We start from the raw sequence: 57,671 nt of genomic DNA, 5'->3' as shown, positions 1-57,671 counted from the left end.
GTTGGTGTGGATATCAACGCACGTGCGGTAGAAACCATTAATCGTGGCGAAATTCATATTGTGGAGCCCGATCTTGACCGCGTGGTGAAAGAGGCGGTTGATGGCGGCTTCCTGCGCGCCAGCACGACGCCAGTGGAAGCGGATGCCTACCTGATTGCCGTTCCAACGCCCTTTAAAGGCGACCACGAGCCCGATATGGTCTACGTCGAGGCGGCGGCAAAATCTATTGCCCCCGTGCTGAAGAAAGGGGCGCTGGTAATTCTGGAGTCGACTTCTCCCGTCGGCGCTACCGAGCAGATGGCGCAGTGGCTGGCCGATGCGCGTCCTGATTTACGTTTCCCGCAGCAGGCCGGTGAGCAGGCGGATATCAACATCGCCTACTGCCCGGAGCGCGTGCTGCCGGGGCAGGTAATGGTCGAACTGATTAAAAACGACCGGGTGATAGGCGGCATGACGCCGGTCTGTTCTGAACGCGCCAGCGCGCTGTACAAGATTTTCCTGGAAGGCGAATGCGTGGTAACCAACTCCCGCACCGCCGAGATGTGCAAGCTGACGGAAAACAGCTTCCGTGACGTTAACATCGCCTTCGCAAACGAACTGTCGCTGATCTGTGCCGATCAGGGGATTAACGTCTGGGAGTTAATCCGCCTGGCGAATCGCCATCCGCGCGTCAACATTCTCCAGCCTGGCCCAGGGGTGGGCGGTCACTGTATCGCCGTCGATCCGTGGTTTATCGTGGCGCAGAACCCGGCGCAGGCGCGCCTGATTCGCACCGCGCGTGAAGTGAACGATAGCAAACCTCACTGGGTACTGAATCAGGTTAAAGCGACGGTAGCGGATTGTCTGGCAGAGAGCGGCAAGCGCGCCAGCGAGCTGAAAATTGCCTGCTTTGGTCTGGCATTTAAACCCAATATTGACGATCTGCGCGAAAGCCCGGCGATGGAAATTGCTGAGATGATTGCCGAATGGCATAAGGGCGAAACGCTGGTGGTCGAGCCAAATATTCATGAACTGCCGGCAAAACTGGCGGGGCACTGCAAGCTGACGACGCTCAATGACGCGCTGGCGACGGCGGACGTGCTGGTGCTGCTGGTGGACCATAAAGAGTTTAAAGCGACGTCCGGTGATGCAGTGCGTCAGCAGTATGTGGTTGATACGAAAGGCGTCTGGCGTTGAGTGCACTCCACGGCGTGCTGGAATCCCTTGAGTGGGAAAGCGCATTTTTTGCCCGCCCCTCGGCGATAGTCCGCTGGCGCGAGAATGCGCCCGCCCTGCAGGAAGTGGACTTCAGCGCCTGGCAGCGCGTGCAGGCTAAGATCCCGGCGGACCGTGCCGACCTGCTTGACGCGCTCCAGCAACACGGTTTTCAGCTGGTTGAAGGCGAGGTAGACCTTTCCATCACCCTCACCCGGCACGATACGTCCGGCGCGGAAATTGCAACGGAACAGGACATTCCTGTGCTGCGCCAGATGGCGGCCCGGGCGTTTGCGCAAAGCCGCTTTCGCACGCCCTGGTATGCGCCTGACGATAGCGGACGTTTCTATGCCCAGTGGGTAGAGAATGCGGTCAAAGGTACCTTTGACCACGTCTGCCTGATTTTCCGTGCAGCGAACGGCCAGATCCAGGGATTTGTCTCGCTGCGCAAGCTTAACGAGCGCGAGGCGCGTATTGGCTTATTAGCCGGGCGCGGCATGGGGGAGAAACTCATGCAGGCGGCGCTGCACTGGTCGCAGCTGCAGCAGGTTGAGACGCTGCGGGTGGCGACCCAGGTGGGCAACACCGCCGCGCTTAAACGTTATATTGCGAGTGGTGCCAACATCGACGCCACCGCCTACTGGTTATACAGGTGACAAGATGATTCCATTTAACGCACCACCCGTCGTGGGAACCGAGCTCGACTATATGCAGTCTGCCATGGGCAGCGGCAAACTCTGCGGTGACGGCGGTTTTACCCGTCGCTGTCAGCAGTGGATGGAGCAGCGTTTTCGCAGTGCTAAAGTGCTGCTGACCCCGTCCTGCACGGCATCGCTGGAAATGGCGGCCCTGCTGCTGGATATCCAGCCCGGTGATGAAGTGATCATGCCGAGCTATACCTTCGTATCTACCGCGAATGCATTTGTCCTGCGCGGAGCGAAAATCGTCTTTGTGGATATCCGCCCGGACACCATGAACATTGATGAGACGCTGATTGAAGCGGCGATCACCGACAAAACGCGTGCGATTGTGCCGGTTCACTACGCGGGCGTGGCCTGTGAAATGGACACCATCATGGCAATCGCCAAAAAGCACAACCTGTTTGTGGTAGAAGATGCCGCGCAGGGCGTGATGTCCACCTACAAGGGGCGCGCGCTGGGCACTATCGGCCACATCGGCTGCTTCAGCTTCCACGAAACGAAAAACTATACGGCGGGTGGCGAAGGCGGTGCGACGTTGATTAACGATCGTGCCCTGGTTGAGCGTGCGGAAGTGATCCGTGAAAAAGGCACCAACCGCAGCCAATTCTTCCGCGGTCAGGTTGATAAGTACACCTGGCGCGATATCGGCTCAAGCTATCTGATGGCCGACCTGCAGGCAGCGTATCTGTGGGCACAGCTGGAAGCGGCAGAGCGAATTAATCTCCAGCGCCTGTCCCTGTGGCAAACCTATTACGATGCGCTTGAGCCGCTGGCAAAAGCCGGACGCATTGAGCTGCCAACCATTCCGGCCGATTGCGTCCACAACGCCCACATGTTTTACATCAAGCTGCGCGATAACGACGATCGCAGTCAGCTCATCGCCTGGCTGAAAGAGGCCGAAATTATGGCGGTCTTCCACTATATTCCGCTGCACTCCAGCCCAGCGGGCGAAGCGTTTGGAATGTTCGCAGGTGAAGACCGTTACACCACGAAAGAAAGTGAGCGTTTGCTTCGCCTGCCACTGTTCTTCAACCTCGTGCCAGTTAACCAGCGTACGGTGATCAATACCCTTCTGAGCTATTTCGGCTGATATGTCTCTGGCAAAAGCATCGGTGTGGACCGCCGCGTCCACGCTTGTAAAAATTGGTGCCGGACTGCTGGTCGTCAAGCTGCTGGCCGTCTCATTCGGCCCCTCAGGCGTCGGGCTGGCGGGCAACTTCCGCCAGCTTGTTACCGTCCTTGGGGTGCTGGCCGGTGCCGGGATCTTCAACGGCGTGACCAAATACGTTGCTCAGTATCATGATGATGCGGCCCAGCTTCGCAGGGTAGTGGGCACCGCGTCGGCAATGGTCACGGGCTTTTCGACCCTGCTGGCGATTGTGTTTCTGCTGGCCGCGGCACCCATTAGCCAGGGATTGTTCGGGCACCCCCATTATCAGGGACTGGTGCGTCTGGTCGCGCTGGTCCAGATGGGCATTGCCTGGGCTAACCTGCTGCTGGCGCTGATGAAAGGTTTTCGCGATGCTGCCGGGAACGCGCTTGCGCTCATCCTGGGTAGCGTCATCGGCGTGATTGCCTATTATTTCTGCTACCGCCTGGGCGGCTATGAAGGCGCACTGCTTGGGCTGGCGCTGGTTCCGGCACTGGTTGTTGTGCCTGCGGCGTTCATGCTGATGCGCCAGGGCGTTATCCCTCTGAGCTACCTGAAACCGCAATGGGACAAGGTGCTTGCCAGCCAGCTGGGTAAGTTTACCCTGATGGCGCTCATTACTTCCGTCACGCTGCCAGTGGCTTACGTGATGATGCGAAACCTGCTGGCGGCGCATTACAGCTGGGATGAGGTAGGGATCTGGCAGGGCGTAAGCAGTATTTCCGATGCTTACCTCCAGTTTATAACGGCTTCCTTTAGCGTTTATTTGCTGCCAACCTTATCGCGTCTGACGTCCAGGCAGGATATTACCCGCGAAATTTTCCGCTCCCTGCGTTTTGTATTACCCGCAGTGGCGGCGGCCAGTTTGACCGTCTGGTTATTGCGTGATGTCGCCATCTGGCTGCTGTTCTCGGCGAAGTTTACCGCCATGCGCGATCTTTTTGCCTGGCAACTGGTGGGTGATGTGCTGAAAGTGGGGGCTTACGTTTTCGGCTATCTGGTGATTGCGAAAGCCTCGCTGCGGCTGTATATCCTCGCGGAGGTTAGCCAGTTTGCATTGCTGACAGCATTTTCGCACTGGCTGATACCCGCGCACGGTGCGCTGGGGGCGGCTCAGGCCTACATGGCAACCTATATCGTTTATTTCGCTGCCTGCTGCGGCGTATTTTTATTGTGGCGTAAACGCGCATGACTGCACTGATTCACATCCTGGGATCGGATATCCCACACCATAACCAGACCGTTTTGCGGTTCTTCAACGACGAGCTGGCATCGGGCAATCCTGATGCGCGCGAGTTTATGGTTGCAGGTCAGGATAATGGCCTGAGCGCGGCGTTTCCGGCGCTGACAATCACCTTCTGGCCGGATAAAGCTACCCTGGCGAAGGCGGTTATTGCCAAAGCCAAAGCGGATCGTGAGCAACGTTTCTTTTTCCACGGGCAGTTCAATACCGGCCTGTGGCTGGCTCTGCTCAGCGGGGGAATTAAACCCTCCCAGTGCAGCTGGCATATCTGGGGAGCCGATCTCTACGAAGTCTCGCGCGGCTGGAAATTCCGTCTTTTCTATCCGCTGCGTCGCATGGCGCAGGGAAGGGTGGGCCGCGTTTTTGCCACCCGTGGCGATCTGAATTATTTTGCGAAGCAGCACCCTAACGTGCGCGGTGAGCTACTCTATTTCCCAACCCGTATGGATCCGGCGCTGAACACCATGGCGAATGACGCGGTTCGCGAAGGCAAGCTGACGGTGCTGGTGGGGAATTCCGGCGACCGCAGTAACGAACATGTCGCCGCGCTCCGGGCGGTACACCAGCAGTTTGGCGACACGGTGAACGTGGTGGTGCCGATGGGTTATCCGGCCAACAACGACGCCTACATTGATGAGGTTCGCCAGCAGGGGCTTGCGTTATTCAGCGAAGAAAATCTGCACATTCTCAGCGAAAAGCTGGAGTTTGATGACTATCTTGCGCTGCTGCGAAAATGCGATCTGGGCTATTTCATCTTTGCTCGCCAGCAGGGGATTGGTACGCTGTGCCTGCTCATTCAGGCGGGTGTACCGTGCGTGCTTAATCGTGAAAACCCGTTCTGGCAGGACATGGCCGAGCAGCATATTCCGGTGTTGTTCACCTCAGACGCGCTGAATGTTGAAGTGGTACGTGAAGCACAACGCCAGCTCACGCTGGTGGATAAAAATAGCATCGACTTTTTCAGCCCGAATTACCTCACGCCGTGGCACCGCGCGCTGCGTATCGCTTCAGGAGACAACGCATGAGTCAGTTGCAGTTTAGCGGCTTACTGGTTGTCTGGCTTCTGAGCACGCTATTTATCGCCACGCTCACCTGGTTTGAGTTCCGCCGGGTGCGCTTCAACTTTAACGTGTTCTTCTCGTTGCTGTTTCTGCTGACCTTCTTTTTCGGCTTCCCGCTGACCAGCATTCTGGTCTTCCGTTTTGACGTGAGCGTCGCGCCGCCGGAAATTCTTCTCCAGGCCCTGCTGGCGGCGACCTGCTTCTATGGTGTTTACTACGTCACCTATAAAACGCGTCTGCGACCAGCGCAGGCCGCTGCCCCGCGTCGGGCGCTCTTTACCATGAACCGGGTGGAGACCCATCTGACGTGGGTGATGCTCATGACCATCGCCCTGGTTAGCGTCGGCATCTTCTTCATGCATAACGGCTTCCTGCTGTTTAAGCTCCACTCCTACAGCCAGATTTTTTCGGCTGAAGTCTCAGGCGTGGCGCTTAAGCGATTCTTCTATTTCTTCATCCCGGCGATGCTGGTGATCTTCTTCCTTCGCCAGGACAGCAAGGCATGGCTGTTCTTCCTGGTCAGTACGGTTGCGTTCGGTATCCTGACCTACATGATCGTGGGCGGTACGCGTGCCAACATTATCATCGCTTTCGCTATCTTCCTGTTCATCGGCATCATCCGCGGCTGGATCTCGCTGTGGATGCTGGTTGCGGCAGGGGTATTTGGCATTGTGGGGATGTTCTGGCTGGCGCTGAAGCGCTACGGGATGAACGTGGCGGGCGACGAGGCGTTTTACACGTTCCTCTACCTGACGCGCGACACCTTCTCGCCGTGGGAAAACCTGGCATTGTTGCTGCAAAACTACGACAAGATTGATTTCCAGGGGCTGGCGCCGATTGTGCGCGATTTCTACGTCTTTATCCCGAGCTGGCTCTGGCCGGACCGCCCTGGCGTAGTACTCAATACCGCGAACTATTTTACCTGGGAAGTGCTGAACAACCATTCGGGCCTGGCGATCTCGCCAACCTTGATTGGTTCCCTGGTGGTGATGGGGGGAGGCTGGTTTATCCTGCCGGGCGCGTTTGTCGTAGGGTTGATTATTAAGTGGTTTGACTGGCTTTACGTGCGTGGTAACGAAGAGACCAACCGCTATAAAGCGGCCATTTTGCACAGTTTCTGCTTTGGTGCCATTTTCAATATGATCGTTCTGGCGCGCGAGGGGCTGGACTCGTTCGTTTCGCGCGTGGTGTTCTTCATGGTCGTTTTTGGCATCTGCCTGTTACTGGCCAAACTGTTGTACTGGCTGTTCGACAGCGCAGGGCTTGTGCACAAGCGCGAGCCACAGGGCAGCACAACGCTGTCGCAAGTCTGAGTAGGGAAAGTAATGACTGATAAAACTTCTGCACCGCGCTATGCGCTTCGTGGTTTGCAGCTGATTGGCTGGCGCGACATGCAGCACGCGCTGGATTTTCTGTTCGCCGACGGGCAGATGAAATCCGGTACGCTGGTCGCTATCAATGCGGAAAAGATGCTGGCGGTGGAAGATAACGCCGAAGTCAAAAGCCTGATAGAAGCAGCTGAATTTAAATACGCGGACGGTATCAGCGTGGTCCGCTCTATCCGTAAAAAATATCCTGACGCTAATGTATCTCGCGTGGCGGGTGCCGATCTCTGGGAGCAGCTTATGGCCCGCGCTGGTGCGGAGGGCACGCCGGTGTTCCTGATTGGCGGTAAGCCTGAGGTGCTGGCCGAGACTGAAGAGAAACTGCGTCGTCAATGGAATGTTAATATTGTTGGTAGCCAAAATGGTTACTTCAAGCCTGAAGACCAGCAGGCTTTGTTTGCCCGCGTGCGCGACAGCGGGGCAAAAATCGTCACCGTGGCGATGGGGTCCCCGCGCCAGGAGATCCTGATGCGCGACTGCCGTCTGGTCTGCCCGGATGCGCTTTATATGGGCGTCGGCGGCACCTACGATGTCTTTACCGGCCACGTGAAGCGCGCGCCGAAGATTTGGCAAAATATGGGGCTGGAGTGGCTCTACCGCCTGCTCTCCCAACCCACCCGCATTAAACGACAGATTCGACTGCTTCGCTACCTCACCTGGCACTATACCGGTAAAATGTAATCAAAATGTAGCGCGATATGCTGTTCGCGCTGCAACTCACCTGCAAAACTGCTGATAATTTGTGCAATGCATTCATTTTTTTAATGCATCGTTTGCCATTTGGCCGATTTTAAGAAACCATTCGCACCGTATTTTAGTACCCCTAAAAAACAATAACCGGTATTAAGCCGGGAAACAGCAAACACAATCGAGGATCTATGGCAGAGAAACAACCGGAGCTACAGCGTGGGCTGGAAGCTCGTCATATCGAACTGATAGCGCTGGGCGGCACTATCGGCGTTGGCCTGTTTATGGGCTCCGCAAGCACCCTCAAATGGGCAGGCCCTTCCGTATTACTGGCGTATATCATCGCCGGGCTGTTTGTTTTCTTCATCATGCGCTCAATGGGCGAAATGCTCTTTCTGGAGCCGGTGACCGGTTCCTTCGCCGTTTACGCACACCGTTATATGAGCCCGTTCTTCGGCTACCTGACGGCCTGGTCATACTGGTTTATGTGGATGGCGGTGGGCATCTCTGAAATCACCGCCATAGGGGTTTACGTCCAGTTCTGGTTCCCGGACATGGTCCAGTGGATACCGGCACTCATTGCCGTGGGGCTGGTGGCGCTGGCAAACCTGGCCGCCGTGCGCCTTTACGGTGAAATCGAGTTCTGGTTTGCGATGATCAAAGTAACCACCATCATCGTGATGATTGTTATTGGCCTGGGCGTGATTTTCTATGGTTTTGGCAACGGCGGACACGCCATCGGCTTTGGCAACCTGACTGAACACGGCGGCTTCTTCGCCGGCGGCTGGAAGGGCTTCCTGACGGCGCTGTGTATTGTTGTGGCCTCGTATCAGGGCGTGGAGCTGATCGGGATTACCGCCGGGGAAGCGAAAAACCCGCAGGTTACGCTGCGTAGCGCGGTGGGCAAAGTGCTGTGGCGCATCCTGATTTTCTACGTGGGCGCAATCTTCGTTATTGTGACCATCTTCCCGTGGAACGAAATCGGCACGACGGGGAGCCCGTTCGTATTAACCTTTGCGAAGATTGGGATTACAGCAGCAGCGGGTATCATCAACTTTGTGGTCCTGACGGCAGCGCTTTCAGGCTGTAACAGCGGGATGTACAGCTGTGGCCGTATGCTCTACGCGCTCTCGAAAAATAACCAGCTGCCTGCGGCAATGAGTAAAGTCTCACGTGCTGGCGTGCCGGTAGCGGGCGTCGCGGTCTCCATTGTCATCCTGCTGATTGGCTCCTGCCTGAATTACATCATCCCTAATCCGCAGCGCGTGTTTGTTTACGTCTACAGCGCCAGCGTGCTGCCGGGCATGGTGCCGTGGTTTGTTATCCTCATCAGCCAGCTGCGTTTCCGCCATGCGCATAAAAAAGCGATCGCCAGCCATCCGTTCCGCTCGATCCTTTTCCCGTATGCGAACTATTTGACGATGGCGTTCCTGATTTGCGTATTAATTGGAATGTACTTTAATGAAGATACCCGCATGTCGCTGTTTGTCGGGCTGATCTTCCTGGCGGCAGTGACGGCCGCGTATAAGCTTTTTGGCCTGGGTCGCCGTGCCACCACGCAGAAAGTGGAGGAATAAGCGGCAAAATGTGCAAACCATAACCAAACGCGCATTTTTTTCAAAAAAGCACTAGACAGCGGGGACGGAGGTACGTAATATCCAGCCCCGCAACGGCGCTAAGCGCCCGTAGCTCAGCTGGATAGAGCGCTGCCCTCCGGAGGCAGAGGTCTCAGGTTCGAATCCTGTCGGGCGCGCCATTTTAGTTCCCGGCGCTAGAGCTGCGGTGGTCTGAGAAGTAGTCAGTACCGCGTGAAAGAATACAGTGGTGGCTATAGCTCAGTTGGTAGAGCCCTGGATTGTGATTCCAGTTGTCGTGGGTTCGAATCCCATTAGCCACCCCATTATTGAAAGAGTTGTGAATTGCGAAGGTGGCGGAATTGGTAGACGCGCTAGCTTCAGGTGTTAGTGTCCTTACGGATGTGGGGGTTCGAGTCCCCCCCCTCGCACCACGACTTTTTAAATGAATTGAACTAAAAATTCAAAAAAGCAGTACATCGGCGAGTAGCGCAGCTTGGTAGCGCAACTGGTTTGGGACCAGTGGGTCGGAGGTTCGAATCCTCTCTCGCCGACCAATTTTGAACCCCGCTTCGGCGGGGTTTTTTGTTTTCTGTAAGTTTTCTCCCCTGTCGTTATCTCCAGAAAGTACCCTGTATCATTGTCGCGATTCAGTGACATGCAAGCCGTTGAAAATAAGATAAATAATTATTTATGGGATTTACTGTCTCTTCCTGGCGACATATTTCTGCTTTTGCCGATACGCTATGAAGCTTCAGAGGCTACTTAACAGCATAATTTCCTTTTATCTTAAAATGTTGCGCCATGTAAAAGTTCTGCGTGTAAATCTGGCACGTAACGTGCAATAATATACGCGTAGATGCTCATTCCATCTCTTATGTTCGCCTTAGTGCCTCATAAACTCAGGAATGACGCAGAGCCATTTACGGTGCTTATCGTCCACTGACAGATGTCGCTTCGGCCTCATCAGACACCATGGACATAACGTTGAGTGAAGCACCAAATATGTTGTCTTACAGACCTGTTTTAACGCCTGCTTTTATAGCAGGCGTTTTTTTTATGTCTTATTCCCGATACCCACGCATGATCAGGGCGACCAACAGCAGGGCGGCTGACGAGACCGTATAGAGCGCCAGCACTGAGCCAAGCCCAACAGCCACCATCGCTGTAATGCCGGTGAAAAGCGAGGCGCTGAGCGTTTGCCAGCGCCAGGCTTTACCGCTGGCTGACGCGGTTTGCGTGATATGAAAACTGCTGAGTACGCCAAACGTGCCGGCTGCGAAGAGAACGTTTGAGGCCAGATGCGCGATAAAGATCATCCCCAGCGCACATGCCATCCACCCGGACAACAACGGCAGCATTCCATAAGCGGCAAGAAAAATACCGAGACAAACGATGATTCGCGGCGTGTGGACGGCAAAGCGCGTCAGGCTCTCTTTTTTTAGCAGCATGGGGCCGCAAAGTTGTCCCATGCTCCTTGCGAAAAGCAGAGGCAGAGCAAGGCCCGCCGCATCCTGAGGATGGAGCTGCTGCGCCAGGGCCGGAAGTAGCGCCATAGCCGGTGAGCCGACGGCCGCCAGCGCCGGCAAAATGAGCAGGCTGCGCTTTTGCCGAACGGTCAACGTCCGCCAGCGCAGTGGCGCGGGGGCTGCCTCTTCACCGGGGAGAGGTAGCAATGGCGCAGAAAACCGCCGCCCAGCCAGCCACAGCAGCAGCAGCGACCCGAGAAAACTGGCGGCATCAATAGCCAGCAAGGTAAACACGGAGGTCTGCTTGAATAGCACCACGCCGAGTCCAGTACCTAATAACACCTGAGAAGCAAAAATCACATTTTCCAGACAGGTCGCAGCAGGCAGCTCTGTTTCGCTAAGTCCGCGTTTAAAGAGCAATGTCAGCGCGGGCCAGCTCATCCCGCTGAGCAGCGCTTCGGTGGATTGCACGGCGAGTAGCGAGGCAATACTGTGATAACCCGCACCGAGCAGGGGGAAGAGCAGGGCGAGCAATCCCAGCCCCTCGGTCAGTAGCAGCAGGAATACTGGAGAATAGCGCGAGCACAGCTTTTCGCCGATCGCGCTGCCGATAAATCCCGGAACCGTTGCGAAAAGAAAAGCGAGGGTGAGCAGGGCGGGCGGGGCCGACCACGCTAACAGTAAACCAAAGACCACGACCTGAGTTAAACCATTTCCCAGCGAAGAAAAGATAAAAGCACAGGCAAGCAGGCGCAGCCAGCGGTGGCAGCGCAGCGCTTCAATAAGCGCATACAAAAGCGAGTTCATGAAGATTTCCTTTCAAAAACGATTTAATCCACGCTGCAGAAAGTGCGCGTGTGTGAAAAAAGGTTAATGAAAAGACATCGTTACATTGGCGGGTTCGTTTGCAGATGTGGGTGTAAAGAATGTAGCAGGAGAAAGGCGATAAAAAAAGGAGGCCGTCTGGCCTCCTTTTTTATTTATTGCGGGTTACCGTTATTTTGCAGCGTCAGCAATAGCCCATCGCGCCGCATGGCGGCCGCCTCTTCTGGCTTATGCTGTTTGTCCAGCGTATCGGCAAGCCACGCGTAGTCAAACGCGTCCGGACGCTGTTTCAGTGCCGCACGGAAGGCCAGGCTCGCCTCTTGCCATTCGCCGTGCTTCATCAGCGACTGGCCCAGGGTACTCCACAGCAGCGGACGGTCACCGACGGTTTTGATCTGCTGGCGCAGCACTTTTTCGACCTGCTCAGGGTTATTGGTTTTCAGGCGCGGGATCACCATGACCAGGCGATCGTCGTACTGGCGCTTCAGGCCGTCGAGAAGGATCTCCTGGGCGGTGTCATGATCGTCACATTCAATAAGATGTTCCGCCATGGCCACCTGCAGGGGGACCTGCTGGCGCGTTTTCCGGCTCTGATTCTTCCACCAGGTTTTCAGGCCTTCGCTGCCCAGGTCGGCGCGCGCTTGATCCATCAGGCCAATCCATGCCAGACGCTGAAGTTCATCACGATGTTCATCATCACCCACCTCGGCCTTCGCCATCGACGGAATGATGTCCAGCAACGAACCCCACGCTCCGGTACGAATATAGGCCTGCTCCGCAAGGCGCAGGACTTCCGGATGACGCGGTGCGATTTCCAGCAGACGGTCAATGCCGTGGCGCGCCGCGTGGTTCTCATTGCGCGCGAGCTGCAGGCGGACGCGGGTAATTTCCACTGGGATCGGGTCGCCAGACGCCAGCTCTGACGCGCGTTCCAGATGCTGGTTAGCGCGGGCTTCATCACCGCGCTGCTGCGCCGCTTCGGCGGCCAGAAGATAGTTCACCACCGGCTGTTCCGCGTGATCGGCGTTTTTCGACATCAGCTTTTCAACCTGCTGGTAATCGCCTTCGGCCAGCTTTAGCAGCGCCTGTTCCGTTTGCTTACGGGCGCGGCGGCGCTTACGGCCAACGAACCAGCCGCGGGTATGGGCACCGGTGCGGAAAATACGGCGCAGGATCCATTCAACGGCAAGCAGGACCACGACGCCGAGGATCAGAACGATCGCCAGACCCGTTACGCTGGTTTCAATATTGTAGTTATCGGTCTGGATCAGGACGTATCCCTGATGACCCGCAAGCATCGGGCCCAGGACGATCCCGGCGATCAGCAGGATGAAGAGTAAAAGGACTTTTAGCATCATTACTCTCCCTGTGGCGCGCTTTCAGGCGCTGGTGCCGCCGCTGTGCCGGTCTGCCCGGCCGGAACGCCCGGCTGCGCCAGCAGGTTACGCACGCGCGTCTGCATCAGCTTCTCCAGAATCGGCTGGCTGGCCAGTTTATCCGGCACGTTCATGGTGATGTTCTGCTGGCTCAGCTTGTCGATATCTTCGAGGAAGGCGGTGGTCGTTGCATCATCGGTGTTGTAGTAGGCGCGTACCCACGTCGAGACGTTATCCAGCGCCTGTTTGTACGTTTCTTCCTGATGGCGCGGTACGGCCTGCGCCGCGACCAGCAGGCGGGAACGGATGTTTTCGCGCAGATAGATATCCTGATTCGGCGCTAACAGCGGTACGGCGGTTTCATCGCGACGGCGGATGGTGATGAAGCTGTCCATAAAGTTCTGCCAGCTTTTCTGCAGGTTTATGCGCCATTCGCTCAGGGAGCTGGACAGCTCGGTACCGTCAGAGTCCATCGGGGAGTCGTCGTCATTGTTATCCGCCAGCTGCAGGTTATCTATTTGATTCGAAAGCTGGTTCACCTTGAGGATAATGCCGTCGTAATCTACCTGTGAAACGGCGGAGAGGCTGGCGATATCTTCGGTAATCGCACGGCGCGCGGTAATGAGGCTCGGATCGTTCATGTCGGCCAGGCTCGCATCGGCGCTTTTCAGCAGCGCGGCGGCGGTGGTCACGTCCTGATCGCTCCACAGCTTACGCCCGGCGAGTTTGACGAGGAAATCGGCCTGCGAGAGCAGCCAGGTTTTGGCATCGGTGCCGGAGATCGTGGCGACTTTCTGCTGTACTTCGCCCAGCTGTTTGGTCAGCTCTTCCTGTTTGCTGTTCGCCTCGGCAAGCGCGGCGGCCTGCTGCTTAATCACCGCTTCCAGCTCGGTTTTCTGCGTTTCCTGCGCTTTTTGCAGGGAGGTAAGCTGATTGACCAGCGTATCGCTGGTGGCCGTCTGGTTAGCACTCTGTTGCTTTACCAGACCATACAGGCCGACGCCTGCTGCCAGCGCAATGGCGATGGCAATCGCGCTCAGCGCGAGGCTGGTTTTATTGCTGCCGTTTTTCTTCTCAGCGGTTTTCTCAGTCGTCTCTGGCTGTGGCGTTGTCTCCACAGTCTCCCTGGTCTCTTCAACCACGGCGGAGGATTTTTCGTGTTCCGTCATTATGGCTTCCCATTTGAGAGTTATTGTAATGCGCGCAGCAGCGCATCGTTGTCGGCGTTATCAGCGATCCGAATATCCTGCCAGCCCAGTTCCCGGGCGAGGTTCGCCAGACGCTCACTGACGACCAGAAGCCGACAGCGGAGTAACCAGTTTTCGCGATACCAACGCGGTATTAGCGACCAAAGCTGTTGTAACATTTCACCGCTGGTGACCACCAGCGTATTAATACCGCGCGCGTGCCAGCGCATCGCCTCTTCAGCACCGTCGTAGTGTTTCGCACAGCGCTGGTAGCACTCAACAAACGTGACGTCAGCCCCGCGTTCCCGCAGCGTTTCACCCAGCAGTTCGCGGCCACCGTTGCCGCGCAAAATGAGCGCGCGCTTTCCGGCAATAGTTTGTAATTCAGGTAATTGTAGCAAGACTTCGCTGATTTCCCGATCCAACGGGTAGCGAACGTCTGTTCCACTCACGGTATGTAAGGCCAGCGCGGTGGTTCTGCCGATAGCAAAAAAGCGCGGAGCGGTCGGCCAGCGTGTCCCCGCCTGTTGCAGCTGCGCATGGGCAAATTCCACGGCATGCTGCGATAGCGCAAACAGCAGGTCGCCTTCCTGCAGGGTATTCATCTGGTCGGCGAGCGCAGAGAGCTCCCGACCGGGGGAGAATTCAATTAGCGGAAAACTCCAGGCCACCTGCCCCAGTGCGCGCAGACGGCTCACTAACTGCTCTCCTGCGGGAGAAGGGCGGGTGACAAGAATACTCATGCAGGGGGTTCTCCGTTATAGACCTCGGCCAGAATTTCACGTGCGCCGTTATTCAGCAGCTCTTCCGCCAGCGACACGCCAAGCGCTTCGGCATCCTGCGGCTTGCCGCGACGTTCGCCGCGCACCATCTGTGAACCGTCCGGCGCGCCCACCAGCGCGCGCAGCCACAGTTCACCGTCTGTTAATTCAGCATAGCTGCCAATCGGCACCTGACATCCGCCTTCGAGGCGAGTATTCATCGCCCGCTCGGCTTTTACGCGGGTTGCGGTCTCGTCATGGTTCAGCGGAGCGAGCAGCTCGCGGGTGCGCGCATCGTCCAGACGGCACTCAATGCCGACGGCGCCCTGTCCGACGGCCGGCAGCGACAGCTCTGGTGGCAACGCCACGCGAATGCGTTCCTCCAGCCCCAGGCGCTTCAGGCCTGCAACCGCAAGAATAATGGCATCGTAATCGCCGTTATCCAGCTTGCCCAGACGCGTGCCAACGTTACCGCGCAGCGAGCGGATGATAAGGTCAGGACGACGCTCCGCCAGCTGACACTGACGGCGTAAACTGGACGTGCCAACCACGCTACCCGCCGGCAGCGCGTCGAGCGAGTCATAGTGGTTCGAGACAAACGCGTCACGCGGATCTTCGCGCTCGCAGATGGTCACCAGCCCCAGCCCTTCCGGGAACTCGACGGGCACGTCTTTCATCGAATGTACGGCGATATCGGCGCGGTTCTCAAGCAATGCCAGTTCCAGCTCTTTGACAAACAGGCCCTTGCCGCCCACTTTCGCCAGCGGCGTATCCAGAATCACGTCACCGCGCGTGACCATCGGCACCAGCTCGACGCGCAATCCACTGTGGCAGGCTTCAAGGCGCTGCTTAACATAATGTGCCTGCCAGAGCGCGAGAGGGCTTTGGCGTGTGGCAATTCTCAAAACATTGTCTAACATGCTTGTTACCGTCATTATCAATCGCTAACCATCCTAACATTGTTGACTCTGGGATGGCAGTTTTACGGTTGATGAAGCGTGAGAGGGACAAGGCGGCGTATTCGTCAGCCATAGCCGTATTCAGGAATTTACACGTACAGAACGGTGCTACACTTGTATGTAGCGCATCTTTCTTTACGGTCAACCGGCAAGGTGTTAAATTGATCACGTTTTAGACCATTTTTTCGTCGGTACCACCATAATGACAAGGGCGAAAAAAGGGTAACGGTTATCTTTTTGAAATACTGCGGGCTCGCTGTTATTCGTATTTTGAATAGCTTACGACACCCGGAAACATCAGGCGATACGTCTTGTACCTCTATATTGAGACTCTGAAACAGAGACTGGATGCCATAAATCAACTGCGTGTGGATCGCGCGCTTGCTGCCATGGGCCCTGCTTTCCAGCAGGTATACAGTCTGCTGCCGACATTATTGCACTATCACCACCCGCTGATGCCTGGCTACCTTGATGGTAACGTTCCCCAGGGCATTTGCCTCTTCACGCCTGATGAAACCCAACAGCATTATTTGAACGAGCTGGAACTCTACCGCGGCATGCCGCCTCAGGTTTCTCCGAAAGGTGAACTGCCGATTACCGGCGTTTACTCGATGGGGAGCACCTCATCGGTAGGGCAGAGCTGTTCTTCGGACCTGGATATCTGGGTCTGCCATCAATCCTGGCTCGACAATGAAGAGCGCCAGCTGCTGCAGCGTAAATGCAGCCTGCTGGAAAGCTGGGCGGCCTCGCTTGGCGTGGAAGTGAGCTTCTTCCTGATTGATGAAAACCGTTTCCGCCATAATGAAAGCGGCAGTCTGGGTGGTGAGGACTGCGGCTCGACTCAGCACATCCTGTTGCTGGATGAATTTTACCGTACTGCCGTTCGTCTGGCCGGGAAGCGTATTCTGTGGAATATGGTCCCGTGCGAAGAAGAAGAGCATTACGACGACTACGTCATGTCGCTTTACGCGCAGGGCGTACTGACGCCAAACGAATGGCTGGACCTGGGCGGCCTCAGCTCCCTGTCCGCCGAAGAGTACTTTGGCGCAAGCCTCTGGCAGCTCTACAAGAGCATTGATTCACCGTACAAAGCGGTGCTGAAAACCCTGCTGCTTGAAGCCTACTCGTGGGAATACCCTACGCCGCGCCTGCTGGCGAAAGATATCAAGCAGCGCCTGCACGATGGCGAAATTGTCTCCTACGGGCTCGACGCCTACTGCATGATGCTGGAGCGCGTTACCGAATACCTGAAAGCCATTGATGACACCACGCGTCTTGACCTGGTGCGTCGATGTTTCTATCTCAAGGTCTGTGAAAAGCTGAGCCGTGAGCGCGCCTGCGTGGGCTGGCGTCGTGAAGTGGTCAGTCAGCTTGTGAAAGAGTGGGGATGGGACGAAGCGCGTCTGTCCATGCTTGATAACCGCGCCAACTGGAAGATCGATCAGGTGCGTGAAGCGCACAACGAACTGCTCGACGCGATGATGCAAAGCTACCGTAACCTGATCCGCTTTGCGCGCCGTAATAACCTTAGCGTCTCCGCCAGCCCGCAGGATATCGGGGTGTTAACCCGTAAGCTGTACGCCGCGTTTGAAGCGCTGCCGGGCAAAGTGACCCTGGTTAACCCGCAGATTTCGCCTGACCTGTCTGAACCAAACCTGACCTTTATCTATGTGCCGCCGGGCCGCGCAAACCGCACCGGGTGGTATCTGTACAACCGTGCGCCAAGCATGGATTCGATTATCAGCCATCAGCCGCTGGAATATAACCGCTATCTGAACAAGCTGGTGGCGTGGGCCTGGTTTAACGGCCTGCTGACCTCGCGCACGCGCCTGTTTATCAAAGGCAACGAGGTGGTCGATCTCGCTAAGCTGCAGGAGATGGTGGCGGATGTCTCGCACCACTTCCCGCTGCGTCTGCCTGCGCCGACGCCAAAAGCGCTCTACAGCCCGTGCGAGATCCGTCACCTGGCAATCATCGTTAACCTGGAATACGACCCGACGGCGGCCTTCCGCAATCAGGTGGTCCATTTTGACTTCCGCAAGCTGGACGTCTTCAGCTTTGGCGAGCAGCAAAACTGCCTGGTGGGCAGCGTAGACCTGCTGTACCGCAACTCGTGGAACGAAGTGCGTACCCTGCACTTCAACGGCGAGCAGGCGATGATTGAAGCGCTGAAAACCATTCTCGGCAAGATGCACCAGGACGCCGCGCCGCCGGACAGCGTTGAAGTGTTCTGCTACAGCCAGCACCTTCGCGGTTTAATTCGTACCCGCGTGCAGCAGCTGGTGTCTGAATGCATCGAACTGCGCCTCTCCAGCACCCGCCAGGAAACCGGGCGATTTAAAGCGCTGCGCGTCTCCGGGCAGACGTGGGGCCTGTTCTTCGAGCGTCTGAACGTGTCGGTGCAGAAGCTGGAAAACGCTATCGAGTTCTACGGCGCGATTTCACACAACAAGCTGCACGGCCTGTCGGTTCAAGTGGAAACCAACCACGTCAAGCTGCCGCAGGTGGTGGATGGCTTTGCCAGTGAAGGGATTATTCAGTTCTTCTTTGAAGAGTCGGGCGACGATGCCGGGTTCAACATCTACATTCTGGATGAGACCAACCGTGCCGAGGTGTATCACCACTGTGAAGGCAGCAAAGAGGAGCTGGTGCGCGACGTCAGCCGCTTCTACTCTTCCTCGCATGACCGTTTCACCTACGGTTCCAGCTTTATCAACTTCAACCTGCCGCAGTTCTACCAGATTGTGAACGTGGATGGGCGAGCGCAGGTGATCCCGTTCCGTACGCAGGCGATTACCCCTGCGGCGCCTGCGAATCAGGATACTGCACCGCTGTTGCAGCAGTATTTTTCCTGAGGCTTTTCGCCCGGTAAGGCGTAGCCGCCACCGGGCAACAAAACTACCTGAAACTCACGTTCTCGCCCGCCTGCGCGGTCGCCGCCTGTTCCAGCAGATCCCAGAACGTTTCGCCGCTGCGATCGCAAACCCACTCGTCACCCTTCAAATCAAAGTGATAGCCGCCCTGTTTGGCCGCCAGCCACACCTGGTGAAGCGGCTCCTGACGGTTAATAATAATTTTGCTGCCGTTTTCGAAGCTCAGGGTCAGAATGCCGCCGTTGATTTCACAATCGATATCGCTGTCGCCGTCCCAGTCGTCGATACGTTCTTCGATGGTCATCCACAGGGTGTCGGCAAGGCGATGGAATTCACTGTCGTTCATGGTTTTGTTCCTGTTTTTCGTGATGGCGGCAGTATAACGCTAAATAATTCCCGTTGCAGGAAAGCGGCAAACTCTTGCTTTTGTGTCTTCTCCTGCGATGATAGAAACAGATTTGAACTTACGGGCAACTTTATAATGAAAAACGCTTTCCGAACGCTTGCCGTTCTCATCACGCTGTTTAGCCTGACCGGCTGCGGACTGAAGGGACCACTCTACTTCCCGCCTGCGGATAAAACCGCGCCGCCGCCGACAAAACCGGTTAACAGCGGCATCGAGTCTTCCACGCCAAAGACTAACGATCGTGGCGATAACGGCGGTCCGACTCAGGTTAACCTCTGACGACAACGTTCTGTCCCCGCGCAATGGAGCAAATGATGCAGTTCTCTAAAATGCATGGCCTTGGCAACGATTTTATGGTCGTCGACGCGGTAACGCAGAATGTGTTTTTCTCCCCGGAACTGATCCGCCGCCTGGCGGATCGGCACGTGGGCGTGGGGTTCGATCAGCTGCTGGTGGTTGAGCCGCCCTACGATCCTGACCTCGATTTCCACTACCGTATTTTCAACGCTGACGGCAGTGAGGTTAACCAGTGCGGCAATGGCGCGCGCTGTTTCGCCCGCTTTGTCCGCCTGAAAGGGCTCACCAATAAGCGCGATATCCGCGTCAGTACCGCCAACGGTCGTATGGTGCTCAGCGTTACCGACGATGAACTGGTGCGCGTCAATATGGGCGAGCCTAACTTCGAGCCTTCCGCCGTGCCGTTTCGCGCAAACAAAGCGGAAAAGACCTATATTATGCGGGCGGCCGAGCAGACAGTATTGTGCGGCGTTGTCTCGATGGGTAACCCGCACTGCGTGATTCAGGTGGATGACGTGGAAACCGCGGCGGTCGAAACGCTCGGTCCGGTGCTGGAGAGCCACGAGCGGTTCCCGGAGCGGGCGAACATCGGCTTTATGCAGGTGATGAAGCGTGAACACATCCGTCTGCGGGTTTACGAGCGCGGCGCGGGCGAAACCCAGGCCTGCGGAAGCGGCGCCTGTGCGGCGGTGGCCGTCGGTATCACCCAGGGGTTACTGGCAGAAGAGGTTCGCGTGGAATTACCGGGCGGTCGTCTTGATATCGCCTGGAAAGGAGCGGGTCATCCACTGTACATGACTGGCCCGGCGACACATGTTTATGACGGGTTTATCCATCTATGAAACAACCAGGGGAAGAACTGCAGGAAACAGTGACGGAACTGGACGACAGCGCTGTTGTTGATTATCTGCTGAACAATCCTGAGTTTTTTATTCGCAATGCACGCGTCGTCGAACGAATGCGCGTGCCGCATCCGGTTCGCGGGACCGTGTCGCTGGTCGAATGGCACATGGCGCGCTCGCGTAACCACATCAACCAGCTTGAAGAGAACATGACGCTGCTGATGGAGCAGGCTAGCACCAACGAAAGCCTGTTCTATCGCCTTCTGCACCTGCAGGCGCGTCTGGCCTCGGCGCACAGCCTTGAAGAGTTTCTCAGCCGCTTCCATCGCTGGGCGCGCGAGCTGGGGCTGGCGGGCGCAACGATTCGTCTGTTCCCTGACCGCTGGCGCATCGGCGCACCGTCCGGCTTTACCCATCTGGCGCTCAGCCGTCAGGCGTTTGAACCGCTGCGCATTCAGCGCCTGGGCCATGAGCATCACTATCTGGGGCCGCTTAACGGACCTGAGCTGCTGGTAGTGCTGCCGGAAGCCAAAGCGATTGGCTCGGTAGCGATGTCGCTGATGGGACGCGATGGCGACCTGGGGGTAATATTATTTACCAGCCGCGACGCGCACCACTATGAGCAGGGGCAAGCCACGCACCTGCTGCAGGAGATCGCCCTGATGCTGCCCGAGCTGCTGGAGCGCTGGATTGAGCGCGTATGACGGACGCTCTGCTCGCCACTGACGTCTCGCGCTTTCTGCGCTACCTGGGCGTAGAGCGCCAGCTTAGCCCCATTACGCTGCTCAACTATCAGCGTCAGCTTGATGCCATCATGCAGATTGCCGATGAAATCGGCCTGAAAAGCTGGCAACAATGTGACGCCGCCACGGTACGCGGATTCGTCGTGCGTAGCCGTAAAAAAAACTTAAGCCCGGCGAGCCTGGCGCTCCGGCTCTCTGCCCTGCGCAGCTTTTTCGACTGGCTGGTTAGCCAGGGCAAGCTGAAAGCTAACCCGGCAAAAGGGATCGCCACGCCAAAAGCCCCACGGCATCTGCCGAAAAATATCGACGTCGACGACGTAAATCGCCTGCTGGATATCGATCTTAACGATCCGCTCGCCGTGCGCGACCGCGCGATGCTGGAGGTGATGTACGGTGCCGGGCTGCGTCTGTCCGAGCTGGTCAATCTCGATATAAAACATCTCGACCTGGAAACGGGCGAAGTGTGGGTGATGGGCAAGGGCAGCAAAGAGCGCCGCCTGCCGATTGGCCGCAACGCCGTCTCCTGGATTGAGCACTGGCTGGATCTGCGCGGGCTGTTTGGCGCCGAAGAAGATGCGCTGTTTTTGTCGAAGCTTGGCAAGCGGATCTCCGCGCGTAACGTGCAGAAACGCTTTGCGGAGTGGGGCATCAAGCAGGGGCTGAACAGCCACGTGCATCCGCACAAGCTGCGCCACTCCTTTGCGACGCACATGCTGGAATCAAGCGGCGACCTGCGCGGCGTGCAGGAGCTGCTCGGCCACGCGAATCTGTCGACCACCCAAATCTATACCCATTTAGACTTCCAACACCTTGCCTCGGTGTATGACGCGGCGCATCCACGCGCCAAACGGGGGAAATAATGCGTTTTTACCGCCCACTCGGTCAGATATCAGCCCTGACGTTTGACCTTGATGACACTCTTTACGATAACCGTCCGGTGATCCTGCGTACCGAGCAAGAGTCGCTGACGTTTGTGCAGAACTACCATCCTGCGCTGAAAGCGATGCAGAACAAAGACTTCCAGCAGCTGCGTCAGTCCCTGCGGGAAACCGAACCGGAGATTTACCACGACGTGACCGAATGGCGCCGCCGTGCGGTTGAGCAGGCGATGCTCAACGCCGGCCTGAGCGCGCAGGATGCGGCCACGGGTGCCGAAGCGGCCATGGAAAACTTCGCCAAATGGCGCAGCCGCATCGATGTGCCGCAGGAGACGCACGACACGCTGGCGAAACTGGCCAGCAAGTGGCCGCTGGTGGCCATCACCAACGGCAACGCTCAGCCCGAGCTGTTCGGCTTAGGTGACTATTTTCAGTTCGTGCTGCGCGCGGGTCCGCACGGGCGCTCGAAGCCGTTTAACGATATGTATCACCTGGCGGCGGAAAAACTGGATTTGCCGCTCGGCGAAATCCTGCACGTGGGCGATGACCTGACCACGGACGTTGCCGGGGCGATCCGCTGCGGCATGCAGGCCTGCTGGATCAAGCCGGAAAACGCCGATCTGATGACCACCCCGGACAGCCGTCTTCTGCCTCACGTGGAAATTTCACGGTTGGCATCCCTCACGACGCTGATATAATCATCAATAGTTCTGTATAAATTAACAGGGTTTTGGCTAATGGAAACATTTGCCTGCCCGATATGACGTGACGGTGCCAATGGACGTTTCTTACCTGCTCGACAGCCTTAATGATAAACAGCGTGATGCGGTTGCCGCCTCGCGCACCAACCTGCTGGTTCTGGCTGGGGCGGGGAGTGGTAAGACACGCGTGCTGGTTCACCGTATCGCCTGGCTGCAGAGCGTGGAAAACTGCTCACCGTACTCGATTATGGCCGTGACGTTTACCAACAAGGCGGCGGCGGAGATGCGTCACCGTATCGCCCAACTGATGGGCACCAGCCAGGGCGGCATGTGGGTTGGCACCTTCCACGGTCTGGCGCACCGTCTGCTGCGCGCGCACCATATGGACGCTAACCTGCCGCAGGATTTCCAGATCCTCGACAGCGAAGATCAGCTCCGCCTGCTGAAGCGCCTGATCAAGGCGATGAACCTCGACGAGAAGCAGTGGCCGCCGCGTCAGGCGATGTGGTACATCAACGGACAGAAAGACGAAGGTCTGCGTCCGCACCACATCCAGAGCTTCGGTAATCCGGTCGAGCAGACCTGGCAGAACGTCTACAAGGCCTATCAGGAAGCGTGCGACCGCGCCGGCCTGGTGGATTTCGCCGAGCTGCTGCTGCGCGCCCACGAGCTGTGGCTGAACAAACCGCATATCCTGCAGCACTACCGCGAACGCTTCACCAACATCCTGGTGGACGAATTCCAGGATACCAACAACATCCAGTACGCGTGGATCCGCCTGCTGGCCGGAGATACCGGCAAGGTGATGATCGTGGGCGATGACGACCAGTCGATCTACGGCTGGCGCGGCGCGCAGGTGGAGAACATCCAGCGCTTCCTCAACGATTTTCCCGGCGCGCAAACCATCCGTCTGGAGCAGAACTACCGCTCAACCAGCAACATCCTGAGCGCGGCCAACGCCCTGATTGAGAACAACAACGGGCGTCTGGGCAAAAAGCTGTGGACCGACGGCGTCGACGGCGAACCGATCTCGATTTACTGCGCCTTCAACGAGCTCGACGAAGCGCGCTTCGTGGTGAACCGCATCAAAACCTGGCAGGACAACGGCGGCGCGCTGGAGCAGTGCGCCATTCTCTACCGCAGCAACGCCCAGTCGCGCGTGCTGGAAGAGGCGCTGCTGCAGGTGAGCATGCCGTACCGCATTTACGGCGGCATGCGATTCTTCGAACGTCAGGAGATCAAAGATGCGCTTTCGTATCTGCGCCTGATCGCCAACCGCAACGACGACGCGGCGTTTGAGCGCGTGGTGAACACGCCGACCCGCGGGATTGGCGACCGTACGCTGGACGTGGTGCGCCAGGCCTCGCGCGACCGCCAGCTGACGCTGTGGCAGGCGTGCCGCGAGCTGCTGCAGGAAAAAGCCCTCGCCGGACGTGCGGCCAGCGCGCTCCAGCGCTTCCTGGAATTAATTGATGCCCTGGCGCAGGAAACCGCCGACATGCCGCTGCACGTGCAGACAGACCGGGTGATTAAAGACTCCGGGCTGCGTACCATGTACGAGCAGGAAAAAGGCGAAAAGGGGCAGACCCGTATCGAGAACTTAGAGGAACTGGTCACGGCAACGCGCCAGTTCAGCTACAACGAAGAAGACGAAGACCTGATGCCGCTGCAGGCGTTCCTCTCTCACGCCGCACTGGAGGCGGGTGAAGGGCAGGCGGACACCTGGCAGGACGCGGTTCAGCTGATGACCCTGCACTCCGCCAAAGGTCTGGAGTTCCCGCAGGTGTTTATCGTCGGCATGGAAGAGGGCATGTTCCCAAGCCAGATGTCGCTCGATGAAGGCGGGCGTCTGGAAGAAGAACGTCGTCTGGCCTACGTGGGCGTGACGCGAGCGATGCAGAAGCTGACGCTAACCTACGCTGAAACTCGCCGCCTGTACGGTAAAGAGGTCTATCACCGTCCGTCGCGCTTCATCGGCGAACTGCCGGAAGAGTGCGTGGAAGAGGTGCGTCTGCGCGCCAGCATCAGCCGTCCGGTTAGCCATCCGCGCATGGGCTCGCCGATCTCTGAAACCGACACCGGCTACAAGCTGGGCCAGCGCGTGCGCCATTCGAAGTTTGGCGAAGGTACCATTGTGAATCTGGAAGGCAGCGGCGAGCACAGCCGCCTGCAGGTCGCGTTCCAGGGGCAGGGGATCAAATGGCTGGTGGCGGCCTACGCGAAGCTGGAAACAGTCTAACATTCAGAAAAATATCATTATTTTGCAATAATCTGCTAGCCTTATACAGTGAAGGTCAATTAATGCCCTTCAGCGTTCCGTTGCGTGTTGACGCCACAGTTATTGCTGGCGTAACATGCGCGCACGATTACGCTAAGAGGACATTCGCCTTGGACACACCCAGTAGATACTGGCTCAATTCCCTGTCATCCAGGAACAACTCCTAAGGCTATCTCCTCATGCTGATGGCCTTAGTGGTTGTCAGCGACTGCATTATTCCCGTCGCGCTGAGTCAGGCTGTTTAATGGTCTGAAACCCAATTTGTTTCTGTGTGCCCACCGAACTGTCCGATATTTTTTGCATTGGGAGTCCCGGTCATGTTGAGCGCATTTCAACTCGAAAATAACCGACTGACTCGGCTTGAAGCCGAAGAGTCACAGCCCCTCATTGATGCCGTATGGGTGGATCTGGTCGAGCCGGACGACGATGAACGCCTTCGCGTACAATCTGAGCTGGGGCAAAGCCTGGCAACCCGCCCGGAACTGGAAGACATCGAAGCCTCCGCGCGTTTTTTTGAAGACGAGGACGGTCTGCATATTCACTCCTTCTTCTTCTTTGAAGATGCGGAAGATCACGCGGGCAACTCCACCGTGGCGTTTACCATTCGCGACGGTCGTCTGTTTACTCTGCGTGAACGCGAACTGCCGGCGTTTCGTCTCTACCGCATGCGTGCCCGCAGCCAGGCGATGGTGGACGGCAACGCTTACGAGCTGCTGCTCGATCTGTTCGAGACTAAAATTGAACAGCTGGCGGATGAAATTGAAAACATCTACAGCGATCTGGAAAAGCTGAGCCGCGTGATCATGGAAGGCCATCAGGGGGATGAGTACGACGAAGCGCTTTCGACGCTGGCAGAGCTGGAAGATATCGGCTGGAAGGTGCGTTTGTGTCTGATGGATACCCAGCGCGCGCTGAACTTCCTGGTGCGCAAGGCGCGTCTGCCGGGCGGTCAGCTGGAGCAGGCGCGTGAGATCTTACGCGATATCGAATCTCTGCTGCCGCACAACGAATCTCTGTTCCAGAAGGTGAACTTCCTGATGCAGGCGGCGATGGGCTTTATCAACATCGAGCAGAACCGCATCATCAAGATCTTCTCGGTAGTGTCCGTGGTGTTCCTGCCGCCGACGCTGGTGGCGTCCAGCTACGGGATGAACTTCGAGTTTATGCCGGAGCTGAAGTGGAGCTTTGGCTACCCGGGGGCGATTATCTTTATGATCCTCGCCGGGCTGGCGCCGTATCTGTACTTTAAGCGTCGGAACTGGCTGTAAAATCTGGCGGGTGGCGCTGCGCTTACCCGCCCTACAAAACACCTACATTCCTCTGCGGGTTCTGCGCTGGGTATAAATCGCATCGGCGACGAAAATCGCCAGCGCCACCCAGATAAAGGCAAAGGTCACCATCTTATCCGCACCCGGCACTTCGCCGTAAAACACCACCGCCAGCAGGAACATCAGCGTCGGGCCAATGTACTGGAAGAAGCCCAGCGTGGAGAGGCGCAGGCGCGTTGCCGCACCGGTGAAGCACAGCAGCGGAATGGTGGTCACTACGCCCGCCGCCATCAGCATCAGGTTCAGCGACCACGGGTTGCTGCCCATATGGCTGGTGGCGCTGTCGGCGATACCGAACAGATAGATCGCCGCCACCGGCAGCAGCCACAGGGTTTCAAACAGCATCCCGGTTTGCGCTTCCACCGCGATTTTCTTACGTACCAGGCCGTAAAAAGCAAAGCTGAACGCCAGACCGAGGGCGATAACCGGCAGCGAGCCAAACGTCCACAGCTGCACCAGCACGCCGCAGAAGGCGAGAATCACCGCCACCCACTGCATCCGGCGGAAGCGTTCGCCGAGGAAAATCATCCCCAGCACGATATTCACCAGCGGGTTAATGAAGTACCCCAGGCTCGCTTCGAGCATGTGGTGGTTATTCACCGCCCAGATAAACAGCAGCCAGTTGCCGCCAATCAGCACCGCAGAAAGCGCCAGCAGGAAGACCTTTTTAGGGGTTTGTAGCAGCGTTTTAACGCCGGACCACTGACGACTGATGCTCATCAGCGCGATCATGAAGAAGAACGACCAGATGACGCGGTGAGTGAGGATCTCGTCGGCCGGAACATAAGCGATAAATTTGAAATACGCCGGGGCGATACCCCAAATAAAATAAGCGGCAAGGGCGAGTAAAACGCCCTGCCGCGTCTGTTTAGCATCCATCGGGAAAATCCGTGACAAAAAAGTGAATCAATTTTACCCGAATTTGCCGCCTCAACCCACCATATAAGTGGCGGTTGCGCTGGCGATATAAACCTGCTCCTCGTTATGCAGCTCAACGCGGGCAACGGCAACTTTGTTCCCGGCACGCAGCAGGCTGCTGGTGCAGGTAAAGCGGTTTCCGCGCCCCGGGCGAAGATAGTCGACGCGTAAATCAATGGTGCCCATGCGCGCCAGACGCTGGCGGAGTTCATCTTCGTTGATGGTGTCATGGCGCGTCAGCGTACTGCCCACGCAGACAAGACCGGCCGCCACGTCCAGCGCGGAGGCAATCACCCCGCCGTGCAGAATACTTTGCGCCCAGTTGCCCACCATCATCGGCTGGTTGTTGAAACTCAGCTGGGCAAACTCTTTCTCGTAACGCTCCAGCTCAAGACCCAGTGCACGGTTAAACGGCATATGGTAAACAAAAATCTCGCCCACGAGTTTTAACACTTCTTCGGCGGTAAGCATGGCTGACATGAGACATTACATCCTTATTGTTAATGAAATGTTGATTTTATGCTTCAGCAATAAGGAATTCCACTTTCAGAAACGAGGATGCAGCAGTTATCGCAGAAGTCTGTAGAATGTTCGCCTCATAACTATTCAGGTAATTTTACTCTTTGCAGGAGAACACCACCGATGCGGACGTATCTGGCCTGGTTACTGGCGGCGGTTGCGCTGCCCCTCACAGCATATGCGCAGGAAGCGACGATTAAAGAAGTCCATGATAAACCTGCCGTTAAGGGCAGCATTATCGCCAATATGCTGCAGGAGCATGACAATCCGTTCACGCTCTACCCGTATGACACGAACTACGTGATTTATACCCAAACCAGCGATCTCAACAAAGAAGCGATAAGCTCCTATAACTGGTCTGATAATGCGCGTAAGGATGAGGTGAAGTTCCAGCTTAGCCTCGCGTTTCCGTTCTGGCGCGGTATTCTGGGGCCAAACTCGGTGCTCGGCGCGTCTTATACGCAGAAATCCTGGTGGCAGCTCTCCAACAGCGGCGAATCTTCACCGTTCCGTGAAACCAACTATGAGCCGCAGCTCTTCCTCGGCTTCGCAACGGACTATGAATTTGCTGGCTGGACGCTGCGCGACGTCGAAGTGGGCTTTAACCATGATTCTAACGGACGTTCCGATCCAACCTCCCGTAGCTGGAACCGCGCCTATACGCGCCTGATGGCGCAGAACGGTAACTGGATGGTGGAAGTGAAGCCGTGGTATGTGCTCGGCAGCACCGATGACAACCCGGATATCACCAAATATATGGGCTACTACCAGCTCAAGGTCGGCTACCAGCTTGGTGATGCCGTGCTGAGCGCGAAAGGGCAGTACAACTGGAACACCGGCTACGGCGGTGCGGAGCTCGGTCTGAGCTACCCGGTGACGAAGCACGTGCGTCTCTATACCCAGGTGTATAGCGGCTACGGCGAGTCGCTGATCGACTACAACTTCAATCAGACTCGCGTTGGCGTGGGCGTAATGCTGAACGATATTCTCTAAGCTGCTCGAATGTTTTTGCGTTAAACGTTGAAGTTTCTCTCTCAGGCGCTGAAAATAGCGCCTGTTTTATTTTTCGCAAATGGGGTTAACGTGGCGCAGGCGGAAGTATTGAATCAGGAGTCGCTGGCTAAACAGGTTTTGCATGAAACCTTTGGCTACCAGCAGTTCCGCCCCGGCCAGGAAACCATCATTGAAACCGTGCTGGAAGGCCGCGATTGCCTGGTGGTGATGCCGACCGGCGGCGGTAAATCCCTCTGTTATCAGGTGCCCGCGCTGGTGCTTAACGGCCTGACGGTCGTGGTATCGCCTCTCATTTCCCTGATGAAAGACCAGGTCGACCAGCTGCTCGCCAACGGCGTGGCGGCGGCCTGCCTGAACTCGACCCAAACCCGCGAGCAGCAGCAAGAGGTGATGGCTGGATGCCGCACCGGGCAGATCCGCCTGCTGTATATCGCGCCAGAGCGCCTGATGCTCGATAACTTCCTCGACCATCTCGCGCACTGGAACCCGGTCCTGCTGGCGGTGGATGAAGCGCACTGTATCTCCCAGTGGGGACACGATTTCCGTCCGGAATACGCTGCCCTCGGCCAGCTGCGTCAGCGCTTCCCCGAGCTGCCGTTTATGGCTCTGACCGCCACGGCGGATGACACCACGCGTCTGGACATTGTTCGCCTGCTGGGGCTGAACGACCCGTATATTCAGGTCAGCAGCTTCGACCGCCCGAACATCCGCTACATGCTGATGGAAAAATTCAAGCCGTTGGACCAGCTCTTACGCTACGTTCAGGAGCAGCGCGGCAAGTCCGGCATCATCTACTGCAACAGCCGCGCGAAGGTGGAAGACACCGCCGCGCGTCTGCAAAACCGTGGCTTTAGCGCCGCCGCATATCACGCCGGGCTGGAGAACCACATCCGCGCCGACGTGCAGGAGAAATTCCAGCGCGACGACCTGCAAATCGTCGTCGCGACGGTGGCGTTCGGGATGGGCATCAACAAGCCCAACGTGCGCTTTGTGGTGCATTTCGACATTCCGCGCAATATCGAATCCTACTATCAAGAGACCGGCCGCGCCGGCCGTGACGGCCTGCCTGCGGAAGCGATGCTGTTTTACGATCCGGCCGATATGGCGTGGCTGCGCCGCTGTCTGGAAGAAAAGCCGCAGGGACAACTCCAGGACATTGAGCGCCACAAGCTCAACGCGATGGGTGCCTTCGCTGAAGCGCAAACCTGCCGCCGTCTGGTGCTGCTCAACTACTTTGGTGAAGGGCGACAGGAGCCGTGCGGCAACTGCGATATCTGCCTCGATCCGCCAAAGCAGTACGATGGCCTGATGGACGCGCGCAAAGCGCTCTCGACCATTTACCGCGTGAATCAACGCTTCGGGATGGGCTACGTGGTGGAAGTACTGCGCGGTGCCAATAACCAGCGTATCCGCGACATGGGGCACGACAAGCTGCCGGTTTACGGCATCGGTAAAGATCAGAGCCACGAGCACTGGGTCAGCATTATTCGTCAGCTGATCCACCTCGGCTTTGCCACACAGAACATTGCCCAGCACTCCGCGCTACAGTTGACCGAAGCAGCGCGTCCGGTGCTGCGCGGTGACGTCGAGCTCAAGCTCGCCGTGCCGCGCGTGGTTGCCCTCAAGCCGCGCGTGATGCAGAAATCCTACGGCGGTAACTATGACCGCAAGCTGTTTGCCAAACTGCGCAAGCTGCGTAAAGCTATCGCTGACGAAGAGAACATCCCGCCTTACGTGGTGTTCAACGACGCGACCCTGATTGAGATGGCCGAGCAGATGCCGCTCAGCGCCAGCGAGATGCTCAGCGTCAACGGCGTCGGCACGCGCAAGCTGGAGCGCTTTGGTAAAGAGTTTATGGCGCTTATCCGCTCTCACGCCGATGGTGATGATGAGGAGTAGTCAGCCGGGCGAAAAAGTGCCAGGATGATGACTCACTGAATTATTTCCCCGCGAGCTAATTATGTTAATGCTATTTCTCACCGTGGCGTTAGTGCACATCGTTGCGCTGATGAGCCCTGGACCAGACTTTTTCTTCGTGTCGCAAACTGCCGTCAGCCGCTCCCGCAAAGAAGCGATGATGGGCGTGCTCGGTATTACCATGGGCGTTATGGTCTGGGCGGCGGTCGCGCTGCTCGGTCTGAACCTGATCCTGGCGAAGATGGCGTGGCTGCATAACATCATTATGGTTGGCGGCGGGCTGTACCTGTGCTGGATGGGCTACCAGATGCTGCGCGGGGCGCTGAAGAAAGAAGAGAAAAAACCGGAAGAGCCAAAGGTAGAGCTGGCAACGGGCGGCCGCAGCTTTGTAAAAGGGCTCCTGACTAACCTGGCAAACCCGAAAGCGATTATCTATTTCGGCTCCGTGTTCTCGCTGTTTGTGGGTGACAGCGTCGGCGCAGGCGCGCGCTGGGGGATCTTCCTGCTGATCGTTGTTGAGACGTTCGCCTGGTTCACTATTGTTGCCAGCCTGTTCGCATTACCGGCGATGCGCCGCGGCTATCAGCGCATCGCGAAGTGGATCGACGGCTTCGCCGGCGCGCTGTTCGCCGGCTTCGGCATTCATCTCATCATTTCTCGCTAAGCGTGACGCGCTGACGCAAGCAGCGCGCCAACCAGCATAAACAGCGAACCAAAGACTTTGTTCAGGGCCTTCATCTGCTTAGGCCCTTTAATCCACGCCGCAATCCGCTGCGCCAGCGTCGCGTAACCAATCATCACGATGATATCGACGATGATGGTGGTCGCGCCCAGCACCACGTACTGCATCACCTGGGGCTGATGTGGCACGATAAACTGTGGGAACAGGGCGGCGAGGAACACAATGCTTTTCGGGTTCGTCAGGTTCACGAACACCGCGCGCTTAAACAGGTGGCCGCGCGTTTGCGTCCTGGAGAGCGTATTCAGGTCAATCGAGCCTGCCGCGCGCCACTGCTGGATACCGAGCCAAATCAGATACGCCGCACCGGCCCATTTCAGTACCTCAAAGGCCAGCACCGAACGAGAGAACAGCGTCCCCAGACCAATCCCCACCAGCACAATATGAATGCCGAGCCCGGTCTGTAAACCGGCAATGGACGCCGCCGCACCGCGATAGCCGTGGTTGATGGAGGTGGTCATAGTGTTAATGGCGCCAGAGCCGGGTGAAAGGCTAAGGATGATTGATGTCAGCAGGTAGGCGAACCACCACTCGAAGGTCATTTGAAGCTCCCGAACCGTCTATTTTTATGCCACAATACGCTATTGTTGAGTCATTTTGTGACCAGTGACGAAAAAAAACGATATTCCCTGGATTACGTGAGTGGAAACCCAATGTTTCAGCAGAAAAAGGACTGGGAAACACGAGAAAACGCGTTTGCTGCTTTCTCAATGGGGCCGCTGACCGATTTCTGGCGGCAGCGTGAGGAAGACGAGTTTACGGGCGTAGGGGGTATCCCGGTGCGCTTCGTTCGCTTCCGCAATGAAAAAAATGACCGGGTGATCGTGGTCTGCCCCGGGCGTATCGAAAGCTACGTTAAATATGCCGAACTGGCCTACGACCTGGTCAACATGGGGTTTGACGTGCTGATCATCGACCACCGTGGGCAGGGGCTGTCCGGACGCATGCTGCCGGATACGCACCGTGGGCATGTGGATCACTTCAGCGATTATGTCGACGATTTTGCCGCGTTCTGGCAGCAGGAAGTTCAGCCCGGCCCCTGGCGCAAGCGGTACATCCTTGCGCACTCCATGGGCGGCGCCATTTCGACGCTGTTTTTGCAGCGGTATGAGCACCAGTGCGACGCCATTGCGCTCACCGCGCCGATGTACGGTATTGTCATTCGTTTTCCCGACTGGATGGTGCGCCATCTTCTCGACTGGGCTGAGGGCCATCAGCGCATTCGTGAAGGCTATGCCATCGGAACCGGACGCTGGCGCGCATTGCCGTTCGCCATCAACGTCTTAACCCACAGTCGGCAGCGCTATCGCCGCAACCTGCGCTTTTATGCCGATGAACCGCGCTTGCGCGTCGGCGGCCCGACCTGGCACTGGGTGCGTGAGGGTATTCTGGCCGGTGAGCAGGTGTTGGCAGGCGTAGGTGATGATGACACGCCGACGCTTCTGATTCAGGCGGAAGAAGAGCGTGTGGTGGATAACCGCATGCATGACCGCTATTGTGAACTGCGCGCTGCCGCCGGTCACCCTTGTGAAGGGGGTAAACCGCTGGTCATCAACGGCGCGTACCATGAGATCCTTTTTGAAAAGGACGCTATGCGCTCAGTCGCGCTTAACGCCATCGTCGAGTTTTTCGACCGGCATAACTGATTTTCTATTGAGGTTAAATTTTCCTATGTACCAGGTTGTTGCATCTGATTTAGATGGCACGCTGCTTTCCCCCGACCACACCCTGTCGCCTTATGCGAAAGAGACCTTAAAGCTTCTGACCGCCCGTGGCGTGAACTTTGTGTTCGCTACCGGCCGCCACCACGTGGACGTGGGGCAGATCCGCGATAATCTGGAGATCAAGTCGTACATGATCACCTCCAACGGTGCGCGCGTGCATGATACCGACGGCAACCTGATCTTCACCCATAACCTGGATCGCGATATTGCTGCCGATCTCTTCGGCGTGGTGCATAACAATCCGGCTATCGTCACCAACGTATACCGTGACGACGAATGGTTCATGAACCGCCACCGCCCGGATGAAATGCGTTTCTTCAAGGAAGCGGTATTCAACTACTCCCTGTATGAGCCGGGCCTGCTGGATCCAGAGGGGATCAGCAAGGTGTTCTTCACCTGCGACAGCCACGAAGAGCTGCTGCCGCTTGAGCAGGCGATCAACGCCCGCTGGGGCGATCGCGTCAACGTGAGCTTCTCCACCCTGACCTGTCTGGAAGTGATGGCGGGCGGCGTTTCTAAAGGTCACGCGCTCGAAGCGGTTGCGAAACGTCTGGGCTTCGCGCTTAAAGACTGTATCGCCTTTGGCGACGGCATGAACGACGCCGAGATGCTCTCTATGGCGGGCAAAGGCTGCATCATGGAAAACGCGCACCAGCGCCTGAAGGATCTGCATCCGGAGCTGGAGGTCATCGGCACCAACGCAGACAACGCGGTACCGAAATACCTGCGCAAACTGTTCCTTGAATAATCTTCATTCGGTTGTTTATCGTTCAGTTGTCAACTAAAGAGTTCGCTACAATGCCTGTCCTTCTTTCTGAGAGACAAGCATTGTGGCGCTACTCATTATCACCACTATCCTGTGGGCCTTCTCCTTTAGCCTGATTGGCGAATACCTTGCCGGTTCGGTCGACAGTTACTTCTCGGTGCTGATGCGCGTGGGGCTGGCGGCGCTGGTGTTCCTGCCGTTCCTGCGCACGCGCGGGCAATCGCTGAAAACCATTCTGCTGTACATGCTGGTGGGGGCTATGCAGCTTGGCATCATGTATCTGTTCAGCTTCCGGGCTTACGTCTACCTGTCCGTCTCCGAATTCCTGCTCTTTACCGTGCTGACGCCGCTCTATATCACGCTGATCTACGATCTGCTCAGCAGGCGCCGTCTGCGCTGGGGATATCTGCTAAGCGCCGCGCTGGCGGTTATTGGCGCGGCGATCATTCGCTACGACAAAGTGAGCGATCACTTCTGGACAGGGCTGATGTTCGTCCAGCTTGCCAACATCAGCTTTGCCATTGGTATGGTGGGCTACAAACGCCTGATGGAAACCCGCCCAATGCCGCAGCACAACGCGTTTGCGTGGTTCTATATGGGCGCGGCGATCGTCGCGGTGGCGGCGTGGTTTATGCTCGGCAACCCGCAAAAGCTGCCGACCACCACCGTGCAGTGGAGCGTTCTGGTCTGGCTGGGCGTGGTGGCGTCGGGGCTGGGGTACTTTATGTGGAACTACGGCGCTACGCAGGTAGACGCCGGTACACTGGGGATCATGAACAACGTGCACGTCCCGGCGGGGCTGCTGGTGAACCTTGCCATCTGGCAGGAACAGCCGCACTGGCCGAGCTTCCTTATTGGGGGGGCGGTGATCCTGGCTTCACTGTGGGCCCATCGCCGCTGGGTCGCTCCGCGCTCCGCACAAACGGAAGATGGTCGCACGCGTGGTTCCGCGCTGAGCGAATAAACGCCTCCGTAACCGGCTGACGCTGCTCGCCATCGCGCACGGCGGCGTACAGCCGGCTCCACAGTCCTTCTCCCAGGGTTTTGGTGACTACCAGACCCTGGCGTTCAAAGCTCTCCACCACCCAGTGCGGCAGCGCCGCGATACCCATGCTGGCCGCCACCATCTGGATCAGCAGCAGGGTGTTATCCACACTTTTCAGCTGCGGGCTGATGCCTGCCGGCTGCAGGAAGTGACGCCAGATATCCAGGCGGCTGCGCTGAACCGGGTAAATCAGCAGCGTTTCTGTCGCCAGATCTTCCGGCGTGATGCGCGTTTTGGCTGCCAGCGGATGGTCCGGCGCCAGCACCAGACGCACCTCAAAATCAAACATCGGCGAATAGTGCAGGCCGCTGCGCGGCAGGATGTCGGACGTCATCACCAGATCCAGCTCGCCCTGCTGGAGCGAGGGCTGCGGGTCGAACGTCACGCCGGATTTAAAGTCCATCTCCACCTGCGGCCACTTCTGGCGGAAGTTCTCAAGCGCGGGGGTCAGCCACTGAATACAGCTGTGGCACTCAATGGCGATCCGCAGTTTGGTCTGCTGCGGCTCGTTACACGCCTGCAGCGCGCTGGCGATCTGCGGCAGTACCTGATTCGCCAGTTGAAGAAGAATTTCACCCTGCGGCGTAAAGCGCAAAGGCTGGCTCTTACGCACAAAAAGACGAAATCCGAGGCGTTGTTCCAGATCGCTGAACTGGTGAGAAAGGGCGGACTGGGTCTGGTGCAGCGTGGCCGCCGCCGCCGCGAGCGAACCGCAGTTCCGCAACGCTTGTAGCGTTTTCAGGTGTTTAATCTCGATCATGAAAGTCCTTCACTCCGCCATGAACATTTTGCGCTTGAGGAATATACAGTACCTGCCAATTATAGATGTGTAAACATCTGGACGTCTAAATAACAAATTTGACAAGGGGCATACCATGACAATCCGCACTCACACTCTCGGTTTTCCTCGCGTTGGCCTGCGTCGCGAGCTGAAAAAAGCGCAAGAAAGCTACTGGGCGGGCAATGCCTCCCGTGAAGAACTCCTGGCGGTGGGGCGGGAGCTGCGCGCCCGTCACTGGGATCAGCAAAAACAGGCGGGCATTGACCTGCTGCCGGTGGGCGATTTCGCCTGGTACGACCATGTTCTGACGACCAGCCTGCTGCTGGGCAACGTGCCGGCTCGTCATCAGAACAAAGATGGATCGGTGGATATCGACACCCTGTTCCGCATCGGCCGTGGCCGCGCGCCAACGGGTGAGCCAGCGGCAGCGGCGGAAATGACCAAGTGGTTTAACACCAACTATCACTATATGGTGCCGGAATTCGTCAAAGGTCAGCAGTTTACGCTGGCCTGGACGCAGCTTCTGGACGAAGTGGATGAAGCGCTGGCGCTGGGCCACCAGGTGAAGCCCGTATTGCTGGGGCCGGTAACCTACCTGTGGCTGGGTAAAGTGAAGGGCGAACAATTTGACCGCCTCAGCCTGCTGAACGATATTCTGCCGGTCTATAAGCAGGTGCTGATTGAGCTGGGCAAGCGCGGCATTCAGTGGGTGCAAATCGACGAACCCGCGCTGGTGCTGGAGCTGCCGCAGGAGTGGCTCGATGCCTTCAAACCGGCGTATGACGCGCTCACCGGACAGGTGAAGCTGCTGCTGACCACCTATTTCGAGGGCGTGACGCCGAACCTCGACACTATCACCGCGCTGCCGGTTCAGGGCCTGCACGTTGACCTGGTTCACGGTAAGGACGATGTCGCAGAGCTGCACAAGCGCCTGCCTGAGGAGTGGTTGCTCTCCGCCGGTCTGGTCAACGGCCGTAACGTCTGGCGCGCCGATCTGACCGAGAAATACGCCCAAATTAAAGACATCGTCGGCAAACGTGAGCTGTGGGTGGCATCATCCTGCTCGCTGCTGCACAGTCCGATCGATCTGAGCGTGGAGACCCGTCTCGACCCTGAAGTGAAAAGCTGGTTTGCCTTCGCCCTGCAAAAATGTGAAGAGCTGGCACTGCTGCGCGACGCGCTCAACAGCGGCGACACGGAGGCGATTACCGACTGGAGCGCACCGATTCAGGCGCGTCGTCACTCGGCTCGCGTGCACAACCCGGCGGTAGAAAAACGTCTGGCGGCCATCACCGCCGGGGACAGCCAGCGTCAGAGCCCGTACGAGGTACGTGCCGAAGCCCAGCGCGCCCGCTTCAATTTTCCCGCGTGGCCGACCACGACCATCGGTTCATTCCCGCAAACTACCGAGATCCGCGGCCTGCGTCTGGACTTCAAAAAGGGCAATCTGGATGCGAATCATTACCGCACCGGCATTGCGGAACACATCAAGCAGGCGATTATCGAGCAGGAACGCCTCGGGCTGGACGTGCTGGTGCACGGTGAAGCCGAGCGTAACGACATGGTGGAATATTTCGGTGAGCACCTGGACGGCTTCGTCTTTACCCAGAACGGCTGGGTGCAGAGCTACGGCTCCCGCTGCGTGAAGCCGCCGGTGGTCATTGGCGACGTCAGCCGCCCGGAACCGATCACGGTGGAGTGGGCGAAGTACGCCCAGTCCCTGACCGACAAGCCGGTAAAAGGCATGCTGACCGGCCCGGTGACCATTCTCTGCTGGTCGTTCCCGCGCGAAGACGTGACCCGTGAAACCATCGCCAAACAGATCGCGCTGGCGCTGCGCGATGAAGTGGCGGATCTGGAGGCGGCGGGGATTGGCATCATCCAGATTGACGAACCGGCGCTGCGCGAAGGTTTGCCGCTGCGCCGCAGCGACTGGGATGCTTACCTGCAGTGGGGCGTGGAAGCATTCCGCATCAACGCCGCAGTGGCGAAGGACGATACCCAGATCCACACCCATATGTGTTACTGCGAATTTAACGACATCATGGATTCGATTGCCGCGCTGGATGCAGACGTGATCACCATCGAGACCTCGCGTTCAGACATGGAGCTGCTGGAGTCGTTTGAAGAGTTCGACTACCCGAACGAAATTGGGCCGGGCGTGTATGACATTCACTCCCCGAACGTGCCGAGCGTGGAGTGGATTGAGGCGCTGCTGAGAAAAGCCGCTCAGCGCATCCCGGCGGAACGCCTGTGGGTAAACCCGGACTGCGGCCTGAAAACCCGCGGCTGGCCGGAGACGCGTGCGGCGCTCGCCAACATGGTGAAGGCGGCGCAGAACTTACGTCAGGCTTGATGACGCGCAGGCCCGGTAAGGCGCAGCCGCCCCCCGGGCTTTTTTTTATGCTTTCTTCCCGCCGTACTGGCTAAACCATGCCAGCATTCTCTGCCAGCCATCTTTAGCGGATTCCGCGTGATAGCTCGGACGATAATCGGCATTAAACGCGTGTCCGGCATCGGGATACACCACGATTTCGGCCTTCGCGTTCGCCGCCCGCAGCGCGTGGCGCATCGTCTCGACGGTATCAAGCGGAATGCCGGTATCCTGGCCGCCATACAGCCCTAACACCGGGGCATTGAGATCGGTAGCGATATCAACCGGATGCTTCGGTGAGTTCAGCGTCTTTTCGCCCACCAGTTTGCCGTACCAGGCAACGGCGGCTTTCAGCTGCGGGTTATGCGCGGCATACAGCCAGCTAATGCGTCCACCCCAGCAGAAACCGGTGACCATTAAGCGGTGCGGGTCGCCGCCGTTGCGCGCCGCCCAGCTGGCGACGTGGTCGAGGTCTGCCAGCACCTGCGCGTCCGGCACTTTGCTGACCAGGTTGCTGAACAGCGTCGGGATATCACTGTAGTCATTCGGATCGCCCTGACGGAAGTAGAGCTCTGGCGCAACGGCCAGATAGCCTTCAAGCGCCAGGCGGCGGCAGAGGTCGCGAATATGTTCGTGAACACCGAAAATTTCCTGAACCACAATCACGATGGGCAGCGGGCCGTCCGCCGATTTTGGTCGTGCGTGATAAGCAGGCATGTTCTCTCCCTGCGAGGGAATAGAGGTCTCACCTGCCGTGATGGCGTCTTCAGACGTTGAGACGATGGTTGAAGCATGCGGAGCCGCAGCAGGTGCAAATCCGGTTTTTTCAGTCATGGCATTCTCCGTACCAATGAGTTAGCGCAAAGGTAAATATAGACACCAGGTTAACAACTCACAGTGCCTTAAACGGTCTATCTTTTGTGCAGCACCCGACGATATAACTTGTTAATGTGATGTGAGTCACCTTTTGATGGAAATTCAATGCAATCATTTTCATTCATGGTGAGATGTGTCACGAAATTATGCTTACCGCTTCTGTAAAGTACCGTTTTACTTCTTCTGACTAACCGACCCACAGAGGAGTCACCTATGTCTAAGTCTGATGTTTTTCATCTCGGCCTCACTAAAAATGATTTACAAGGGGCTACGCTCGCTATCGTCCCTGGCGACCCAGAGCGTGTGGAAAAGATCGCCGCGCTGATGGATAAGCCGGTCAAGCTGGCTGCCCATCGTGAATTCACCACCTGGCGCGCAGAGCTGGATGGCAAAGCGGTGATTGTGTGCTCTACCGGTATCGGTGGCCCGTCTACCTCTATCGCCGTGGAAGAGCTGGCGCAGCTGGGCATTCGTACTTTCCTGCGTATCGGCACCACCGGCGCGATTCAGCCGCACATTAACGTCGGCGACGTGCTGGTGACGACCGCATCCGTGCGTCTGGACGGCGCAAGCCTGCACTTTGCACCGATGGAATTTCCGGCAGTGGCTGACTTCGAGTGCACCACCGCGCTGGTTGAAGCGGCGAAATCCGTGGGCGCAACCACTCACGTGGGCGTAACTGCCTCTTCTGATACCTTCTATCCGGGCCAGGAGCGTTACGACACCTTCTCAGGCCGCGTAGTGAGCCGCTTCAAAGGCTCAATGGAAGAGTGGCAATCCATGGGCGTGATGAACTACGAGATGGAATCCGCAACGCTGCTGACCATGTGCGCAAGCCAGGGTCTGCGTGCCGGTATGGTGGCGGGCGTTATCGTCAACCGCACCCAGCAGGAGATCCCGAACGCCGAAACCATGAAGCAGACAGAAAGTCACGCGGTAAAAATCGTGGTTGAAGCGGCTCGCCGCCTGATCTAGTCTTCCTCTCTGAGATAAAAGGCCGACGCGTTCGGCCTTTATTTTTTGCGTAGCGCCTCGCAGGAAAACCCTTTCAAACTGGACGTTTATACAGCACAATCTTATTTTGTGCGGGTAATACGTTGATGCAGGGGGCATTGTGGATATCTCAATCCTTATTTATGCGGTAATTGCGCTGGCTGGCGTGGCGATAGGCTGGCTGATATCCAGCTATCAGCATGCACAGCAGAAGGCCGAGCAGTTGGCTGAACGCGAAGAGATCGTCGCCGATTTAAGCGCCGCAAAACAGCAGCTTGCCCTAAGCGACCACTGGCGCGACGAGTGTGAACTGCTCAATAACGAACTGCGTAACCTGCGCGACATCAACACCTCGCTGGAGGCCGATCTCCGCGAAGTGACTACCCGCCTTGAATCCACCCAACTGCATGCCGAAGACAAAATCCGCCAGATGCTCAACAGCGAGCAGCGCCTCAGCGAGCAGTTCGAGAACCTCGCCAACCGCATTTTCGAGCACAGCAACCGCCGCGTTGATGAGCAAAATCGCCAGAGCCTGAACAGCCTGCTGACGCCGCTGCGCGAACAGCTGGACGGCTTTCGCCGTCAGGTACAGGACAGCTTTGGTCAGGAAGCCCGCGAACGCCACACGCTGGCGCATGAGATCCGCAATCTTCAACAGCTGAATGCCCAGATGGCGCAGGAGGCGGTCAACCTGACGCGGGCGCTGAAAGGCGATAACAAAACCCAGGGTAACTGGGGGGAAGTGGTGCTCACCCGCGTGCTGGAGGCCTCTGGCCTGCGGGAAGGGTATGAATACGAAACGCAGGTGAGTATCGAAAACGATGCCCGCTCGCGAATGCAGCCGGATGTGATTGTGCGTCTGCCGCAGGGCAAAGATGTGGTCATTGACGCCAAAATGACGCTGGTGGCCTATGAGCGCTACTTCAACGCTGAAGATGACTATACGCGCGAATCGGCGCTGCAGGAGCACATTGCCTCCGTGCGTAACCATATTCGCCTGCTGGGCAGAAAAGATTATCAGCAGCTGCCGGGGCTGCGCTCGCTGGACTACGTGCTGATGTTTATCCCGGTCGAACCCGCGTTTTTGCTGGCGCTCGACAGACAGCCCGAACTGATCACCGAAGCGCTGAAAAATAACATTATGCTGGTCAGCCCCACCACGCTGCTGGTGGCCTTACGCACCATTGCGAACCTGTGGCGCTATGAGCACCAGAGCCGTAACGCGCAGCAGATTGCCGACCGCGCCAGCAAGCTGTACGACAAAATGCGCCTCTTCGTGGACGACATGTCCTCCGTCGGGCAAAGCCTGGATCGTGCGCAGGATAACTACCGCCAGGCGATGAAAAAGCTCTCCTCCGGGCGTGGCAACCTGCTTGCGCAGGCTGAAGCATTCCGCAGCCTGGGAGTGGAGGTTAAACGCGAGATTAATCCGGAATTGGTCGAACAGGCCACAGCCCAGGACGAAGAGTTCCGACTGCGTGAGGGCGGGGATGAACAAAATACCCCCAACCAGGACAACGATTTAGCGGCGGATTTATCGCCAGACGAGCAGCCAGCGCGTTTCTTTCGCGGTGGTTGAATCGTAGGGCAATTGCGCCCAATCTGTTACACTTCACGAACATTTGACTGATTAGCAGGCTCTGAGATGGTTGACGATTCACAAGACACGACGCACTTTGGCTTTCAGACTGTAGCCAAAGCGCAGAAAGCTGACATGGTGGCCCACGTATTTCATTCCGTGGCGGCGAAGTACGATGTGATGAATGACTTGATGTCGTTCGGCATTCATCGCTTGTGGAAGCGCTTCACCATCGACTGCAGCGGTGTGCGTCGTGGACAAACGGTTCTCGATCTGGCTGGCGGTACGGGCGATCTGACGGCGAAATTCTCCCGTCTGGTGGGCGAAACCGGTCGCGTTGTATTGGCTGATATTAATGACTCCATGCTTAAAATGGGACGCGAAAAGCTGCGTAACATCGGCGTGGTGGGTAACGTGGAATACGTGCAGGCCAACGCCGAAGCGCTGCCGTTCCCGGACAATACTTTTGACTGCATCACGATTTCCTTCGGTCTGCGTAACGTCACCGATAAAGAAAAAGCGCTGCGTTCCATGTACCGCGTGTTGAAGCCGGGTGGACGCCTGCTGGTGCTCGAGTTCTCTAAACCGATTATCGACCCGCTGAGCAAAGCCTACGACGCATATTCCTTCCACGTGCTGCCGCGTATTGGCGAACTGGTGGCAAACGACGCGGAAAGCTATCGCTATCTGGCGGAATCAATTCGCATGCATCCGGATCAGGACACCTTAAAAGCCATGATGCAGGATGCGGAATTTGAGAACGTTGAGTACTTCAACATGACGGCGGGTGTCGTCGCGCTGCATCGCGGTTACAAATTCTGAGTGGAGGTGTCCCGTGCCCTTTAAACCCTTAGTCACCGCAGGCATCGAGAATGTGCTGAATGCCTTCCTGTATCGCGCTCCGGCGCTGAAAGCCGCACGTCAGCGGCTAAACGGGAAGGTACTGCGCATTGTGTTAAAAGAGTTCTCGACGCCGCTCGTGCTGGTTTTCAGCGAACGTCAGCTTGACGTTCTGGGTGAGTGGGAAGGTGAAGCTGATTGCTCGGTCATTACCCATATGAGCGTGCTGCCAAAACTGCGCGATCGCCAGCAATTAACGGCGCTTATCCGCAGCGGTGAGCTGGAAGTGGAAGGCGACATCCAGGTCGTGCAGAACTTCGTTGCGCTCAGCGATCTGGCTGAGTTTGACCCGGCAGAGCTGCTGGCGCCTTTTATTGGCGACATCGCCGCTGAAGGGATCGGGAAAGTTATTCATGGCGGCACGGCGTTCCTGCGCAAAAATCTGCAACGCCAACAGCGTTATGCCGCAGAAGTGCTGACCGAAGAGTGGCGCATGGCGCCCGGGCCGCTGGAAGTTGCGTGGTTCGCAGAAGAGACGGCCGCGGTTGAACGTGCGGTTGATGCCCTAAGCAAACGGCTGGAAAAACTGGAGGGCAAATGACGCCTGGTGAAATTCGGCGCCTCTATTTTATCATCCACACCTTTTTGAGTTACGGGCTCGACGAGCTCATCCCCAAAATGCGTATCACGCTGCCGCTCAGGATCTGGCGGCGGACGCTGTTCTGGATGCCAAATCGCCATAAAGGTCAGCCGCTGGGTGAACGCCTGCGTCTGGCGCTGCAGGAGCTCGGCCCGGTATGGATTAAGTTCGGACAGATGCTCTCAACTCGCCGCGATCTCTTCCCGCCGCACATTGCCGATGAACTGGCGATGCTGCAGGACCGTGTCGCCCCGTTTGACGGGGTGAGAGCGAAGAAACAGATCGAGGAGGCGATGGGTAACCTTCCCGTTGAAACCTGGTTTGACGATTTCGAAATAGAACCGCTGGCGTCGGCTTCTATCGCTCAGGTGCACACTGCGCGTCTGAAAGAGAACGGCAAAGAGGTGGTGATCAAGGTGATCCGCCCGGATATCCTGCCGATCATCAAAGCCGACATGAAGCTAATTTATCGTCTGGCGCGCTGGGTTCCGCGTCTGCTGCCGGACGGCCGTCGACTGCGCCCGATGGAAGTGGTGCGGGAATATGAAAAAACGCTGATTGATGAGCTTAATCTGCTGCGAGAATCGGCAAACGCCATTCAGCTGCGCCGCAATTTTGAAAACAGCCCGATGCTCTACGTGCCTGAAGTCTATTCAGACTATTGCAGCCAGAACATGATGGTCATGGAGCGCATCTACGGTATTCCGGTTTCGGATGTGGTGGCCCTGGAGAAGCAGGGAACGAACATGAAGCTGCTGGCCGAACGTGGCGTGCAGGTCTTCTTTACCCAGGTATTCCGCGACAGTTTTTTCCATGCGGACATGCATCCGGGCAATATCTTCGTGAGCTATGAGCATCCTGAGGATCCGAAATACATCGGTATCGACTGCGGAATTGTGGGCTCGCTGAATAAAGAAGATAAACGTTATCTGGCTGAGAACTTCATCGCCTTCTTCAACCGCGACTACCGTAAGGTGGCCGAGCTGCATGTGGATTCCGGCTGGGTTCCGCCAGACACCAACGTCGAAGAGTTCGAGTTTGCTATCCGTACCGTTTGCGAACCGATTTTTGAAAAACCGCTGGCAGAGATCTCTTTTGGACACGTGCTGTTAAACCTGTTCAATACGGCCCGCCGCTTTAATATGGAAGTTCAGCCACAGTTAGTTTTACTTCAGAAAACATTACTTTACGTTGAGGGTGTAGGTCGACAACTCTATCCTCAGTTAGACTTGTGGAAGACGGCTAAACCTTTCCTGGAATCCTGGATTAAGGATCAGGTTGGCCTTCCAGCGCTGGTGCGTTCGTTGAAAGAGAAAGGACCGTTCTGGATCGAAAAAATGCCTGAAATTCCTGAACTGGTTTACGACAGTTTGCGTCAGAGCAAGAATCTTCAGCACAGCATGGATAAAATCGCCCGCGAGCTTCAGTCCAGCCGTGTGCGCCAGGGACAGTCACGCTACCTCTTTGGCATTGGCGCAACGCTGCTGCTGAGCGGTACATTGCTGCTGATCAACCGTCCTGACTGGCAGATGATGCCCGCCTGGCTGATGGCTGGCGGGGTTGTTGTCTGGCTTGCAGGATGGAGAAAAACGCGCTGAGTTTGCATCGCCATCGACAGGTCGCATACGTATAATGCGACCTGACCAATTAATCATCTATCCCTGAGGAATATGTATGGGTGGTATCAGTATCTGGCAATTAGTCATTATTGCCGTCATCGTTGTGCTGCTGTTTGGCACCAAAAAGCTCGGTTCTATTGGTTCCGATCTGGGCGCGTCTATCAAAGGCTTCAAGAAAGCAATGAGCGATGATGAGAGCAAGCAGGATAAAACCAGCCAGGACGCTGACTTTACTGCTAAATCCATCTCCGATAAGCAAGAAGATGCCAAAAAGGAAGACGCTAAACGCCACGATAAAGAGCAGGTGTAAGTCGTGTTCGACATTGGTTTTAGTGAGCTGCTGCTGGTCTTTGTGATTGGTCTGATCGTGCTGGGGCCGCAACGTCTGCCGGTAGCGGTGAAAACCGTCGTGGGCTGGGTTCGAGCGCTAAGATCGCTGGCTTCGACCGTTCAGAACGAGCTGGCGCAGGAACTTAAGCTGCAGGAATTTCAGGAAAGCCTGAAAAAGGTTGAAAAGGCGAGCATGGATAACCTGACGCCGGAACTGAAAGCCTCAATGGATGAGCTGCGCGAAGCGGCGGAATCCATGAAGCGCTCTTACAGCGTTAACGATCCTGAAAAAGCGAGCGATGAAGCGAACACTATTCATAACCCGGTGGTGAAGGACAGCGAAGCGCAGCGTGAGGGCGTGACGCCAGCGAGTGCGGAGCACCAGGCCGCAGCGCCTGAACAAACGCCGCAGGAAACTGAACTGAAAAAACGGGCGCAGCCGGAAGAGCCGGTGGTAAAAGCGGCTGAAGCGAAACCCGCCGCGCCTGTTTCCGAATCATCCCCCTCGTCGAGTGATAAAGCGTAACTATGGCAGTAGATGATACTCAACCGCTTATTACGCACCTTATTGAGCTGCGTAAGCGCCTGTTAAACTGCATTATTGCGGTATTCCTCATATTCCTGTGCCTGGTCTATTTCGCCAACGATATTTATCAGGTGGTTTCTGCGCCGCTGATCAAGCAGATGCCGCTGGGGGCAACGATGATTGCAACAGACGTTGCATCACCGTTTTTCACTCCGATTAAGCTCACCTTCTGGGTGTCGTTGATTGCGTCTGCACCCGTCATCCTTTATCAGGTATGGGCATTTGTGGCGCCAGCACTGTACAGGCACGAACGTAAACTGGTGATCCCGCTGCTGGTCTCCAGTTCGCTGCTGTTCTATATCGGCATGGCGTTTGCCTACTTCGTTGTCTTCCCGCTGGCCTTTGGCTTCCTGACGCATACCGCGCCGGAAGGGGTTCAGGTATCGACGGATATCGCCAGCTACCTCAGCTTTGTGATGGCGCTGTTTATGGCGTTCGGTGTGGCGTTTGAAGTGCCGGTGGCCATTGTGCTGCTCTGCTGGGTTGGGGTAACCACCCCTGATGACCTGCGTAAGAAGCGTCCCTATATTCTGGTGGGCGCCTTCGTAGTCGGCATGCTGCTGACGCCGCCGGACGTCTTCTCACAAACGCTGCTGGCAATACCGATGTACTGCCTGTTTGAGGTTGGCGTATTCTTCTCGCGTTTCTACGTGGGAAAAGGACGCCGGTCGGACGATGAAGACGATGCGTCCGAAAAGACCACTGAAGAGTAAAACCAGCCGCCCGTCAGGGCGGTTGTTCTATGGGGAATCGCATGTTTGATATCGGACTCAACCTGACCAGCTCGCAGTTTGCGAAAGATCGTGACGAGGTGGTTGCGCGTGCTTTTGAGGCTGGCGTAAAAGGGCTGCTCCTGACCGGGACCAACCTGCATGAGAGCGAGCAGGCACTGCTGCTGGCGCAACGCTATCAACACTGCTGGTCAACCGCCGGCGTCCACCCTCATGACAGCAGCCAGTGGACGGCGGAGAGCGCAGAAATCCTGCGCACGCTGGCAAAAACGGCAGAGGTGGTGGCTATTGGCGAGTGCGGGCTCGATTTTAACCGCAATTTCTCCACGCCTGAAGAACAGGAAAAGGCGTTCACTGCCCAGCTTGCGCTGGCGGCAGAGCTTGAAATGCCCGTCTTTATGCACTGTCGCGATGCGCATGAACGTTTTCTCGCACTGCTTGACCCGTGGCTGGATAAACTGCCCGGCGCAGTGCTCCACTGCTTCACCGGGTCTCGCCAGGAAGCGCTGGATTGCCTGAACCGCGGTTTGTATCTGGGGATCACCGGTTGGGTGTGTGATGAGCGCCGCGGGCTTGAGCTTCGCGAGCTGCTGCCGATAATCCCGGCAGACCGTTTGCTTCTTGAAACCGATGCGCCATACCTGCTGCCGCGAGATATGAAGCCCAAACCAGCATCGCGGCGAAACGAGCCCGCCTTGCTGGGGCACATTGTTGAGCGCGTAGCGCACTGGCGCGGAGAGGATCCGCACTGGCTTTCCGCGCAGACGGATGACAACGTGCGTCGCCTGTTCGGGATAAACGTTTAAACTTTGCGGAAGTCGGTGTTTTTCACGCTCTGCAGCACCTGCTTGTTCAGCAGATTGAGCAACAGCATGGAGCGCGCTTCACCGTCCGGCTCGGCGAAAATCGCCTGCAGGCCTTCGAATGCGCCTTCGGTAATGACGACGCTATCACCCGCGTAAGGGGTTTCCGGGTCGGTGATCCCTTCAGGCTGTTGATAAACAGACAGCTGATGAATGACGGTCGACGGAACGGTTGCCGGGTGGGCACCAAAACGAACGAAGTGGCTGACGCCGCGCGTTGCGCTGATGGTAGTGGTGTGGATCACCTCAGGGTCGAACTCCACGAACAGATAGTTCGGGAATAAAGGCTCACTGACGGTTGTGCGCTTCCCGCGCTGCATTTTTTCAAGCGTGATCACGGGTGTCAGACAATTTACAGACTGACGTTCAAGATGTTCCTGCGCGCGCTGAAGTTGCCCGCGTTTGCAATACAGTAAATACCAGGCCTGCATAATCACTCTTTCCCTTAGTTCGGGGCGCAAGCATATCAAAACCCTAGAGGGATCGCTAAGTTGATTATAATGGGGGAAATTCGAACACAGCGGATAAGTTCACGCTAATTTAACAAAATTACAGCATCAAGCAGGCTTACGCCGTATAATGAAGCGCTTACAGAGAGGCCATGACTAACTGCATGAAATACCACGATCTCCGCGACTTCCTGACGCTGCTGGAAAAGCAGGGTGAACTGAAACGCATTACACTTCCTGTTGATCCTTATCTGGAAATGACAGAAATTGCTGACCGCACCCTGCGTGCCGGTGGCCCTGCATTACTGTTTGAAAATCCAAAAGGTTACTCAATGCCGGTGCTGTGCAACCTGTTTGGCACCCCGCGTCGTGTCGCGCTGGGAATGGGGCAAGAAGACGTTACCGCGCTGCGTGAAGTGGGGAAACTGCTGGCATTTCTGAAAGAGCCTGAGCCACCGAAAGGTTTCCGCGATCTGTTCGATAAGCTGCCGCAGTTTAAGCAGGTGTTGAACATGCCCACCAAACGCCTGCGCGGCGCGCCGTGTCAGCAGAAAGTGCTGGAAGGCGATGCGGTGGATCTCACCAAAATCCCTATCATGCAGTGCTGGCCTGAAGATGCTGCGCCGCTGATCACCTGGGGCCTCACCGTGACGCGCGGACCGCATAAAGAGCGGCAAAACCTCGGTATTTATCGCCAGCAGCTGATTGGCAAGAATAAGCTCATCATGCGCTGGCTGTCGCACCGCGGCGGCGCGCTGGATTTCCAGGAGTGGTGTGTTGCACATCCGGGTGAACGGTTCCCGGTGTCTGTCGCGTTAGGTGCCGATCCGGCCACCATTCTGGGGGCGGTCACGCCCGTACCGGATACGCTCTCTGAATATGCGTTTGCTGGCCTGCTGCGCGGGACTAAAACCGAGGTCGTGAAGTGTATCTCCAACGATCTCGAAGTGCCGGCCAGCGCCGAAATTGTGCTGGAAGGTTACATTGAGCAGGGTGAAATGGCGCCAGAAGGCCCATACGGCGATCACACTGGCTATTACAACGAAGTGGATAACTTCCCGGTGTTTACCGTCACGCATGTTACTCAGCGTGAAGATGCGATTTATCACTCCACCTATACTGGCCGCCCACCGGATGAACCGGCGGTGCTCGGCGTGGCGCTGAACGAAGTTTTTGTGCCGATCCTGCAAAAGCAGTTCCCGGAAATCGTTGATTTTTATCTGCCGCCTGAAGGATGCTCGTATCGCATGGCGGTGGTCACGATGAAGAAGCAGTATCCCGGACATGCTAAACGCGTGATGATGGGCGTATGGTCTTTCCTGCGCCAGTTTATGTATACCAAATTTGTTATTGTCTGCGATGATGACGTTAACGCCCGTGACTGGAACGACGTTATCTGGGCGATAACCACGCGAATGGATCCTGCGCGTGATACGGTGTTAGTCGAAAATACGCCGATAGATTATCTGGATTTTGCCTCGCCGGTTTCCGGTCTTGGCTCAAAGATGGGACTGGATGCCACAAATAAATGGCCTGGCGAAACCGACCGTGAATGGGGTCGCCCGATCAAAAAAGATCCTGCTGTGACCGCGCGAATTGACGCGATCTGGGACGAACTGGCCATAATGAATAACGGTAAACCCTGAGCTGACCGTTAAGCCCTATAGACTTCCCGACAGAGAGAGCGAGTGACAACCTTAAGCTGTAAAGTGACGTCGGTAGATGCTATTACCGACACCGTATATCGCGTCCGTTTGGTTCCTGAAGCGGCATTCTCATTCCGTGCCGGTCAGTACCTGATGGTGGTGATGGATGAGCGTGATAAGCGTCCTTTCTCTATGGCCTCTACGCCAGCAGAGCAGGAATTTATTGAGCTGCATATTGGTGCGTCTGAGCTTAACCTGTACGCGATGGCCGTGATGGACCGCATCCTGAAAGAGCGTGAGATTGTGGTCGACATTCCTCACGGCGATGCGTGGTTGCGTGATGACGAAGACCGTCCGCTGATTCTGATCGCGGGCGGTACGGGCTTCTCCTATGTGCGCTCTATTCTGTTGACCGCGCTGGCGCGTAATCCAGACCGTGACATCACTATCTACTGGGGCGGCCGTGAAGAGAAGCACCTGTACGACCTGTCTGAACTGGAAGCGCTGAGCGTTAACCATCCTAACCTGCGCATTGAGCCAGTGGTCGAGCAGCCGGAAGAGGGCTGGCGTGGACGTAGCGGGACGGTGCTGACGGCGGTACTGCAGGATCACGGCACGCTGGCAGGACATGATATCTACATTGCAGGCCGTTTCGAGATGGCGAAAATTGCCCGCGACCTGTTCTGTAACGAACGCGATGCGCGTGAAGATCGCCTGTTTGGCGATGCGTTTGCCTTCATTTAAATAAAAAACCCGCCCCTGACAGGCGGGAAGAACGGCAACTAAACTGTCTCTCTTCGCCAATGACGCCATAACTGCGTTGGCTGCGCTCGGTCACCCGAATCACTTACTAATGTAAGCTCATCGGGATTCGCTCGCTTGCCGCCTTGTTCTGACGTCATTGGCTTTGAGATACTTTTCCTTACTTACACTCTCTCAAACACCGTCGCGATACCCTGACCCAGGCCGATACACATCGTTGCCAGACCAAACTGGGCATCTTTGCGTTCCATCAGGTTAATCAGCGTCGTGCTGATACGCGCCCCGGAACAGCCCAGCGGGTGACCGAGGGCGATCGCGCCGCCGTTGAGGTTAATCTTCTCGTCGATCTGCTCCATCAGCCCCAGATCTTTAATGCATGGCAGGATCTGCGCGGCAAACGCTTCGTTCATCTCGAACAGATCGATATCGCTGGCAGTTAAGCCCGCTTTTTTCAGCGCCAGCTTCGAGGCCGGAACCGGGCCGTAACCCATGATTGAAGGATCGCAGCCCACCACCGCCATCGAACGCACGCGAGCGCGTGGCGTCAGGCCCAATTCGCGGGCGCGGCTTTCGCTCATCACCAGCATCGCGGCGGCACCGTCGGACAGCGCCGACGACGTCCCTGCCGTTACCGTACCGGTGACCGGATCAAATGCCGGACGCAGGGTAGAAAGCGCTTCGACCGTCGTTTCCGGGCGAATAACTTCGTCGTAGCTGAACTGCTTCAGTACGCCGTCTGCATCGTGGCCGCCGGTGGGGATGATCTCATTCTTGAAGGCACCGGACTGCGTGGCGGCCCAGGCGCGGGCGTGAGAGCGCGCGGCAAAAGCATCCTGCATTTCACGACTGATGCCGTGCAGGCGGGAGAGCATCTCGGCGGTAAGGCCCATCATGCCTGCGGCTTTCGCCACGTTGCGGCTCATGCCCGGATGGAAATCGACCCCGTGGCTCATCGGCACGTGTCCCATGTGTTCAACGCCGCCGACCAGACAGGCCTGCGCATCGCCGGTCATGATCATGCGCGCCGCGTCGTGCAGGGCCTGCATCGACGAACCACACAGGCGGTTGACGGTGACCGCCGGAACCGAATGCGGGATCTCCGCCAGCAGCGACGCGTTGCGGGCGATGTTGAAGCCCTGCTCCAGCGTTTGCTGCACGCAGCCCCAGTAGATATCGTCGAGCGCTGCTGGGTCCAGCGCCGGGTTACGCGCCAGCAGGCTACGCATCAGGTGCGCGGAGAGATCTTCCGCTCGCACATTACGGAACGCACCGCCTTTTGAACGGCCCATCGGGGTGCGAATTGCATCAACAATGACAACCTTTTCCATTGTGACTCCTTAAGCCGTTTTCAGCGCGCCAACCGGACGGGCTGGTTCAACTGCTGGATAGTAGGGTTCGTTATGGCGCGCTTTGTTACGCAGCCCTTCCGGCACTTCATAAAGCGGGCCGAGGTGCTGATACTGCTGCGCCATATCGAGATAGCGGGCGCTGCCGAGCGTATCCAGCCAGCGGAACGCGCCGCCGTGGAACGGAGGGAAGCCCAGACCGTATACCAACGCCATATCCGCTTCTGCCGGGCTGGCGATAATGCCTTCTTCCAGGCAACGGACCACTTCGTTGATCATCGGAATCATCATGCGGGCAATAATTTCGTCGTCGGTGAAGTCGCGTTTCGGCTGGCATACGTCGGCCAGCAGGCCATCCACCGCCGCATCTTCTTCTTTCTTCGGTTTGCCTTTGCTGTCTTCTTTATAACGCCAGAAGCCCAGGCCGTTTTTCTGTCCGAAGCGGTTGGCGTCAAAGAGGGCGTCAATGGCATCGCGATAATCTTTCTGCATGCGCTGCGGGAAGCCCGCCGCCATGACGGCCTGCGCGTGGTGGGCGGTATCAATGCCGACGACATCCAGCAGATACGCCGGGCCCATCGGCCAGCCGAACTGTTTTTCCATTACTTTGTCGATTTTGCGGAAGTCCGCGCCGTCGCGCAGCAGTTGGCTGAAGCCGGCGAAGTACGGGAACAGCACGCGGTTCACAAAGAAGCCTGGGCAGTCATTAACGACGATCGGCGTTTTACCCATCTTGCTTGCCCACGCCACGACTCTAGCGATGGTTTCGTCAGAGGTTTTTTCCCCGCGGATCACTTCGACCAGCGGCATACGATGTACCGGGTTGAAGAAGTGCATACCGCAGAAGTTTTCCGGACGCTTCAGCACGCTCGCCAGTTCGCTGATGGGGATGGTGGAGGTGTTAGAGGCCAGCACGGTATCCGGGCGAACCTTGTCTTCCGTTTCCGCCAGCACCGCTTTTTTGACCTTCGGGTTCTCGACGACGGCTTCGACCACCACGTCGACACGATCAAAACCGCTGTATTCCAGCACGGGCTGGATGGTGGAGATCACGCCTGCGAGCTTCAGCCCGTCAATTTTGCCGCGCTCAAGCTGTTTGTTCAGCAGCTTGGCCGCTTCGGTCATGCCCAGCGTCAGGGATTTTTCGCTGATGTCTTTCATCACTACCGGCACGCCTTTCCAGGCCGACTGGTAAGCGATGCCGCCACCCATAATCCCCGCGCCGAGTACCGCCGCGTGTTTTGGCGTCTCAACGTTTTTGGTCAGCTGTTTGGCTTTGCCCTTCACGAACTGATCGTTGAGGAAGATACCAACCAGCGCGCGGGCTTCATTGGTGTGCGCCAGCGGAACAAAGCTCTGGTTTTCCAGCTTCAGGGCTTCGTCGCGGCCAAAGCGGGCTGCCGCTTCAATGGTTTTCACCGCCGTGATTGGCGCCGGGTAGTGTTTACCCGCCGTCTGCATCACCATGCCTTTGGCGATGGTGAAGCTCATGGTGGCTTCAATCTTGCTGAGCTTTAACGGCTCCAGCTTCGGCTGACGTTTGGCTTTCCAGTCCAAATCGCCGTTAATCGCCTGACGCAGAATGGCGAGTGCACCTTCAACCAGCTTCTCTGGTTTCACGACGCCGTCGACCAGGCCGATTTTCTGCGCCTGTTCTGCACCCACGTCTTTACCAGCGGCAATGATTTCCAGGGCGCTATCGGCGCCCAGCATGCGCGGCATACGCACGGAACCGCCAAAGCCCGGCATGATGCCCAGCTTGGTTTCCGGCAGGCCGATACGCAGGTCCGGCGTCGCCAGACGGTAGTCGGTCGCCAGCACGCACTCGCAGCCGCCGCCCAGCGCGTAGCCGTTCACGGCAGAGATCGTTGGAACAGGCAGATCTTCCAGACGATTAAAGACGCTGTTGGCAAAGTGCAGCCACTGGCTCAGCTGTTCTTCCGGAACCTGGAACAGCGAAAGAAATTCGGTGATATCGGCACCGACAATAAAGGCCGCTTTGTTAGAACGCAGCAGCAGCCCTTTTAATTCAGATTGCTTTTCAAGTAATTCCAGCGCCTGGCCAAGACTGGCCACCGTCGCGGTATCAAGCTTATTCACTGAGCCGGGGGCATCGAACACCAGTTCGGCAATGCCATCTTCCAGCCAGTTGAGGTACAGGGTGTCGCCTTTGTAAAGCATGTCAGTCTCCTGAATCCAGCAAGTGGATCTGGTCATACCAGATGAGACGGAGTGTGGAATTTATGTTAATAAAATGCAAATTACTCATTAAGAAATTGCTGCGTTGATCACGGTCGGTGGAAATCACGCAGCCGGAGTGAGGTGTGCTAAGATGCGATGACTTGAGGTCAAAAAAACGAAAGGAAGAATGATGGACTCACTGGCTTCGCTTTATAAAAATCATATCGTTACCCTACAGGAACGTACCCGCGATGTACTGGCCCGCTTCAAGCTGGATGCTCTTCTGATCCACTCCGGCGAGCTGATGAATACTTTTCTTGATGACCACGCCTATCCGTTTAAGGTTAACCCGCAGTTTAAAGCCTGGGTGCCGGTGACACAGGTTCCGAATTGCTGGCTTCTGGTGGACGGCGTTAACAAGCCGAAACTGTGGTTCTACCTGCCGGTTGATTACTGGCACAACGTCGAACCGCTGCCGACCTCTTTCTGGACCGAAGAAATTGAGGTGATCGCCCTGCCAAAAGCGGACGGCATTGGCAGCCAGCTGCCAGCGGCGCGCGGCAACATCGGCTACATTGGCCCTGTGCCTGAACGTGCGCTCGGTCTGGATATTCCGGCTGACAAACTCAATCCGAAAGGCGTGCTGGATTACCTGCACTATTACCGCGCGTATAAAACTGACTATGAACTCTACTGCATGCGTGAAGCGCAAAAAACGGCGGTGAATGGCCACCGCGCCGCGCACGAAGCGTTCCAGTCAGGCATGAGCGAGTTCGATATCAACCTGGCCTACCTGACCGCAACCGGTCATCGTGACACCGACGTACCGTACAGCAACATCGTCGCGCTGAATGAGCATGCGTCTGTTCTCCACTACACCAAACTGGATCATCAGGTTCCGTCTGAGATGCGCAGCTTCCTGCTGGACGCAGGCGCAGAGTACAACGGCTATGCGGCCGATCTGACCCGCACCTGGGCGGCGAATGCGGATACCGATTTTGCGCAGCTTATTAAGGACGTAAACGACGAACAGCTGGCATTGATTGGCACCATGAAGGCCGGAACCAGCTACGTGGATTACCACATCCAGTTCCATCAGCGCATTGCCAAACTGCTGCGTAAGCATCAGATTGTGAAAGACATGAGCGAAGAGGCGATGGTCGAAAACGACCTGACTGGACCATTCATGCCGCACGGTATCGGCCACCCGCTGGGCCTGCAGGTTCACGACGTTGCGGGCTTCATGCAGGATGATACCGGCACGCACCTGGCGGCACCGTCTAAATATCCTTACCTGCGCTGCACCCGTATTCTTGAGCCGCGCATGGTATTGACCATCGAGCCGGGGATCTACTTTATTGAATCCCTGCTGGCGCCGTGGCGTGAAGGGCAGTTCAGCAAGCACTTCAACTGGGAAAAAATCGACGCGCTGAAACCGTTTGGCGGCATTCGTATCGAAGATAACGTGGTGGTTCACGAGAACGGTATCGAGAATATGACGCGAGACCTGAAGCTGGCCTGATGGAAAGCTGGCTGATACCGGCTGAACCGGTCACCTTTGTTGAGGAAATCAAGAAAAGCCGCTTTATTACGCTGCTGGCGCACACTGACGGCGTAGAGGCGGCGAAAGCGTTTGTCGAGTCCGTTCGCGCGGAGCACCCTGACGCACGTCACCACTGCGTGGCGTGGGTGGCAGGGCCACCGGACGATTCGCAACAGCTCGGTTTTTCAGACGACGGTGAACCGGCGGGCACAGCCGGTAAACCCATGCTCTCCCAGCTGATGGGCAGCGGCGTGGGTGAAATTACCGCCGTGGTGGTGCGCTACTACGGCGGCATCCTCTTGGGCACGGGCGGGCTGGTTAAAGCGTATGGCGGTGGAGTGCAGCAGGCACTGAATATCCTGACGACCACCCGCAAAACGCCGCTCACCGAATATACTTTATTGTGCGATTACGCTCAGCTATCGGGCATTGAAACACTGCTCAAACAATTTAACGGCGTGATTGCGCACAGTGATTACCAGGCAATGGTGCAATTACGCGTGGCGCTTCCTCAGGCAGAACTGGCTGCTTTTTCAGCAAAACTGGCTGATTTCAGTCGCGGTTCGTTGCAATTGCTGCCGATTGAAGAATAATCCCCACCTCACTTTTTGAATACCAAAGGAAGCGGCAGAGATGCATTTTCGTGCCATAACCCGAATCGTTGGACTGCTGGTCATACTCTTTTCGGGGACGATGATTCTCCCTGGACTGGTGGCGCTTATCTACCGGGACGGCGCGGGGCGGGCTTTTACCCAGACCTTCTTTGTCGCGCTGGCGATCGGCTCGCTGCTGTGGTGGCCGAACCGTCGTCAGAAAGGTGAGCTGAAATCTCGCGAAGGCTTTCTGATTGTGGTCCTGTTCTGGACGGTGCTGGGAAGCGTCGGTTCGCTGCCCTTTATCTTCTCTGAGCAGCCTAACCTCAGCATCACGGATGCCTTTTTTGAATCGTTTTCCGGTTTAACGACCACCGGTGCGACGACGCTGGTGGGGCTGGATTCGTTACCCCACGCTATTCTCTTTTATCGCCAGATGCTGCAGTGGTTCGGGGGGATGGGGATCATCGTCCTGGCGGTGGCCATCCTGCCGATTCTGGGCGTCGGGGGGATGCAGCTGTACAGGGCTGAAATGCCGGGGCCGCTGAAAGATAATAAGATGCGCCCGCGTATTGCCGAGACGGCGAAAACCCTGTGGCTGATTTATGTTTTGCTGACGGTAGCCTGCGCGCTGGCGCTGTGGTTTGCCGGGATGCCTGCCTTCGATGCTATCGGGCACAGCTTTGCGACAATTGCTATCGGCGGGTTCTCCACTCACGATGCCAGCGTGGGGTACTTCGACAGCCCAACGATTAACACCATCATTGCGATTTTCCTGCTGATCTCCGGCTGTAACTACGGCCTGCACTTCTCTTTACTGAGCGGACGTAGCCTGAAGGTGTACTGGCGCGATCCTGAGTTTCGCATGTTCATTGGCGTCCAGCTTACCCTGGTCGTCATCTGCACCCTGGTGCTGTGGTTCCATGATGTTTACAACTCGGCGCTGACCACGCTCAATCAGGCGTTTTTCCAGGTGGTGTCGATGGCGACGACCGCCGGGTTTACCACGGACAGCATCGCGCGCTGGCCGCTGTTCCTGCCGGTACTTCTGCTGTGCTCCGCGTTTATCGGCGGCTGCGCCGGGTCGACGGGCGGTGGTCTGAAGGTGATTCGTATTCTGCTCCTGTTCAAGCAGGGGAACCGTGAGCTGAAGCGCCTGGTCCACCCGAATGCGGTCTACAGCATTAAGCTGGGGAACCGCGCGCTACCGGAACGTATCCTCGAAGCGGTGTGGGGGTTCTTCTCGGCGTATGCGCTGGTCTTTATCGTCAGCATGCTGGCGATCATCGCGACGGGAGTGGATGATTTCTCCGCTTTTGCGTCCGTCGTCGCAACACTAAACAACCTCGGGCCTGGCCTGGGGGTTGTGGCGGATAACTTTGCCAGCATGAATCCGGTTGCGAAATGGATCCTTATTGCCAATATGCTGTTTGGTCGTCTTGAGGTCTTTACGCTGCTGGTGCTGTTTACCCCAACATTCTGGCGCGAATAAGGAGCCGTTGATGAAAACACTGATTCTTTTCTCTACGCGAGACGGACAAACGCGTGAGATTGCCGCGTATCTGGCGTCGGAATTAAAAGAGCTGGGCATTTACTCGGATGTGGTGAACCTGAATCGCGCAGAGGAGATTGCCTGGCAGGAGTACGATCGCGTGGTGATTGGCGCCTCCATTCGTTACGGACACTTCCATCCGGCGCTGGATCGCTTTGTGAAAAAGCATACGGCGTTACTCAACACATTGCCGGGCGCGTTTTACTCGGTCAATCTGGTTGCCCGTAAAGCTGAGAAGCGTACGCCGCAGACCAACAGCTACACGCGCAAATTTTTGCTCGGCTCGCCGTGGCAGCCAGACCTGTGCGCCGTCTTTGCCGGTGCGCTGCGCTATCCTCGCTACCGCTGGTATGACCGCTTCATGATCCGCCTGATAATGAAGATGACGGGTGGCGAAACCGATACGCGTAAAGAAGTGGTTTATACCGACTGGTCGCAGGTGGCCAGTTTTGCGCGGGAAATTGCCCATTTAGCGGGCGATTCGCGACTTAAATAAGCGTTAAGTTTGAAAAGTGAGCGAACGAAAAGTTTTTTGTATTTTGTGCTTGTCACTTCAGAATAACTCCCTATAATGCGCCTCCACTGACACGGAACAACGGCACACACGCCGCCGGGTCAGCAGAGAACAGCGAAAATAAACGCTTGACTCTGAAAGAGGAAAGCGTAATATACGCCACCTCGCAACGGTGAGCGAAAGCCGCGTTGCACTGCTCTTTAACAATTTATCAGACAATCTGTGTGGGCACTCAAAGTGACATGGATTCTTAACGTCCTCGGACGAAAAATGAATACCAAGTCTCTGAGTGAACATACGTAATTCATTACGA

At 56.9% G+C, this 57,671-nt stretch carries 53 protein-coding genes and 4 tRNA genes (1 of these 57 running past the window's edge); 43 read left to right on the top strand and 14 right to left on the bottom strand.

Features of this window, described 5'->3' with window-relative positions; all coding sequences use genetic code 11:
• From wecC to IM295_RS09125, 12 genes are all read left to right on the top strand, one after another.
• Positions 1-1,176, top strand: partial view of a UDP-N-acetyl-D-mannosamine dehydrogenase gene (gene wecC, locus IM295_RS09180; protein WP_063944145.1) — the 3' portion only. Its footprint begins 87 nt before the window's first position; 1,176 of the gene's 1,263 nt are visible here — the last part of the coding sequence; the start codon falls outside the window, past its left edge; it ends in the stop codon at positions 1,174-1,176.
• Positions 1,173-1,850, top strand: a complete 678-nt coding sequence (gene rffC, locus IM295_RS09175; RefSeq protein WP_193066577.1) for a dTDP-4-amino-4,6-dideoxy-D-galactose acyltransferase — start codon at positions 1,173-1,175, stop codon at positions 1,848-1,850. Before wecC ends, rffC begins: the two co-directional genes overlap by 4 nt.
• A gap of 4 nt (positions 1,851-1,854) precedes the next feature.
• Positions 1,855-2,985, top strand: a complete 1,131-nt coding sequence (rffA, locus tag IM295_RS09170; protein ID WP_193066576.1) for a dTDP-4-amino-4,6-dideoxygalactose transaminase — start codon at positions 1,855-1,857, stop codon at positions 2,983-2,985.
• A 1-nt stretch (position 2,986) separates the two neighbouring features.
• Positions 2,987-4,237: a lipid III flippase WzxE gene (wzxE, locus tag IM295_RS09165; protein WP_063155587.1), complete on the top strand. Its 1,251-nt coding sequence runs from the start codon at positions 2,987-2,989 to the stop codon at positions 4,235-4,237.
• Positions 4,234-5,313: a TDP-N-acetylfucosamine:lipid II N-acetylfucosaminyltransferase gene (locus tag IM295_RS09160; RefSeq protein ID WP_041911821.1), complete on the top strand. Its 1,080-nt coding sequence runs from the start codon at positions 4,234-4,236 to the stop codon at positions 5,311-5,313. Before wzxE ends, IM295_RS09160 begins: the two co-directional genes overlap by 4 nt.
• Entirely contained in the window at positions 5,310-6,662 is a 1,353-nt protein-coding gene (wzyE, locus tag IM295_RS09155) for an ECA oligosaccharide polymerase (RefSeq protein ID WP_028014806.1), read from the top strand. The genes IM295_RS09160 and wzyE overlap by 4 nt, the downstream gene beginning before the upstream one ends.
• A 12-nt stretch (positions 6,663-6,674) precedes the next feature.
• Positions 6,675-7,415: a lipopolysaccharide N-acetylmannosaminouronosyltransferase gene (gene wecG / locus IM295_RS09150; RefSeq protein WP_045631338.1), complete on the top strand. Its 741-nt coding sequence runs from the start codon at positions 6,675-6,677 to the stop codon at positions 7,413-7,415.
• Between the two features lie 197 nt (positions 7,416-7,612).
• Positions 7,613-8,998 carry an amino acid permease gene (locus tag IM295_RS09145; RefSeq protein WP_041911824.1) on the top strand — a complete coding sequence of 462 codons (1,386 nt, stop codon included), beginning with the start codon at positions 7,613-7,615 and terminating at the stop codon, positions 8,996-8,998.
• A 102-nt stretch (positions 8,999-9,100) separates the two neighbouring features.
• Positions 9,101-9,177: transfer RNA gene (locus tag IM295_RS09140), tRNA-Arg, on the top strand.
• Between the two features lie 68 nt (positions 9,178-9,245).
• Positions 9,246-9,321 (top strand) — tRNA-His (locus IM295_RS09135).
• Between the two features lie 21 nt (positions 9,322-9,342).
• Positions 9,343-9,429: transfer RNA gene (locus tag IM295_RS09130), tRNA-Leu, on the top strand.
• A gap of 46 nt (positions 9,430-9,475) precedes the next feature.
• Positions 9,476-9,552: transfer RNA gene (locus IM295_RS09125), tRNA-Pro, on the top strand.
• Between the two features lie 507 nt (positions 9,553-10,059).
• Here the strand turns inward: IM295_RS09125 and IM295_RS09120 are convergent.
• The 5 genes from IM295_RS09120 to hemC all read right to left on the bottom strand — a co-directional run bounded on the left by IM295_RS09120 (position 10,060) and on the right by hemC (position 15,533).
• On the bottom strand, positions 10,060-11,271 hold the full coding sequence (locus tag IM295_RS09120; RefSeq protein ID WP_193066575.1) for an MFS transporter: 1,212 nt from the start codon (positions 11,269-11,271) through the stop codon (positions 10,060-10,062).
• A gap of 173 nt (positions 11,272-11,444) precedes the next feature.
• A complete protein-coding gene (gene hemY, locus IM295_RS09115) occupies positions 11,445-12,644 on the bottom strand; it encodes a protoheme IX biogenesis protein HemY (RefSeq protein ID WP_028014802.1) in 1,200 nt (399 codons plus the stop codon).
• Positions 12,645-12,646: 2 nt separating this feature from the next.
• A complete protein-coding gene (gene hemX, locus IM295_RS09110) occupies positions 12,647-13,834 on the bottom strand; it encodes a uroporphyrinogen-III C-methyltransferase (protein ID WP_041911826.1) in 1,188 nt (395 codons plus the stop codon).
• Between the two features lie 20 nt (positions 13,835-13,854).
• Positions 13,855-14,595 (bottom strand): uroporphyrinogen-III synthase, encoded by a 741-nt coding sequence (gene hemD / locus IM295_RS09105; protein WP_063437757.1) that lies wholly within the window; start codon positions 14,593-14,595, stop codon positions 13,855-13,857.
• Positions 14,592-15,533 (bottom strand): hydroxymethylbilane synthase, encoded by a 942-nt coding sequence (gene hemC / locus IM295_RS09100; RefSeq protein ID WP_032644935.1) that lies wholly within the window; start codon positions 15,531-15,533, stop codon positions 14,592-14,594. Before hemC ends, hemD begins: the two co-directional genes overlap by 4 nt.
• A 350-nt stretch (positions 15,534-15,883) precedes the next feature.
• On the opposite strand from hemC, the gene cyaA reads away from it, so the two are divergent.
• Positions 15,884-18,427: a class I adenylate cyclase gene (gene cyaA, locus IM295_RS09095; protein WP_028014798.1), complete on the top strand. Its 2,544-nt coding sequence runs from the start codon at positions 15,884-15,886 to the stop codon at positions 18,425-18,427.
• 43 nt (positions 18,428-18,470) lie between these two features.
• Here the strand turns inward: cyaA and cyaY are convergent, their stop codons facing one another.
• Entirely contained in the window at positions 18,471-18,791 is a 321-nt protein-coding gene (gene cyaY / locus IM295_RS09090) for an iron donor protein CyaY (RefSeq protein ID WP_028014797.1), read from the bottom strand.
• A gap of 135 nt (positions 18,792-18,926) precedes the next feature.
• On the opposite strand from cyaY, the gene IM295_RS09085 reads away from it, so the two are divergent.
• The 8 genes from IM295_RS09085 (at position 18,927) to corA (ending at position 25,858) form a co-directional block, all read left to right on the top strand.
• Positions 18,927-19,130 (top strand): lipoprotein, encoded by a 204-nt coding sequence (locus IM295_RS09085; protein WP_041911830.1) that lies wholly within the window; start codon positions 18,927-18,929, stop codon positions 19,128-19,130.
• A 35-nt stretch (positions 19,131-19,165) separates the two neighbouring features.
• Positions 19,166-19,990 (top strand): diaminopimelate epimerase, encoded by an 825-nt coding sequence (dapF, locus tag IM295_RS09080; RefSeq protein ID WP_193066582.1) that lies wholly within the window; start codon positions 19,166-19,168, stop codon positions 19,988-19,990.
• Entirely contained in the window at positions 19,987-20,694 is a 708-nt protein-coding gene (locus IM295_RS09075) for a DUF484 domain-containing protein (RefSeq protein ID WP_028014794.1), read from the top strand. The genes dapF and IM295_RS09075 overlap by 4 nt, the downstream gene beginning before the upstream one ends.
• The gene (xerC, locus tag IM295_RS09070) at positions 20,691-21,593 is read left to right on the top strand and encodes a tyrosine recombinase XerC (RefSeq protein ID WP_063868846.1); all 903 of its coding nucleotides are present in this window, start codon (positions 20,691-20,693) and stop codon (positions 21,591-21,593) included. Before IM295_RS09075 ends, xerC begins: the two co-directional genes overlap by 4 nt.
• Complete coding sequence (yigB, locus tag IM295_RS09065; protein WP_063868848.1) at positions 21,593-22,309, top strand: 5-amino-6-(5-phospho-D-ribitylamino)uracil phosphatase YigB; 717 nt, start codon at positions 21,593-21,595, stop codon at positions 22,307-22,309. The genes xerC and yigB overlap by 1 nt, the downstream gene beginning before the upstream one ends.
• 79 nt (positions 22,310-22,388) lie before the next feature.
• Positions 22,389-24,551 carry a DNA helicase II gene (uvrD, locus tag IM295_RS09060; protein WP_041911833.1) on the top strand — a complete coding sequence of 721 codons (2,163 nt, stop codon included), beginning with the start codon at positions 22,389-22,391 and terminating at the stop codon, positions 24,549-24,551.
• A gap of 149 nt (positions 24,552-24,700) precedes the next feature.
• Positions 24,701-24,757, top strand: coding sequence for a YsgD/CorL family protein (gene ysgD, locus IM295_RS23065; protein WP_212743980.1), 57 nt, complete (start codon positions 24,701-24,703; stop codon positions 24,755-24,757).
• A gap of 150 nt (positions 24,758-24,907) precedes the next feature.
• Positions 24,908-25,858 carry a magnesium/cobalt transporter CorA gene (gene corA / locus IM295_RS09055; protein WP_008501540.1) on the top strand — a complete coding sequence of 317 codons (951 nt, stop codon included), beginning with the start codon at positions 24,908-24,910 and terminating at the stop codon, positions 25,856-25,858.
• A gap of 42 nt (positions 25,859-25,900) precedes the next feature.
• On the opposite strand, the gene rarD is transcribed toward corA, so the two are convergent.
• Both rarD and yigI read right to left on the bottom strand, forming a co-directional pair.
• Entirely contained in the window at positions 25,901-26,797 is an 897-nt protein-coding gene (rarD, locus tag IM295_RS09050; RefSeq protein WP_048959726.1) for an EamA family transporter RarD, read from the bottom strand.
• A 51-nt stretch (positions 26,798-26,848) separates the two neighbouring features.
• Positions 26,849-27,316, bottom strand: a complete 468-nt coding sequence (yigI, locus tag IM295_RS09045) for an acyl-CoA thioesterase YigI (protein ID WP_028014789.1) — start codon at positions 27,314-27,316, stop codon at positions 26,849-26,851.
• Positions 27,317-27,478: 162 nt separating this feature from the next.
• On the opposite strand from yigI, the gene pldA reads away from it, so the two are divergent.
• From pldA to rhtC, 3 genes are all read left to right on the top strand, one after another.
• Positions 27,479-28,348: a phospholipase A gene (gene pldA / locus IM295_RS09040; protein WP_028014788.1), complete on the top strand. Its 870-nt coding sequence runs from the start codon at positions 27,479-27,481 to the stop codon at positions 28,346-28,348.
• Positions 28,349-28,438: 90 nt separating this feature from the next.
• Positions 28,439-30,268, top strand: a complete 1,830-nt coding sequence (gene recQ, locus IM295_RS09035) for an ATP-dependent DNA helicase RecQ (protein ID WP_032644788.1) — start codon at positions 28,439-28,441, stop codon at positions 30,266-30,268.
• Between the two features lie 61 nt (positions 30,269-30,329).
• Positions 30,330-30,950, top strand: a complete 621-nt coding sequence (gene rhtC, locus IM295_RS09030) for a threonine export protein RhtC (protein WP_010426287.1) — start codon at positions 30,330-30,332, stop codon at positions 30,948-30,950.
• On the opposite strand, the gene rhtB is transcribed toward rhtC, so the two are convergent.
• Positions 30,947-31,567, bottom strand: a complete 621-nt coding sequence (gene rhtB / locus IM295_RS09025; protein WP_028014786.1) for a homoserine/homoserine lactone efflux protein — start codon at positions 31,565-31,567, stop codon at positions 30,947-30,949. The two genes, rhtC and rhtB, sit on opposite strands and share 4 nt — an antisense overlap.
• Before the next feature lie 111 nt (positions 31,568-31,678).
• Between rhtB and pldB the strand changes: the two genes are divergently transcribed.
• The 3 genes from pldB (at position 31,679) to IM295_RS09010 (ending at position 34,479) form a co-directional block, all read left to right on the top strand.
• Positions 31,679-32,671, top strand: a complete 993-nt coding sequence (gene pldB / locus IM295_RS09020; RefSeq protein ID WP_041911835.1) for a lysophospholipase L2 — start codon at positions 31,679-31,681, stop codon at positions 32,669-32,671.
• Between the two features lie 25 nt (positions 32,672-32,696).
• A complete protein-coding gene (yigL, locus tag IM295_RS09015) occupies positions 32,697-33,497 on the top strand; it encodes a sugar/pyridoxal phosphate phosphatase YigL (RefSeq protein ID WP_028014784.1) in 801 nt (266 codons plus the stop codon).
• Positions 33,498-33,579: 82 nt separating this feature from the next.
• Positions 33,580-34,479 (top strand): carboxylate/amino acid/amine transporter, encoded by a 900-nt coding sequence (locus tag IM295_RS09010; protein WP_126300737.1) that lies wholly within the window; start codon positions 33,580-33,582, stop codon positions 34,477-34,479.
• Here IM295_RS09010 and metR read toward each other — a convergent pair.
• Complete coding sequence (gene metR, locus IM295_RS09005; RefSeq protein WP_028014783.1) at positions 34,367-35,320, bottom strand: HTH-type transcriptional regulator MetR; 954 nt, start codon at positions 35,318-35,320, stop codon at positions 34,367-34,369. The two genes, IM295_RS09010 and metR, sit on opposite strands and share 113 nt — an antisense overlap.
• 115 nt (positions 35,321-35,435) lie before the next feature.
• On the opposite strand from metR, the gene metE reads away from it, so the two are divergent.
• Positions 35,436-37,697: a 5-methyltetrahydropteroyltriglutamate--homocysteine S-methyltransferase gene (gene metE, locus IM295_RS09000; RefSeq protein WP_126300738.1), complete on the top strand. Its 2,262-nt coding sequence runs from the start codon at positions 35,436-35,438 to the stop codon at positions 37,695-37,697.
• 45 nt (positions 37,698-37,742) lie between these two features.
• Here the strand turns inward: metE and IM295_RS08995 are convergent, their stop codons facing one another.
• Positions 37,743-38,549: a dienelactone hydrolase family protein gene (locus tag IM295_RS08995; protein ID WP_028014781.1), complete on the bottom strand. Its 807-nt coding sequence runs from the start codon at positions 38,547-38,549 to the stop codon at positions 37,743-37,745.
• A 255-nt stretch (positions 38,550-38,804) separates the two neighbouring features.
• On the opposite strand from IM295_RS08995, the gene udp reads away from it, so the two are divergent.
• From udp to tatD, 9 genes are all read left to right on the top strand, one after another.
• Positions 38,805-39,566 carry a uridine phosphorylase gene (gene udp, locus IM295_RS08990; RefSeq protein ID WP_003860792.1) on the top strand — a complete coding sequence of 254 codons (762 nt, stop codon included), beginning with the start codon at positions 38,805-38,807 and terminating at the stop codon, positions 39,564-39,566.
• A gap of 139 nt (positions 39,567-39,705) precedes the next feature.
• A complete protein-coding gene (gene rmuC / locus IM295_RS08985; RefSeq protein WP_059357718.1) occupies positions 39,706-41,163 on the top strand; it encodes a DNA recombination protein RmuC in 1,458 nt (485 codons plus the stop codon).
• A gap of 66 nt (positions 41,164-41,229) precedes the next feature.
• Positions 41,230-41,985, top strand: coding sequence for a bifunctional demethylmenaquinone methyltransferase/2-methoxy-6-polyprenyl-1,4-benzoquinol methylase UbiE (gene ubiE, locus IM295_RS08980; protein WP_028014779.1), 756 nt, complete (start codon positions 41,230-41,232; stop codon positions 41,983-41,985).
• Positions 41,986-41,998: 13 nt separating this feature from the next.
• The gene (gene ubiJ / locus IM295_RS08975; RefSeq protein WP_028014778.1) at positions 41,999-42,604 is read left to right on the top strand and encodes a ubiquinone biosynthesis protein UbiJ; all 606 of its coding nucleotides are present in this window, start codon (positions 41,999-42,001) and stop codon (positions 42,602-42,604) included.
• A complete protein-coding gene (gene ubiB / locus IM295_RS08970) occupies positions 42,601-44,241 on the top strand; it encodes a ubiquinone biosynthesis regulatory protein kinase UbiB (RefSeq protein ID WP_028014777.1) in 1,641 nt (546 codons plus the stop codon). Before ubiJ ends, ubiB begins: the two co-directional genes overlap by 4 nt.
• Before the next feature lie 76 nt (positions 44,242-44,317).
• Complete coding sequence (tatA, locus tag IM295_RS08965) at positions 44,318-44,572, top strand: Sec-independent protein translocase subunit TatA (RefSeq protein WP_013099238.1); 255 nt, start codon at positions 44,318-44,320, stop codon at positions 44,570-44,572.
• Positions 44,573-44,575: 3 nt separating this feature from the next.
• Complete coding sequence (gene tatB / locus IM295_RS08960) at positions 44,576-45,118, top strand: Sec-independent protein translocase protein TatB (protein WP_193066574.1); 543 nt, start codon at positions 44,576-44,578, stop codon at positions 45,116-45,118.
• A gap of 2 nt (positions 45,119-45,120) precedes the next feature.
• Positions 45,121-45,891 carry a Sec-independent protein translocase subunit TatC gene (gene tatC / locus IM295_RS08955; protein ID WP_028014775.1) on the top strand — a complete coding sequence of 257 codons (771 nt, stop codon included), beginning with the start codon at positions 45,121-45,123 and terminating at the stop codon, positions 45,889-45,891.
• 41 nt (positions 45,892-45,932) lie between these two features.
• Entirely contained in the window at positions 45,933-46,715 is a 783-nt protein-coding gene (gene tatD / locus IM295_RS08950; protein WP_048998620.1) for a 3'-5' ssDNA/RNA exonuclease TatD, read from the top strand.
• Here the strand turns inward: tatD and rfaH are convergent.
• Positions 46,712-47,203 (bottom strand): transcription/translation regulatory transformer protein RfaH, encoded by a 492-nt coding sequence (gene rfaH, locus IM295_RS08945; RefSeq protein WP_020882871.1) that lies wholly within the window; start codon positions 47,201-47,203, stop codon positions 46,712-46,714. The two genes, tatD and rfaH, sit on opposite strands and share 4 nt — an antisense overlap.
• A 170-nt stretch (positions 47,204-47,373) precedes the next feature.
• Here rfaH and ubiD point away from each other — a divergent pair, with 170 nt between their 5' ends.
• Together ubiD and fre are read left to right on the top strand one after the other, a co-directional pair.
• Entirely contained in the window at positions 47,374-48,867 is a 1,494-nt protein-coding gene (gene ubiD / locus IM295_RS08940; RefSeq protein WP_193066573.1) for a 4-hydroxy-3-polyprenylbenzoate decarboxylase, read from the top strand.
• A gap of 42 nt (positions 48,868-48,909) precedes the next feature.
• The gene (fre, locus tag IM295_RS08935) at positions 48,910-49,611 is read left to right on the top strand and encodes an NAD(P)H-flavin reductase (protein WP_028014772.1); all 702 of its coding nucleotides are present in this window, start codon (positions 48,910-48,912) and stop codon (positions 49,609-49,611) included.
• Between the two features lie 182 nt (positions 49,612-49,793).
• Here fre and fadA read toward each other — a convergent pair whose 3' ends face one another.
• Together fadA and fadB are read right to left on the bottom strand one after the other, a co-directional pair.
• Positions 49,794-50,957 carry an acetyl-CoA C-acyltransferase FadA gene (gene fadA / locus IM295_RS08930; protein ID WP_008501515.1) on the bottom strand — a complete coding sequence of 388 codons (1,164 nt, stop codon included), beginning with the start codon at positions 50,955-50,957 and terminating at the stop codon, positions 49,794-49,796.
• A gap of 9 nt (positions 50,958-50,966) precedes the next feature.
• Positions 50,967-53,156, bottom strand: coding sequence for a fatty acid oxidation complex subunit alpha FadB (fadB, locus tag IM295_RS08925; RefSeq protein WP_193066572.1), 2,190 nt, complete (start codon positions 53,154-53,156; stop codon positions 50,967-50,969).
• Positions 53,157-53,346: 190 nt separating this feature from the next.
• Here fadB and pepQ point away from each other — a divergent pair, with 190 nt between their 5' ends.
• From pepQ to hemG, 4 genes are read left to right on the top strand one after another with little or no spacing between them, the layout of a single operon-like run.
• Positions 53,347-54,678 carry a Xaa-Pro dipeptidase gene (gene pepQ, locus IM295_RS08920; protein ID WP_028014769.1) on the top strand — a complete coding sequence of 444 codons (1,332 nt, stop codon included), beginning with the start codon at positions 53,347-53,349 and terminating at the stop codon, positions 54,676-54,678.
• The gene (locus IM295_RS08915; RefSeq protein WP_041911843.1) at positions 54,678-55,292 is read left to right on the top strand and encodes an IMPACT family protein; all 615 of its coding nucleotides are present in this window, start codon (positions 54,678-54,680) and stop codon (positions 55,290-55,292) included. The genes pepQ and IM295_RS08915 overlap by 1 nt, the downstream gene beginning before the upstream one ends.
• Before the next feature lie 40 nt (positions 55,293-55,332).
• The gene (gene trkH / locus IM295_RS08910) at positions 55,333-56,784 is read left to right on the top strand and encodes a Trk system potassium transporter TrkH (RefSeq protein ID WP_013099227.1); all 1,452 of its coding nucleotides are present in this window, start codon (positions 55,333-55,335) and stop codon (positions 56,782-56,784) included.
• Between the two features lie 10 nt (positions 56,785-56,794).
• The gene (hemG, locus tag IM295_RS08905; RefSeq protein ID WP_193066571.1) at positions 56,795-57,340 is read left to right on the top strand and encodes a menaquinone-dependent protoporphyrinogen IX dehydrogenase; all 546 of its coding nucleotides are present in this window, start codon (positions 56,795-56,797) and stop codon (positions 57,338-57,340) included.
• Positions 57,341-57,671: the final 331 nt, after the last annotated feature.

The sequence above is a fragment of the Enterobacter cloacae complex sp. P14RS genome (genome assembly GCF_014895895.1).
Lineage (GTDB): Bacteria > Pseudomonadota > Gammaproteobacteria > Enterobacterales > Enterobacteriaceae > Enterobacter > Enterobacter bugandensis.
Note: the sequence above shows the minus strand (reverse complement) of the source record. Positions and strands in the feature narration are given on the sequence as shown.

Bases quoted from the DNA above. Each gene is read 5' to 3' on its own strand.
- rffA (WP_193066576.1), top strand. From the start codon at position 1,855: ATGATTCCATTTAACGCACCACCCGTCGTGGGAACCGAGCTCGACTAT.
- wzxE (WP_063155587.1), top strand. From the start codon at position 2,987: ATGTCTCTGGCAAAAGCATCGGTGTGGACCGCCGCGTCCACGCTTGTA.
- IM295_RS09160 (WP_041911821.1), top strand. From the start codon at position 4,234: ATGACTGCACTGATTCACATCCTGGGATCGGATATCCCACACCATAAC.
- wzyE (WP_028014806.1), top strand. From the start codon at position 5,310: ATGAGTCAGTTGCAGTTTAGCGGCTTACTGGTTGTCTGGCTTCTGAGC.
- wecG (WP_045631338.1), top strand. From the start codon at position 6,675: ATGACTGATAAAACTTCTGCACCGCGCTATGCGCTTCGTGGTTTGCAG.
- IM295_RS09145 (WP_041911824.1), top strand. From the start codon at position 7,613: ATGGCAGAGAAACAACCGGAGCTACAGCGTGGGCTGGAAGCTCGTCAT.
- IM295_RS09120 (WP_193066575.1), bottom strand. From the start codon at position 11,271: ATGAACTCGCTTTTGTATGCGCTTATTGAAGCGCTGCGCTGCCACCGC.
- hemY (WP_028014802.1), bottom strand. From the start codon at position 12,644: ATGCTAAAAGTCCTTTTACTCTTCATCCTGCTGATCGCCGGGATCGTC.
- hemX (WP_041911826.1), bottom strand. From the start codon at position 13,834: ATGACGGAACACGAAAAATCCTCCGCCGTGGTTGAAGAGACCAGGGAG.
- hemD (WP_063437757.1), bottom strand. From the start codon at position 14,595: ATGAGTATTCTTGTCACCCGCCCTTCTCCCGCAGGAGAGCAGTTAGTG.
- hemC (WP_032644935.1), bottom strand. From the start codon at position 15,533: ATGTTAGACAATGTTTTGAGAATTGCCACACGCCAAAGCCCTCTCGCG.
- cyaY (WP_028014797.1), bottom strand. From the start codon at position 18,791: ATGAACGACAGTGAATTCCATCGCCTTGCCGACACCCTGTGGATGACC.
- IM295_RS09085 (WP_041911830.1), top strand. From the start codon at position 18,927: ATGAAAAACGCTTTCCGAACGCTTGCCGTTCTCATCACGCTGTTTAGC.
- dapF (WP_193066582.1), top strand. From the start codon at position 19,166: ATGCAGTTCTCTAAAATGCATGGCCTTGGCAACGATTTTATGGTCGTC.
- IM295_RS09075 (WP_028014794.1), top strand. From the start codon at position 19,987: ATGAAACAACCAGGGGAAGAACTGCAGGAAACAGTGACGGAACTGGAC.
- xerC (WP_063868846.1), top strand. From the start codon at position 20,691: ATGACGGACGCTCTGCTCGCCACTGACGTCTCGCGCTTTCTGCGCTAC.
- yigB (WP_063868848.1), top strand. From the start codon at position 21,593: ATGCGTTTTTACCGCCCACTCGGTCAGATATCAGCCCTGACGTTTGAC.
- uvrD (WP_041911833.1), top strand. From the start codon at position 22,389: ATGGACGTTTCTTACCTGCTCGACAGCCTTAATGATAAACAGCGTGAT.
- corA (WP_008501540.1), top strand. From the start codon at position 24,908: ATGTTGAGCGCATTTCAACTCGAAAATAACCGACTGACTCGGCTTGAA.
- rarD (WP_048959726.1), bottom strand. From the start codon at position 26,797: ATGGATGCTAAACAGACGCGGCAGGGCGTTTTACTCGCCCTTGCCGCT.
- yigI (WP_028014789.1), bottom strand. From the start codon at position 27,316: ATGTCAGCCATGCTTACCGCCGAAGAAGTGTTAAAACTCGTGGGCGAG.
- pldA (WP_028014788.1), top strand. From the start codon at position 27,479: ATGCGGACGTATCTGGCCTGGTTACTGGCGGCGGTTGCGCTGCCCCTC.
- rhtC (WP_010426287.1), top strand. From the start codon at position 30,330: ATGTTAATGCTATTTCTCACCGTGGCGTTAGTGCACATCGTTGCGCTG.
- rhtB (WP_028014786.1), bottom strand. From the start codon at position 31,567: ATGACCTTCGAGTGGTGGTTCGCCTACCTGCTGACATCAATCATCCTT.
- pldB (WP_041911835.1), top strand. From the start codon at position 31,679: ATGTTTCAGCAGAAAAAGGACTGGGAAACACGAGAAAACGCGTTTGCT.
- yigL (WP_028014784.1), top strand. From the start codon at position 32,697: ATGTACCAGGTTGTTGCATCTGATTTAGATGGCACGCTGCTTTCCCCC.
- metR (WP_028014783.1), bottom strand. From the start codon at position 35,320: ATGATCGAGATTAAACACCTGAAAACGCTACAAGCGTTGCGGAACTGC.
- metE (WP_126300738.1), top strand. From the start codon at position 35,436: ATGACAATCCGCACTCACACTCTCGGTTTTCCTCGCGTTGGCCTGCGT.
- IM295_RS08995 (WP_028014781.1), bottom strand. From the start codon at position 38,549: ATGACTGAAAAAACCGGATTTGCACCTGCTGCGGCTCCGCATGCTTCA.
- udp (WP_003860792.1), top strand. From the start codon at position 38,805: ATGTCTAAGTCTGATGTTTTTCATCTCGGCCTCACTAAAAATGATTTA.
- ubiE (WP_028014779.1), top strand. From the start codon at position 41,230: ATGGTTGACGATTCACAAGACACGACGCACTTTGGCTTTCAGACTGTA.
- ubiB (WP_028014777.1), top strand. From the start codon at position 42,601: ATGACGCCTGGTGAAATTCGGCGCCTCTATTTTATCATCCACACCTTT.
- tatA (WP_013099238.1), top strand. From the start codon at position 44,318: ATGGGTGGTATCAGTATCTGGCAATTAGTCATTATTGCCGTCATCGTT.
- tatC (WP_028014775.1), top strand. From the start codon at position 45,121: ATGGCAGTAGATGATACTCAACCGCTTATTACGCACCTTATTGAGCTG.
- tatD (WP_048998620.1), top strand. From the start codon at position 45,933: ATGTTTGATATCGGACTCAACCTGACCAGCTCGCAGTTTGCGAAAGAT.
- rfaH (WP_020882871.1), bottom strand. From the start codon at position 47,203: ATGCAGGCCTGGTATTTACTGTATTGCAAACGCGGGCAACTTCAGCGC.
- ubiD (WP_193066573.1), top strand. From the start codon at position 47,374: ATGACTAACTGCATGAAATACCACGATCTCCGCGACTTCCTGACGCTG.
- fadA (WP_008501515.1), bottom strand. From the start codon at position 50,957: ATGGAAAAGGTTGTCATTGTTGATGCAATTCGCACCCCGATGGGCCGT.
- fadB (WP_193066572.1), bottom strand. From the start codon at position 53,156: ATGCTTTACAAAGGCGACACCCTGTACCTCAACTGGCTGGAAGATGGC.
- pepQ (WP_028014769.1), top strand. From the start codon at position 53,347: ATGGACTCACTGGCTTCGCTTTATAAAAATCATATCGTTACCCTACAG.
- IM295_RS08915 (WP_041911843.1), top strand. From the start codon at position 54,678: ATGGAAAGCTGGCTGATACCGGCTGAACCGGTCACCTTTGTTGAGGAA.
- trkH (WP_013099227.1), top strand. From the start codon at position 55,333: ATGCATTTTCGTGCCATAACCCGAATCGTTGGACTGCTGGTCATACTC.
- hemG (WP_193066571.1), top strand. From the start codon at position 56,795: ATGAAAACACTGATTCTTTTCTCTACGCGAGACGGACAAACGCGTGAG.